This window comes from Williamsia sp. Y853 (assembly GCF_056786495.1).
The window spans coordinates 1-56,320 of the sequence record NZ_JBXCJC010000004.1; the positions used below are offsets into that span (position 1 = coordinate 1).

Annotated in this window: 54 protein-coding genes, 1 tRNA gene and 1 rRNA gene (1 of these 56 cut by a window edge); 30 read left to right on the forward strand and 26 right to left on the reverse strand. The window is 64.1% G+C overall.

The genetic code is table 11. The features are described from left to right. Together rrf and AC1TPF_RS20485 are read left to right on the forward strand one after the other, a co-directional pair. Positions 1-100: ribosomal RNA gene (gene rrf / locus AC1TPF_RS20480) — 5S ribosomal RNA — on the forward strand; the annotation flags it as partial. 394 nt (positions 101-494) lie between these two features. After that, entirely contained in the window at positions 495-1,154 is a 660-nt protein-coding gene (locus AC1TPF_RS20485) for a S1 family peptidase (RefSeq protein WP_482141377.1), read from the forward strand. 2 nt (positions 1,155-1,156) lie between these two features. On the opposite strand, the gene AC1TPF_RS20490 is transcribed toward AC1TPF_RS20485, so the two are convergent. Both AC1TPF_RS20490 and AC1TPF_RS20495 read right to left on the reverse strand, forming a co-directional pair. Further along, entirely contained in the window at positions 1,157-1,573 is a 417-nt protein-coding gene (locus tag AC1TPF_RS20490) for a hypothetical protein (RefSeq protein WP_482145155.1), read from the reverse strand. Positions 1,574-2,051: 478 nt separating this feature from the next. Continuing rightward, positions 2,052-4,409, reverse strand: a complete 2,358-nt coding sequence (locus AC1TPF_RS20495; protein WP_482145156.1) for a DEAD/DEAH box helicase — start codon at positions 4,407-4,409, stop codon at positions 2,052-2,054. 306 nt (positions 4,410-4,715) lie between these two features. Here AC1TPF_RS20495 and AC1TPF_RS20500 point away from each other — a divergent pair, with 306 nt between their 5' ends. The 3 genes from AC1TPF_RS20500 (at position 4,716) to topA (ending at position 8,817) form a co-directional block, all read left to right on the forward strand. Then, the gene (locus tag AC1TPF_RS20500; protein WP_482141371.1) at positions 4,716-4,919 is read left to right on the forward strand and encodes a cold-shock protein; all 204 of its coding nucleotides are present in this window, start codon (positions 4,716-4,718) and stop codon (positions 4,917-4,919) included. A gap of 186 nt (positions 4,920-5,105) precedes the next feature. After that, the gene (locus AC1TPF_RS20505; RefSeq protein ID WP_482141370.1) at positions 5,106-5,684 is read left to right on the forward strand and encodes a hypothetical protein; all 579 of its coding nucleotides are present in this window, start codon (positions 5,106-5,108) and stop codon (positions 5,682-5,684) included. 172 nt (positions 5,685-5,856) lie between these two features. After that, positions 5,857-8,817 (forward strand): type I DNA topoisomerase, encoded by a 2,961-nt coding sequence (gene topA / locus AC1TPF_RS20510; protein ID WP_482145157.1) that lies wholly within the window; start codon positions 5,857-5,859, stop codon positions 8,815-8,817. A gap of 74 nt (positions 8,818-8,891) precedes the next feature. On the opposite strand, the gene AC1TPF_RS20515 is transcribed toward topA, so the two are convergent. Beyond that, positions 8,892-10,439, reverse strand: coding sequence for an adenylate/guanylate cyclase domain-containing protein (locus tag AC1TPF_RS20515; protein WP_482145158.1), 1,548 nt, complete (start codon positions 10,437-10,439; stop codon positions 8,892-8,894). Positions 10,440-10,502: 63 nt separating this feature from the next. Between AC1TPF_RS20515 and AC1TPF_RS20520 the strand changes: the two genes are divergently transcribed. Then, a complete protein-coding gene (locus tag AC1TPF_RS20520; protein WP_482145159.1) occupies positions 10,503-11,756 on the forward strand; it encodes a DNA polymerase III subunit delta' in 1,254 nt (417 codons plus the stop codon). 28 nt (positions 11,757-11,784) lie between these two features. Here AC1TPF_RS20520 and AC1TPF_RS20525 read toward each other — a convergent pair whose 3' ends face one another. After that, positions 11,785-12,657, reverse strand: a complete 873-nt coding sequence (locus tag AC1TPF_RS20525) for a hypothetical protein (RefSeq protein WP_482145160.1) — start codon at positions 12,655-12,657, stop codon at positions 11,785-11,787. Between the two features lie 133 nt (positions 12,658-12,790). Between AC1TPF_RS20525 and AC1TPF_RS20530 the strand changes: the two genes are divergently transcribed. Both AC1TPF_RS20530 and AC1TPF_RS20535 read left to right on the forward strand, forming a co-directional pair. Further along, positions 12,791-13,870, forward strand: a complete 1,080-nt coding sequence (locus AC1TPF_RS20530) for a phosphotransferase (RefSeq protein ID WP_482145161.1) — start codon at positions 12,791-12,793, stop codon at positions 13,868-13,870. A gap of 60 nt (positions 13,871-13,930) precedes the next feature. Then, a tRNA-Thr gene (locus tag AC1TPF_RS20535) sits at positions 13,931-14,006 on the forward strand. Between the two features lie 70 nt (positions 14,007-14,076). On the opposite strand, the gene AC1TPF_RS20540 is transcribed toward AC1TPF_RS20535, so the two are convergent. After that, on the reverse strand, positions 14,077-14,217 hold the full coding sequence (locus AC1TPF_RS20540; RefSeq protein WP_482145162.1) for an excalibur calcium-binding domain-containing protein: 141 nt from the start codon (positions 14,215-14,217) through the stop codon (positions 14,077-14,079). Here AC1TPF_RS20540 and AC1TPF_RS20545 point away from each other — a divergent pair. Next, positions 14,210-14,578 carry a hypothetical protein gene (locus AC1TPF_RS20545; protein ID WP_482141356.1) on the forward strand — a complete coding sequence of 123 codons (369 nt, stop codon included), beginning with the start codon at positions 14,210-14,212 and terminating at the stop codon, positions 14,576-14,578. The genes AC1TPF_RS20540 and AC1TPF_RS20545 overlap by 8 nt on opposite strands. 501 nt (positions 14,579-15,079) lie before the next feature. Here the strand turns inward: AC1TPF_RS20545 and AC1TPF_RS20550 are convergent. Next, positions 15,080-15,673 carry a TetR family transcriptional regulator gene (locus AC1TPF_RS20550; protein WP_482145163.1) on the reverse strand — a complete coding sequence of 198 codons (594 nt, stop codon included), beginning with the start codon at positions 15,671-15,673 and terminating at the stop codon, positions 15,080-15,082. Positions 15,674-15,771: 98 nt separating this feature from the next. Here AC1TPF_RS20550 and AC1TPF_RS20555 point away from each other — a divergent pair, with 98 nt between their 5' ends. From AC1TPF_RS20555 to AC1TPF_RS20570, 4 genes are read left to right on the forward strand one after another with little or no spacing between them, the layout of a single operon-like run. Further along, positions 15,772-16,515, forward strand: a complete 744-nt coding sequence (locus AC1TPF_RS20555; RefSeq protein WP_482145164.1) for a hypothetical protein — start codon at positions 15,772-15,774, stop codon at positions 16,513-16,515. Continuing rightward, positions 16,512-17,264: a hypothetical protein gene (locus AC1TPF_RS20560; RefSeq protein WP_482145165.1), complete on the forward strand. Its 753-nt coding sequence runs from the start codon at positions 16,512-16,514 to the stop codon at positions 17,262-17,264. The genes AC1TPF_RS20555 and AC1TPF_RS20560 overlap by 4 nt, the downstream gene beginning before the upstream one ends. Positions 17,265-17,283: 19 nt before the next feature. After that, positions 17,284-17,874, forward strand: a complete 591-nt coding sequence (locus AC1TPF_RS20565) for a cytochrome c oxidase subunit 3 (protein ID WP_482145166.1) — start codon at positions 17,284-17,286, stop codon at positions 17,872-17,874. A gap of 4 nt (positions 17,875-17,878) precedes the next feature. Beyond that, complete coding sequence (locus tag AC1TPF_RS20570; RefSeq protein WP_482141346.1) at positions 17,879-18,181, forward strand: cytochrome C oxidase subunit IV family protein; 303 nt, start codon at positions 17,879-17,881, stop codon at positions 18,179-18,181. A 5-nt stretch (positions 18,182-18,186) separates the two neighbouring features. On the opposite strand, the gene AC1TPF_RS20575 is transcribed toward AC1TPF_RS20570, so the two are convergent. Then, a complete protein-coding gene (locus AC1TPF_RS20575; RefSeq protein ID WP_482145167.1) occupies positions 18,187-19,419 on the reverse strand; it encodes a lipase family protein in 1,233 nt (410 codons plus the stop codon). 149 nt (positions 19,420-19,568) lie between these two features. Here AC1TPF_RS20575 and AC1TPF_RS20580 point away from each other — a divergent pair, with 149 nt between their 5' ends. Continuing rightward, complete coding sequence (locus tag AC1TPF_RS20580) at positions 19,569-20,345, forward strand: PIG-L family deacetylase (RefSeq protein WP_482145168.1); 777 nt, start codon at positions 19,569-19,571, stop codon at positions 20,343-20,345. On the opposite strand, the gene AC1TPF_RS20585 is transcribed toward AC1TPF_RS20580, so the two are convergent. Both AC1TPF_RS20585 and AC1TPF_RS20590 read right to left on the reverse strand, forming a co-directional pair. Next, positions 20,342-21,010 (reverse strand): 3-oxoacid CoA-transferase subunit B, encoded by a 669-nt coding sequence (locus tag AC1TPF_RS20585; protein WP_482141341.1) that lies wholly within the window; start codon positions 21,008-21,010, stop codon positions 20,342-20,344. The two genes, AC1TPF_RS20580 and AC1TPF_RS20585, sit on opposite strands and share 4 nt — an antisense overlap. Continuing rightward, positions 21,010-21,783, reverse strand: coding sequence for a CoA transferase subunit A (locus AC1TPF_RS20590; RefSeq protein WP_482145169.1), 774 nt, complete (start codon positions 21,781-21,783; stop codon positions 21,010-21,012). Before AC1TPF_RS20590 ends, AC1TPF_RS20585 begins: the two co-directional genes overlap by 1 nt. 153 nt (positions 21,784-21,936) lie before the next feature. On the opposite strand from AC1TPF_RS20590, the gene AC1TPF_RS20595 reads away from it, so the two are divergent. The 4 genes from AC1TPF_RS20595 (at position 21,937) to cysC (ending at position 26,381) form a co-directional block, all read left to right on the forward strand. Continuing rightward, positions 21,937-22,707 (forward strand): IclR family transcriptional regulator, encoded by a 771-nt coding sequence (locus tag AC1TPF_RS20595; RefSeq protein WP_482141337.1) that lies wholly within the window; start codon positions 21,937-21,939, stop codon positions 22,705-22,707. Between the two features lie 82 nt (positions 22,708-22,789). Further along, the gene (gene stf0 / locus AC1TPF_RS20600) at positions 22,790-23,593 is read left to right on the forward strand and encodes a trehalose 2-sulfotransferase (protein WP_482145170.1); all 804 of its coding nucleotides are present in this window, start codon (positions 22,790-22,792) and stop codon (positions 23,591-23,593) included. Further along, the gene (gene cysD, locus AC1TPF_RS20605; protein WP_482141333.1) at positions 23,590-24,522 is read left to right on the forward strand and encodes a sulfate adenylyltransferase subunit CysD; all 933 of its coding nucleotides are present in this window, start codon (positions 23,590-23,592) and stop codon (positions 24,520-24,522) included. The genes stf0 and cysD overlap by 4 nt, the downstream gene beginning before the upstream one ends. Beyond that, the gene (gene cysC / locus AC1TPF_RS20610) at positions 24,522-26,381 is read left to right on the forward strand and encodes an adenylyl-sulfate kinase (protein WP_482145171.1); all 1,860 of its coding nucleotides are present in this window, start codon (positions 24,522-24,524) and stop codon (positions 26,379-26,381) included. Before cysD ends, cysC begins: the two co-directional genes overlap by 1 nt. Positions 26,382-26,391: 10 nt before the next feature. Here the strand turns inward: cysC and AC1TPF_RS20615 are convergent, their stop codons facing one another. Next, complete coding sequence (locus AC1TPF_RS20615; protein ID WP_482145172.1) at positions 26,392-26,934, reverse strand: GNAT family N-acetyltransferase; 543 nt, start codon at positions 26,932-26,934, stop codon at positions 26,392-26,394. An 84-nt stretch (positions 26,935-27,018) separates the two neighbouring features. On the opposite strand from AC1TPF_RS20615, the gene AC1TPF_RS20620 reads away from it, so the two are divergent. Together AC1TPF_RS20620 and AC1TPF_RS20625 are read left to right on the forward strand one after the other, a co-directional pair. After that, the gene (locus AC1TPF_RS20620) at positions 27,019-29,046 is read left to right on the forward strand and encodes a DUF6541 family protein (RefSeq protein WP_482145173.1); all 2,028 of its coding nucleotides are present in this window, start codon (positions 27,019-27,021) and stop codon (positions 29,044-29,046) included. Further along, positions 29,046-29,975, forward strand: coding sequence for an NAD-dependent epimerase/dehydratase family protein (locus tag AC1TPF_RS20625; RefSeq protein ID WP_482145174.1), 930 nt, complete (start codon positions 29,046-29,048; stop codon positions 29,973-29,975). The genes AC1TPF_RS20620 and AC1TPF_RS20625 overlap by 1 nt, the downstream gene beginning before the upstream one ends. Here the strand turns inward: AC1TPF_RS20625 and AC1TPF_RS20630 are convergent. Further along, entirely contained in the window at positions 29,960-30,856 is an 897-nt protein-coding gene (locus tag AC1TPF_RS20630) for an SDR family oxidoreductase (protein WP_482141323.1), read from the reverse strand. The two genes, AC1TPF_RS20625 and AC1TPF_RS20630, sit on opposite strands and share 16 nt — an antisense overlap. A gap of 102 nt (positions 30,857-30,958) precedes the next feature. Here AC1TPF_RS20630 and AC1TPF_RS20635 point away from each other — a divergent pair, with 102 nt between their 5' ends. Further along, on the forward strand, positions 30,959-31,534 hold the full coding sequence (locus AC1TPF_RS20635) for a TetR family transcriptional regulator (protein ID WP_482141322.1): 576 nt from the start codon (positions 30,959-30,961) through the stop codon (positions 31,532-31,534). A 6-nt stretch (positions 31,535-31,540) separates the two neighbouring features. On the opposite strand, the gene rfbB is transcribed toward AC1TPF_RS20635, so the two are convergent. After that, positions 31,541-32,545 carry a dTDP-glucose 4,6-dehydratase gene (rfbB, locus tag AC1TPF_RS20640; RefSeq protein WP_482145175.1) on the reverse strand — a complete coding sequence of 335 codons (1,005 nt, stop codon included), beginning with the start codon at positions 32,543-32,545 and terminating at the stop codon, positions 31,541-31,543. A gap of 83 nt (positions 32,546-32,628) precedes the next feature. Between rfbB and rfbA the strand changes: the two genes are divergently transcribed. Both rfbA and AC1TPF_RS20650 read left to right on the forward strand, forming a co-directional pair. Continuing rightward, a complete protein-coding gene (gene rfbA, locus AC1TPF_RS20645) occupies positions 32,629-33,504 on the forward strand; it encodes a glucose-1-phosphate thymidylyltransferase RfbA (protein WP_482145176.1) in 876 nt (291 codons plus the stop codon). A gap of 37 nt (positions 33,505-33,541) precedes the next feature. Beyond that, entirely contained in the window at positions 33,542-34,174 is a 633-nt protein-coding gene (locus tag AC1TPF_RS20650) for a dTDP-4-dehydrorhamnose 3,5-epimerase family protein (RefSeq protein ID WP_482145177.1), read from the forward strand. Positions 34,175-34,440: 266 nt separating this feature from the next. On the opposite strand, the gene AC1TPF_RS20655 is transcribed toward AC1TPF_RS20650, so the two are convergent. Next, positions 34,441-34,908 carry a globin domain-containing protein gene (locus AC1TPF_RS20655; protein ID WP_482145178.1) on the reverse strand — a complete coding sequence of 156 codons (468 nt, stop codon included), beginning with the start codon at positions 34,906-34,908 and terminating at the stop codon, positions 34,441-34,443. Positions 34,909-34,924: 16 nt separating this feature from the next. On the opposite strand from AC1TPF_RS20655, the gene AC1TPF_RS20660 reads away from it, so the two are divergent. Next, entirely contained in the window at positions 34,925-35,071 is a 147-nt protein-coding gene (locus tag AC1TPF_RS20660; RefSeq protein WP_482141312.1) for a hypothetical protein, read from the forward strand. Between the two features lie 290 nt (positions 35,072-35,361). On the opposite strand, the gene AC1TPF_RS20665 is transcribed toward AC1TPF_RS20660, so the two are convergent. From AC1TPF_RS20665 to AC1TPF_RS20690, 6 genes are all read right to left on the reverse strand, one after another. After that, positions 35,362-36,048: a HEAT repeat domain-containing protein gene (locus tag AC1TPF_RS20665; protein WP_482145179.1), complete on the reverse strand. Its 687-nt coding sequence runs from the start codon at positions 36,046-36,048 to the stop codon at positions 35,362-35,364. Between the two features lie 126 nt (positions 36,049-36,174). Next, positions 36,175-36,786, reverse strand: coding sequence for an ABC transporter ATP-binding protein (locus AC1TPF_RS20670; RefSeq protein WP_482145180.1), 612 nt, complete (start codon positions 36,784-36,786; stop codon positions 36,175-36,177). Next, a complete protein-coding gene (locus tag AC1TPF_RS20675; RefSeq protein WP_482145181.1) occupies positions 36,783-37,550 on the reverse strand; it encodes an ATP-binding cassette domain-containing protein in 768 nt (255 codons plus the stop codon). Before AC1TPF_RS20675 ends, AC1TPF_RS20670 begins: the two co-directional genes overlap by 4 nt. Further along, on the reverse strand, positions 37,547-38,377 hold the full coding sequence (locus tag AC1TPF_RS20680; protein WP_482145182.1) for an ABC transporter permease: 831 nt from the start codon (positions 38,375-38,377) through the stop codon (positions 37,547-37,549). The genes AC1TPF_RS20675 and AC1TPF_RS20680 overlap by 4 nt, the downstream gene beginning before the upstream one ends. Next, on the reverse strand, positions 38,374-39,345 hold the full coding sequence (locus tag AC1TPF_RS20685) for an ABC transporter permease (protein WP_482145546.1): 972 nt from the start codon (positions 39,343-39,345) through the stop codon (positions 38,374-38,376). The genes AC1TPF_RS20680 and AC1TPF_RS20685 overlap by 4 nt, the downstream gene beginning before the upstream one ends. A gap of 17 nt (positions 39,346-39,362) precedes the next feature. Then, complete coding sequence (locus AC1TPF_RS20690; protein ID WP_482145547.1) at positions 39,363-40,979, reverse strand: ABC transporter substrate-binding protein; 1,617 nt, start codon at positions 40,977-40,979, stop codon at positions 39,363-39,365. A 33-nt stretch (positions 40,980-41,012) separates the two neighbouring features. Between AC1TPF_RS20690 and AC1TPF_RS20695 the strand changes: the two genes are divergently transcribed. Further along, positions 41,013-41,315 (forward strand): ArsR/SmtB family transcription factor, encoded by a 303-nt coding sequence (locus AC1TPF_RS20695; protein WP_482141302.1) that lies wholly within the window; start codon positions 41,013-41,015, stop codon positions 41,313-41,315. Here the strand turns inward: AC1TPF_RS20695 and AC1TPF_RS20700 are convergent. Together AC1TPF_RS20700 and AC1TPF_RS20705 are read right to left on the reverse strand one after the other, a co-directional pair. Further along, positions 41,309-41,686, reverse strand: a complete 378-nt coding sequence (locus tag AC1TPF_RS20700) for a DUF2304 family protein (RefSeq protein WP_482141300.1) — start codon at positions 41,684-41,686, stop codon at positions 41,309-41,311. The two genes, AC1TPF_RS20695 and AC1TPF_RS20700, sit on opposite strands and share 7 nt — an antisense overlap. 8 nt (positions 41,687-41,694) lie before the next feature. Further along, complete coding sequence (locus AC1TPF_RS20705) at positions 41,695-42,423, reverse strand: glycosyltransferase family 2 protein (RefSeq protein WP_482141298.1); 729 nt, start codon at positions 42,421-42,423, stop codon at positions 41,695-41,697. A gap of 111 nt (positions 42,424-42,534) precedes the next feature. Between AC1TPF_RS20705 and AC1TPF_RS20710 the strand changes: the two genes are divergently transcribed. Next, positions 42,535-43,395: a glycosyltransferase family 2 protein gene (locus AC1TPF_RS20710; protein WP_482145548.1), complete on the forward strand. Its 861-nt coding sequence runs from the start codon at positions 42,535-42,537 to the stop codon at positions 43,393-43,395. On the opposite strand, the gene AC1TPF_RS20715 is transcribed toward AC1TPF_RS20710, so the two are convergent. After that, the gene (locus tag AC1TPF_RS20715; protein WP_482145183.1) at positions 43,339-44,583 is read right to left on the reverse strand and encodes an MATE family efflux transporter; all 1,245 of its coding nucleotides are present in this window, start codon (positions 44,581-44,583) and stop codon (positions 43,339-43,341) included. The two genes, AC1TPF_RS20710 and AC1TPF_RS20715, sit on opposite strands and share 57 nt — an antisense overlap. After that, the gene (locus tag AC1TPF_RS20720; RefSeq protein WP_482145184.1) at positions 44,584-45,948 is read right to left on the reverse strand and encodes a M1 family metallopeptidase; all 1,365 of its coding nucleotides are present in this window, start codon (positions 45,946-45,948) and stop codon (positions 44,584-44,586) included. Between the two features lie 196 nt (positions 45,949-46,144). Here AC1TPF_RS20720 and AC1TPF_RS20725 point away from each other — a divergent pair, with 196 nt between their 5' ends. Then, complete coding sequence (locus AC1TPF_RS20725) at positions 46,145-46,564, forward strand: DoxX family protein (protein WP_482141292.1); 420 nt, start codon at positions 46,145-46,147, stop codon at positions 46,562-46,564. Between the two features lie 5 nt (positions 46,565-46,569). Here the strand turns inward: AC1TPF_RS20725 and AC1TPF_RS20730 are convergent, their stop codons facing one another. Further along, positions 46,570-50,436, reverse strand: a complete 3,867-nt coding sequence (locus AC1TPF_RS20730; protein WP_482141290.1) for a Pls/PosA family non-ribosomal peptide synthetase — start codon at positions 50,434-50,436, stop codon at positions 46,570-46,572. A gap of 201 nt (positions 50,437-50,637) precedes the next feature. Here AC1TPF_RS20730 and AC1TPF_RS20735 point away from each other — a divergent pair, with 201 nt between their 5' ends. Both AC1TPF_RS20735 and AC1TPF_RS20740 read left to right on the forward strand, forming a co-directional pair. Then, positions 50,638-51,612: an alpha/beta hydrolase gene (locus AC1TPF_RS20735; protein WP_482145185.1), complete on the forward strand. Its 975-nt coding sequence runs from the start codon at positions 50,638-50,640 to the stop codon at positions 51,610-51,612. A gap of 55 nt (positions 51,613-51,667) precedes the next feature. After that, entirely contained in the window at positions 51,668-52,558 is an 891-nt protein-coding gene (locus tag AC1TPF_RS20740) for an oxygenase MpaB family protein (RefSeq protein ID WP_482145186.1), read from the forward strand. Positions 52,559-52,570: 12 nt separating this feature from the next. Here the strand turns inward: AC1TPF_RS20740 and AC1TPF_RS20745 are convergent, their stop codons facing one another. Further along, positions 52,571-54,463: an ABC transporter ATP-binding protein gene (locus AC1TPF_RS20745; RefSeq protein ID WP_482141284.1), complete on the reverse strand. Its 1,893-nt coding sequence runs from the start codon at positions 54,461-54,463 to the stop codon at positions 52,571-52,573. A 139-nt stretch (positions 54,464-54,602) separates the two neighbouring features. Between AC1TPF_RS20745 and fgd the strand changes: the two genes are divergently transcribed. Continuing rightward, positions 54,603-55,610, forward strand: a complete 1,008-nt coding sequence (gene fgd / locus AC1TPF_RS20750) for a glucose-6-phosphate dehydrogenase (coenzyme-F420) (RefSeq protein ID WP_482141282.1) — start codon at positions 54,603-54,605, stop codon at positions 55,608-55,610. 81 nt (positions 55,611-55,691) lie between these two features. Here the strand turns inward: fgd and AC1TPF_RS20755 are convergent, their stop codons facing one another. Beyond that, positions 55,692-56,320, reverse strand: the 3' portion of a protein-coding gene (locus AC1TPF_RS20755) for a DUF1206 domain-containing protein (protein ID WP_482145187.1). It continues 190 nt past the right edge of the window; only the last 629 of its 819 coding nucleotides appear in the window; its start codon lies beyond the right edge, outside the window; the stop codon is at positions 55,692-55,694.

Consider the following 56,320-nt stretch of genomic DNA (forward strand, 5'->3'; position numbering starts at 1 on the left):
TAGGGAAACGCCCGGTCCCATTCCGAACCCGGAAGCTAAGCCTACCAGCGCCGATGGTACTGCACCTTAATAAGTGTGGGAGAGTAGGACACCGCCGAACACAATTTGCGAATACCCTGTATTCACAGTCCCCGGACTGCGAGTACAGGGTATTTTGCTGTCTCCACCCGTTTCTGGTTCTTCTGCGACTGGGAGGAGAACGACAGCAACCTCGATCTGAATGGCCGTGACGTGCTGAAGGTCAGAGGCGGAACGGAGGGTTGCGAGCAGCGGGTCGGGGCCTGAGAGCCGTCCTGCAGCAACAACTTTCATAGATACTTCGATCTTGATAGCTGCCACTGGAAGCCGAATTCATGCCTGCGGGTGGCGGTCGGATGCGGCGGCAGCATAGGGTGCGGGGAGACTCGGACGACTACAGGGGAATTGGTGGGGGCTTGATGCGGCGACTGTTGGCAATCGTGACCGGATTTATCGCATTGATCGGGGTGTCCGGTATGACCGCCACTACCGCCAGTGCGGCCCCGCCGGTGGGGCTCGGTGGTGGCGCCGGGATTGTCATCGCCGACAACGCGGTGTGCACGTTGACCACCATCGGCTACGACCGCGCGGACCGGCTGGTCGGTCTCACCGCCGGGCACTGCGGCGGGATCGGCAACAGGATCAAGGCCGAAAAGAGCATGGGCTCAGGCGTGCTCGGCGTGGTGACCGAGTCCAACCTCCAGCGGGACTACGCGGTGATCGAGTTCGACAAGTCCAAGGTGACGCCCCAACGCAGTTACCGGGGGCTGACCATTACCGGGCCTGGCCCACGACCGTCCTTCGGGCAGACAGCTTGTAAGGCGGGTCGCACCACCGGGACCACCTGTGGCGTCGTGTGGGGCAACGACCCGCAGGTACCGACCTTCACCCTGAGCCAGGTCTGTTCCAACCACGGTGACTCCGGCGCACCGATCGTGGTCGGCGACAAGGTCGTCGGACTACTCAACGGTGGACGCATTCTCCGCGACATCGGTGGGACCGGACTCGAGATCGATGTGCCCTGCACCGACCCGAACTTCCCGATCCACAACCCCGCCATCAGCACGCCGATGACAACGATCCTGGCCGACCTGAACGGCCGAAATATCGTGGGCAGCGGTTTCCGGGCGGTCTGACCTCAGGTTCGTTTCACGACGGCGGCGATGCCGGCGACCACCAGTGCGATGCCGGCAACCAAGGTGAGCCACAAACCGAAGCCGACCTCGAATCCCAGCCCCCAGGTGTTCTCGGCATCGCGGACGTCAGCGATGTCGATGACCGCAATCAAGGTGACCAGAGCACCGGTCACCACGGCGATGATGCCGGCAGTGATGTGTAGGCCCGAGCGCTTGGCGACGGCCGCACTGACCACACCAAAGATGCCTGCAACGACACCTAGGGTCGCGGTCAGAATGCCGTCGGTGGCGCCGGTGTCGGAATCACCGATGCCGTTGACGCTCACCGTGCCCGAGATCCACGGCAGGAATGCGGCGATGATGGCGAGGACCGCAAAACCCGAGATCACCCAGCCGATGATCCGGACCGTGGAAGACACCGGTCCGGCCGAATCCTGTTGGGACTGTGCGTACTGCGGCGCCTGACCGTGCTGGGCAGCCTGACCGTATGCAGGGGACTGACCCGGTTGTGGCTGTTGCCCGCCGTAGGGGTTTTGGCCGTACTGCGGCTGGGGAGGCCGAGGTTGTTGGCCGTACGGAGGTACCTGTCCGGACTGCGGCCGACCCGATGGCGGGGGCCCACCGTACTGCGGCTGCGGCGCTCCATATGGCTGCTGCGGCGGCCCACCATATTGCCCCGGTCCCGTACTGGCAGGTGGTGGAGTGGAGGTGGGCCTGATGCGAGTCTGATCGTAGGGGTCGGGTTGCCCGGGCGGTTGCGTCATTGGCTTTACCTTTTCGGCTGATCGGATTCCTCACGGTAAACCCGTTCGGGCCTTCAGGACACCATTTTCTCCGCCGATCGAGCGACACCAGATCTGCATTTCATGCGGGTGATCGACACCCGGGAACATTTGTTCATTCCTCTGTCGTCACTGGGCTGTCGGAGTCGGAGACCGCAGAACTCGGCAGTTCTCTCAGGATCAGATCGAGTACGCGAATGGCGCCGGCCTTGTCCAACGGGTCGTTGCCATTTCCGCATTTGGGTGACTGCACACATGACGGGCAACCCGACTCGCAACCGCAGTGCGACACAGCATCTCGCGTCGCGCGGATCCAGATGTCAAAAGCCTCGTGACCACGATCGGCAAACCCGGCACCACCGGGATATCCGTCATAGACGAACACCGTCGGCAGACCGGTATCAGGGTGGAGATTCGTTGACAGCCCGCCGATGTCCCATCGGTCGCAAGTCGCGACGAGCGGCAACAGTCCGATGGCCGCGTGCTCGGCGGCGTGCAGCGCGCCGGGGAACATGTCAACGGTGACCCCGATGGCCTCGAGTGTGTCGGGTTCGATCGTGTACATCACCGCACGTGTCGAGAGCGTCTGCGCGGGCATGTCCAATTCGACCGAATCGAGGATCTGCCCGGTATGCAACTTGCGCAGGTACCCGACCACCTGGTGGGTCACGTCGACTCTGACCAGGGCCACGGTCAGCGGTCCAAATGTGTTGGTCTTCATGACGTCTGTGATCTCGACCAGGGTCGTCTCTCGGGCGCTGGTGGTCCAGTCGGGTTCCTCCGGGTGGACCAACGCGAGGCCGTCCTCGAGGTCGAGTTCATCCACGACGTAGCTCTCGCCCCGATGGATGTGAACGGCCCCCGGGTGCACGCTTGACATCGCCCGGCCCGAGTCGACGGTTCCGAGTAGTTGGGCGGTGGTTTCGTCGACGATCATCACCTGTCCGCCGATGCCGCCACGGATGTCGATGTCGGCGTGTGGTTCGACACCGGGCGCGACATACCAGCCCGCCTTGCGGTGTCGGATGAGTCCGCGGGCCGCCATGTCCTCGAGTAGCTCGCGTGCACCGAAGGCGTCGACCTCAGATTCTTTGAGTGGCAATTCTGCTGCTGCGCAGAGCAATTGCGGACCGAGGACGTAGGGGTTGGTCGGATCGGTGACGGTGGCCTCAACCGGCTTGTCCAACAATGCTTCCGGATGATTGACCAGGTAAGTGTCGAGTGGGTCGTCGCGCGCGACGAGAACCACCAATGAACCCTCGCCGCGTCGCCCGGCTCGTCCGGCCTGTTGCCAGAATGAGGCGACCGTACCCGGGAAACCTGCCACCACAATGGCATCGAGTCCGCTGATGTCCACCCCGAGTTCCAAGGCATTGGTGGTGGCGACGCCGAGCAGCTTTCCGTCGGCCAGATCGCGTTCGAGCGCCCGCCGATCATCAGCAAGGTAACCCGCACGATAGGCCGCCACCCGCGGCGCCAACTCCGGGTCAACCTGTTCGAGAATGCGTTTGGCCGATAGCGCCGTGAGTTCGACGCCGCGCCGACTACGCACGAAGCAGAGCGTTCGCGCACCTTCGAGCACCAGGTCGGCGAGTATGCGCGCGGCTTCGGCACCGGCTTGCCGCCGGACCGGGGCGCCGTGTTCGCCGCTCATCCCGGGGATGAAGGCGGGCTCCCACAATGCCACTGTGCGTGCGCCATGCGGTGAACCGTCCTCGGTGATCTCGGCGCAGTCGGCTCCGATCATGCGGCTCATCGCTGCGCCGGGACTTCCCGATGTCGCACTCGCGCCGATCACCACGGGATTGGCTCCCGCCGCTCGGGCAATCCGCAGAAGGCGGCGGATGACCAGTGCTGTGTGTGAGCCGAATACGCCACGGTAATGGTGGCATTCGTCGACGACGATGAATGCCAGACCTCTCATGAAGTGTCGCCATCGTGCGTGCGAAGAGAGGATGCCGATATGGAGCATGTTCGGATTTGTGAATATCCACCGAGAATGTTGTCGCGCCCATTGCCGAATGGCCGGTTCGGTATCGCCGTCGTAGGCGCACGGTTGTAGATGCAGGAACTCTTTATGTCCGGCCAGTAACGAACTCACGGAACGCAACTGGTCGGAGCCGAGTGCCTTGGTGGGGGATAGATAGAGAGCGGTTGCTCGCGGATCTTCCAGGAGTCGGGTGAGGATGGGGACCTGGTACGCAAGGGATTTGCCCGAGGCCGTGCCGGTCGCCAGCACCACATGACGTCCGGCGTGAGCGTGTTCCGCGGCCGCGACCTGGTGGGACCATGGTTGGCGGATGCCGGAATCGATCAATACTTGGCGGACCGAATCGCTGACCCACGTCGGCCAGTCGGTGAAACTCGCTGTCCGACTTGGGATTAAGGTCTTATGGGTCAGGGGTGATTCGTCGGGACCGACGCCCGCCAGCGTCCGGGCGAGCAGTTGGGAGCCGAAGTCGGAGCTACTCATTGATCCAGTTCATCACCCCGTAATATTACCTACTGTGAAGTGTCGATTGCGAAGTCGGCCATGATTTGAATCAGTTTGACTTTCTGACTGTTGTGTACGCCCAGAACATGATTGACTTGTTGTGGTCGCAGCTTCTGGGGGGCGGTTCAAGATAATGGTCAGTCTCTTGGGATCGTGTTGCGGGCGTGGTACTGAAGGTCAGTGTGCGGGGGCACCCGTAAACGGCGCCAGAAGGTATGGCGGTCGGAACCGGCCCGACGTGGGTAACTCCCCGTCGTATCCGGTGAAAGAAAAGGAATACAAAGAATGGCTCAGGGAACTGTGAAGTGGTTCAACGCGGAAAAGGGCTTCGGCTTCATTGCGCCAGATGACGGACCCGACGATGTGTTTGTCCACTACTCCGAGATTCAGGGATCCGGTTTCCGCACTCTCGAGGAGAGCCAGCGGGTCGAGTTCGAGGTCGGTCAGGGAACGAAAGGTCCGCAGGCCACGGGTGTTCGAGGGCTGTAGCGGCACCCTTCAGTAAGATCGCAATCGCCCATCGAGGGCACTTCATCGAGGACCTTCGCACTGCGTGAAGTGCCTCTGATTTTTATCCGGCACCGCAATCGGGTGTTCGGCGTCTCACCCCCGAGTGTCGTGGCCACGGCGTCGGGGGTCAGTCGTTTTCGGGTGAAAATACCGTACGGTTCTAACGTGGGTCAGCTGTCGATGTTCTCCGCGGAGACCGACGAGCCGTCGCTTGACGATCTCGCCGGGATCTTGGCGACCGCCGGCCAGATCGCGGTGAATGCCCTGGGCGCGCGTCTGTCGGTGGTGGTTTCCGAGGACTGGCGCGCTCAGGCCCTGGCCGAAGAGTTCGAGCGCAGCGGTGTTGCTGCGGAGATCTCACTGTCGTCTGAAGGTTCACCCCTGGTCGGCACGGTCACCACCACCGAACTCGAGGACCTCTACCGCGCCTGGACCAAGGGCGCGATCAAAACGATGCCCCCGAATTGGGTGCCGGGACCCCGCGCGCTGCGGTTGTGGGTCATCGCGGCGGGTCGCCGTGACGCCGAGCGGTACGTACTGGGCCTTGATCCTCACGCTCCCGACTCGCACGGTTCTCTGGCGACCGCGGTGATGCGGGCGGGGATCGCGCCGACTCTGGTGGGTACACGCGGCGCCACTCCGGCGTTGCGTATCGCCGGAAAACGGCGGTTGTCGCGCCTGATCGAGTCGATCGGTGAACCACCGGACATTTCGGGCGCGGCGGCACATTGGCCATTAATTTGATCAAATTTCCGACGATTTGCTCTCTGAACTGCGGATACACCCTGTTCAAAGGTGCGGTACCGACGGCCTGATCAGGCTCTTCTCGGGTGCCAGGCGGCATACTCGGATGTCACTACCGCTATACATAAGGTACAAACGGCCAGAAGAACCATGAAAGGTGCAGGCAACTACGGTGGCGGATTCAGATACAACAGCTCGCGGGACAGGTAAGGCAGTGCGCCGTCTCGTGATCGTCGAGTCCCCGACGAAGGCCCGCAAGATCTCGTCGTACCTCGGCCCGAATTACGTGGTGGAGTCCTCGCGCGGTCACATTCGCGACCTGCCGCGTGGCGCCGCCGATGTGCCGGCCAAATACAAGGGTCAGCCGTGGGCTCGGCTCGGTGTGAACGTCGATGAGAACTTCGAACCTCTGTACGTGGTCTCGCCGGACAAGAAGTCGACCGTCACCGAGCTCAAGGCTCTGTTGAAGGACGTCGACGAGCTTTACCTCGCGACAGACGGTGACCGCGAGGGTGAAGCCATCGCCTGGCACCTGCTCGACACGCTCAAGCCCAAGGTTCCGGTCAAGCGGATGGTCTTCCACGAGATCACCGAATCAGCAATTCGCGCTGCCGCCGAAAACCCGCGTGACCTCGACGAAGACTTGGTCGACGCGCAGGAAACCCGACGTATCCTCGACCGTCTATACGGATATGAGGTTTCGCCGGTCCTGTGGAAGAAGGTCATGCCGAAGCTGTCGGCAGGGCGTGTGCAGTCGGTTGCCACTCGAATCATCGTCGAACGTGAACGTGAGCGGATGGCGTTCCGGTCGGCCGAGTACTGGGATATCGCCGCCACGCTGGACGCCGGGGAATCGGCAAAGCCGCGTAGCTTCGGCGCTCGCCTGGTCAGCGTCGATGGCGCGCGGGTGGCCAGCGGCCGCGATTTCGATTCGACGGGCGGCCTGAAGAAGGACGACGTCACTGTTCTGGACGAAGCCCGTGCGGTGGCGCTGGCCTCGGGCCTGCGTGGTGCGTCGCTCTCGGTCACCTCGGTGGAGGAGAAGCCCTACACCCGCAAGCCGTATGCGCCGTTCATGACCTCGACCCTGCAGCAGGAGGCAGGCCGCAAGCTGCGGTTCACCTCCGATCGCACCATGCGGGTGGCGCAGCGGCTGTACGAAAACGGCTACATCACCTACATGCGTACCGACTCGACCACGTTGTCGGAATCGGCGATCACCGCTGCCCGGAACCAGGCGCGGGACCTCTACGGTGCCGATTTCGTCCATCCGACGCCGCGGCAATACACCCGCAAGGTCAAGAATGCGCAAGAGGCGCACGAGGCCATCCGTCCGGCCGGTGAGTCGTTCCGGACCCCCGGCCAGGTCGCCTCCGCGTTGCAGTCCGACGAGTTCAAGCTCTACGAGCTGATCTGGCAGCGCACGGTCGCCTCTCAGATGGCCGACGTGCGTGGCACCACCATGAGCCTGCGGATCAGTGGCAACGCCAGTACCGGTGAGACCTGTACCTTCGCTGCGTCCGGTCGCACCATCACGTTCCCCGGATTCCTGTCCGCGTACGTGGAGACCGTCGACGAGCAGGCCGGCGGGACCGCCGACGATGCCGAGAGTCGACTGCCGAATCTTGTTCAGGGACAGTCGCTCACCGCGACCGATCTGAATCCGGACGGTCACACCACCAATCCGCCGGCACGCTACACCGAGGCATCTTTGGTGAAGACGTTGGAAGAGTTGGGCATTGGCCGTCCGTCGACCTATGCGTCGATCATCGGCACCATCCAGGACCGCGGATACGTGCACAAGAAGGGTTCGGCCCTGGTGCCGTCCTGGATCGCATTCGCGGTGGTCGGATTGCTCGAGGCGTACTTCAAACGCCTTGTCGACTACGACTTCACGGCCACACTCGAAGACGATCTCGATCAGATCGCCCGGGGTGCCGAGAATCGCACAGATTGGTTGACCCGCTTCTACTTCGGCAAGGAAGGCGCCGAAGGGCAAGAAGGCACCGGACTCAAGAAGCTCGTCGGTGTGAACCTCGAAGAGATCGACGCGCGCGAGGTCAACTCGATCCGCCTGTTCGACGACGAGCAGGGTCGCCCGGTGTACGTGCGGGTTGGCCGGTTCGGCCCCTACCTCGAGCGCACGATCACACCGGAGGGTGGAGGAGAGCCGGAGTCTCAGCGGGCCAATCTGCCCGACGACATCACCCCGGATGAGCTGACGCTGGATCTGGCCGAAAAGCTTTTCAGCACACCGCAAGAGGGCCGCGTGCTCGGTGTCGATCCGCTTTCCGGCAACGAAATCGTTGCCAAGGAAGGGCGTTTCGGGCCGTACGTCACCGAGATCCTGCCGGAGCCCGAAGACGAAGGTGGAGAAGGCGGCACCGTGCCCGCCCTGACCCCGCCGCCGGCGCCGACTCCGCTCGACGAGGGTGTCACGCCACTGGACGCCCCGTCCGGTGACACGTTGACCGCCACCAAGAAGGCGACGGCCAAGAAGACTGCCAAAAAGGCAGCGAAGAAGGCCGGACCGAAGCCGCGGACCGGATCGCTGTTCAAGTCGATGGATATCGCGTCGGTGACCCTCGACGACGCCCTCAAGTTGCTGTCATTGCCCCGACTCGTCGGCAAAGACGAAGAAGGTCAAGAGATCACCGCGCAGAACGGTCGGTACGGGCCGTATCTCAAGCGCGGCACCGACTCTCGTTCGCTGACGTCCGAAGACCAGATCTTCGACATCACGCTCGACGAGGCGCTCAAGATCTATGCCGAGCCGAAGCGTCGGGGTCGGGCAGCTGCCGCGCCGCCGCTGCGTGAGCTCGGGAACGATCCGGTTTCGGAGAGCCCGATGGTGATCAAGGACGGCCGGTTCGGTCCGTACGTCACCGACGGAGAGACCAACGCGAGCCTGCGCAAGGATGACGACGTCGCGTCGATCACCGACGAACGCGCGTCGGAGTTGCTGGCGGACCGGCGAGCTCGCGGTCCGGCGAAGAAGACCGCCAAAAAGGCCGCGAAGAAGGCTCCGGCCAAGAAGACTGCAGCAAAGAAGACGGCGGCCAAGAAGGCCACCGCCAAGAAGGCCCCGGCCAAAAAGGCTGCAGCCAAGAAAGCTGCACCCGAATCAGATTGACGCCATGATCGGCCCCAGGGTGGGCGCCGCGGGAACATACCCCTCGGCACCCACCTACGGGGACGATGTGGGATCTAAGGGTTGATGGCGTAGTTCGGTCTGGCCAAGCGGGTTTCGATCCCGCGGCCGCGCAATTCGATGCCCTCGCCGATATCCCAGTGTGCGGCCTCGGCGGCGGAGGCGAGATAGACCGCGCGGGCCGATCCGAGGACGCGACTCGGTTCGTATTTGGCCAGGTCGGTCAATCGGGCGGCCTCGTTCACCGGGTCGCCGATGACGGTGTATTCGAAGCGTTGCTGTGAGCCGATGTGCCCGGCGATGGCCTTGCCCGCCGACACCCCGATACCGATGTCGGTGTCACCGAGGGCCGCGTCGAGTTCCTGGCGCAGGATGCGGGCGGCCGCGAGCGCCTGGCCGGCGAAGTCTTCCATGTCGAGCGGTGCGCCGAAGATGGCCAGCGCCGCGTCACCCTGGAACTTGTTGACGAAGCCACCATGACGTCCGACCACATCGACGATCACCCGGAAGAACTCGTTGAGCAGATCGACGACTTCACGCGGAGGCAGGTTGACGGCCAGGCTGGTCGAACCGACGATGTCGACGAACAGCACGCCGACATAGCGTTCTTCGCCGCCGAGCTCGGTGCCGCTCTCGATGGCCCGCCGGGCGACGTCCTCGCCCACATAGCGGCCGAACAGGTTTCGCAGTTCCTGGCGTTCGCGAACGTCGGCGACCATCTCGTTGAAGCCGGCCTGCAGCAGGCCCAGATCGCTGCCGTCGTAAATGCGGACGGAGGTGTCGAGGTTGCCCTCACGCACCTCGTGTTGCGCCAGGGTCAGCTGCTTGATCGGGTCGGCGATGGCGGAGACGACACGCACCACGCCGATCGAACCGAACACCAGGGCGGCGCCGGCCATCCACAGGATGGGCCGTTGCAGGCCTTCGGCGTCGGTGTCGATGATGCCGACCTTCTGGCCGACGACCAGCGCGATGATCACCGCCAGTGGGGCGGCCACGCTGATCACCCAGAACAGGATGATGCGCTGGGTGACGCTGGGTGCGGTGGCGGCCTCGGGATTGTTCGCCATCGCCGCGACGGTGATCGGGCGCAGGATCTTCTCGGACTGCATATAACCCAGCACCGACGTCACCAGAGCGCCGACAAATGACCCAAGGGCCACCACGATCGCTGTGCGACCTGACTGGGACAGACTCAGCAACGAGAACACCACGCCGCCGACAAGCCACAGCCCGCCGTGGACGAGCATCAGCAGTAGGGGCAGTCGAAGTGCGCGTCGCCGGGCGGCCTCGTTGTCGGGACGGGATCGTCGTCGGTGCCAGACCAGCACCGGCAAGGAAAGTCGGATTGTCGCGTATGCGCTGACCATGCCGGCCAGGACGAGATAGATGACAAAGATCAGCTGGCCGACTCCGCTGATCTGGGACAGGCTGACAGAAGTCTTCTCGGGGAGTCCGAAACGGAGGAAGGCAAAGGTGAACAGGGCTCCGGCGATATTGGCCCGAAGCATGTCCAGTGCCAACACCGGCCACGGTGTGCGCACCAGCCAGCGCAACGTGTGCCACGCATGTTGCAGCTGTGACTGTCTCTCTACCACGTGCATACGGTAGCTGGCCGCTTGCAGGAGTTAAGCATCGCTGTCCGGCCTTCGAGATAGGGTTGACCTGTGACAACAGTGTTCGATCGGCTCGTCGGCCAGCATGCGGTCGTGGCCGAACTCACATCAGCGGCCATCGCCGCAGCCCAGCTGGCCGAGATCCGTGAGCGCGAGTCTCACGGTGAGGTTCCTATTGAGGACCACGACGGACCGCGACACGGCTCGTCGGCGATGACCCACGCCTGGCTCTTCACCGGGCCTCCGGGTTCGGGGCGTTCGATCGCCGCGCAGTGTTTTGCCGCGGCACTGCAGTGCGAGACGCCGGACGCGCCGGGGTGCGGGCGGTGTCATGCCTGCACGACGGTGATGGCCGGGACCCACTCCGATGTCCGACGGATCGTGCCGGAGGGTCTGTCGATCAGTGTGAAGGGCATGCGCGACATCGTGCAGACCGCGGCTCGTCGGCCGAGTGTCGGTCGGTGGCAGGTTGTTCTCATCGAGGACGCCGATCGACTGACCGAGGCGGCAGGCAACGCGTTGCTCAAGGCCGTGGAAGAGCCGCCGCCGCGCACCGTGTTCCTTCTGTGTGCGCCGAGCATCGACCCCGAGGACATCTCGGTGACCCTTCGCTCACGCAGTCGGCACGTGCCGCTGGTGATGCCCAGCGCCGCAGCCATCAGTGAAGTTCTCATCGCGCAGGACTCCATCGAGCCGTCACTCGCTCAGTGGGCGGCGTCGGTGTGTGGTGGCCACGTGGGTCGGGCCCGCCGTCTGGCCACCGATCAGCAGTCGCGCGACGAGCGCACGCAGGCGTTGGGGTTGGCCAGAGCCGCGACATCGAGTGCGCGGGCGTATCAGGCGGCCGAAGAGCTCGTGAAGTCCGCGGAGGCCGCTGCGAAGGCGATCAGCGCCAAGCTGGACGAGGCCGAAACCGAGGAGATGCGGATGGCGCTGGGCGCCGGAGGCACCGGTAAGGGTGCGGCCGGGGCGCTACGCGGATCGGCAGGCATCCTGAAGGACCTCGAGAAGCGGCAGAAATCGCGGCAGACGCGCACCAGCCGCGATCTCCTCGATCGGGCTTTGGTGGATCTGGCAGCACTGTTCCGTGATGCGCTGACCGCGTCCTACGGCGCCAGAGTGGTTGCGATGCACCCGGATATGGCCGAACAGACTCAGGGGATGGCGCGGTACGCGTCGCGCGAAGAGCTGCTGACCTGCGTGGAGGCAGTGCTCGAATGTCGGGAGGTGCTCGGGCTCAACGTGAAACCCAAGTTTGCCGTCGACGCGATGGTTGCCAAAATCGGTATGGCTCTGCGCCATTGATCGTTCGGGGCATTGACGCGCGTACGGCTCAGATGAATCGACTGAGCGCGTCGAAGAACATGCCGTGATTCTCGATTGCGACGGCCTTTTTGACGGGGTCGTACTGCGTGATCTGTTGCACCCGACCGCCGTACCAGAAAAAGGTGTGAGGGCTGATGGTGCCGCCGGGTGCGTCGGCGGCCTGCCTGTGGGTGTAACCGATCATCTCTCGGAGGGCGACCGTTGACTGCAGGTTGGTCACCGGGTGGAGCATCAGGAGATGGTCATGCGGGACGCTGAACAACACACCGTGTTCCGCGCTGCCCAGGACAGTGTCGATCACCTTCGGCATATTTAGGGCCTTGGTGGCGACAAAAAGTGATGGACCTTGTAGAGCGGTGATCGCGCTGGTGCCGGCAACGGGGTGCTCCATGGCGTCAAAGGTTTCGGCGTCGGTGTTGCGTTGGCCGGCCTGGTACAGCAGATCGAGGTCACGGGAAGCGATGCTCCGGTCGGTCAGGGTTTCGACGGTGGTCGACAGGTCGCGGCATAGATGTACCACCAGGTTGCCGACGAACGGACGCGCGTAATTCGTCGTCAGTATGGGATCGACGGCGGTGTCCGTTTCCAGCCGGGTGCGCACCTCGGCGAGCAACGCCGGTTCAGTCAACTCCTCGGCATCAGGAGCGCTCAGACCTTTGAAGTGCTGACGGAAGTAGTACTCGACGTAGTCGGCCCATTCGTCCTCCGGCAGGGACTGGCAGGTGCGGAGGAGGGTGTGGAGAAAATACCGCTCGGAGTCGGGGCCGAGTAGATAGACGTCGCCATACTCGGGGTCGTCGACGGGGCGTACCTCGACACCGAGTTCGGCCAGTGCCGCAATCGACAAGGCCACCACCCGCAGTTCCGCGTTCTCGGCCATCAAACCTCCTCTGCGCAACCCTACTGATCAGGGCTGACAGTCCAACTGATCAGGCCGAACCCGCTCATCGAGGTGGTCGCCGGTCTTACCATCGAATGAGTTCATCAACTCAGCAGATGCCCTGGAGCCGGCCATGATCGAGCTGCCCACGCCCGACGAATCCACATTGTGTGACGTCGCGCAGCAGTTGAAAATCGGGCAGTACGTCGACCACCGTTCGGAGCCGCTCGAATTCGACGTCGCAGCGCCGGGGACGGCCGGTCTGTGGCGGGTCCACCTGCGTGGCGAGCAGGGACAGGCGTCGGCGGTGGTCAAGGTGTTACGCCATCCGGCGAAGTGGCCGGTGCTGGCCGAGCTGGCTCCGCCGGTTCAAGAGTTCTTCCTGCGCACGTTTCCCTGGTCGCAGGACCCGGACGTGCTGTCAGAGGTGGCGGCGCGCTGCCCCGAGGGGTTGCGGACGGTGACATTGTTGGGCACGCAGTGGCACGGTTCGCACATGCGATCGATGTGGCTGGAGGATCTCGGTGATGTCCAACTATTCTCCACCGCAGGTGAATTCGAGAATGCAGCGCGCCTGTTGGGCGAGCTGTCAGGCAACCGGGCGGCAGCCGGTTCGCCGTTGTCGCAGGAGTTCGACGACGGGTTTGCGCTGTCGATGATCGCGCACAGTCGCGTTCAGGCATCGGACCTGAATCTGCTTGCCGAGATGCTGGCCGAACCCCTCGACAATTCAATCCCGACGGACCTCATCAACGACCTGCTGTGGGTCGGCGATCACATCGAGCTCCTCCTTGCCGACCTGTCGGAGCTCCCTCAGACGCCGGTGCACGGCGACGCTGCGCCGGACAACCTTGTTGCCGATCCGAGTGGCGGTGGGAGGACCGTGCTCATCGACCTGGCGCAGATGCCACGTCACGCGGTGGGATTCGATCTCGGTCAGTTGGTGTTCGGACGTCACAGTCCGGTGCTGGGGTTGGGGGAAGACGTCATCGACCGGATCGTCGAGGAGTACACCGCCGGGCTGGTCGCCCGTGGGATGAACGTCGACGCGTCGACCGTGTGGGCCGGCTTTGTCGGTTCCGCGGTGATCCGAAACGGATTCGAGGTCGCAGGCGCTACCACCGACCTCGCGGAGAAGATCGCGGCGGCGCAGTATCTGGCCCAAAAGTCCTTTGACCTGGGCTTGGTTCCCCCTCGCCTGCCGGTCACCTGAGCCGGTTTGGTCCTCGGCGTGACCGCTGGATAGACTGGCTGGCGCTGCCTGGTGCAGCACGCCGCCTTAGCTCAGTCGGTAGAGCGCTTCACTCGTAATGAAAAGGTCGCGAGTTCGATTCTCGCAGGCGGCTCCACGAAAAATCCCTTCTCCTGTACTGACAGGGGAAGGGATTTTTGTTTCGAGTTGTCCGAGCGCGGGCGAGCTTATTTTTCGCAGGCCACGCCGTCGCGGTCTCTGTCGAGATCTGTGCTGTAACCGGGGTCGCCTGCGCGGATCGGCGCGGCACCGGCGGCGCGGACCTCAGTGCAGTTCTTGTAGTAAGTGGAGTCGGATACGTTGGGCACCTCGGGCTCCACCACCTCCGGTGGCGTGTATGTCGCTTCGGTGGTGGTCGGTACGACCGGCACTGGCGTCGCCGTTGTCGTGGTGACGGGCACCAGGGTCGCCGTTGTCGTGGTGACGGGCGCCGGCCTCGTCGTTGTTGTCGTGGTGGCGGTGGTGGTTGTTGAGGTCGACGGGGTGAGTGAACTGGTGGTCACCTTTGTGGAAGCCGGGGTGCTGGTTTTGGTAGTGTCGCTCGAATCGGAGCATCCGGTGGTGCTTGCACCGATGATCAGTGCGGCACCGACGGCCAGTATCCAACGACTACGCATGAGTATCCCCAATTCGACATCAGGGTCTCTCGTGAGTCCCAAGGATGTTTAGTTTTCCGCACTTTGATCCACGGAGCCAGCACCCGAATAGATGAATAGTGCTCGTCAAGGATCTGAAAGTTACTGATTGCGAACCGTATTCGCGACCACCGCGGATGCCTGCGTCAGTGTCGTTTCGCTCTGTACTGAGTATTCGACTGGACTTCGTTCTTTGGTGCGGTTCTGGTTGAACCTGAAGGGTTCTGAATACTCAACGCTCGTTCTGAATGCTGACCAAAGAACAGCTCCGAAACGTGGGTCTTGAATGTGCCGGTGCCAGTGACGTTTCCGGCGCGCCGGTCTTACCCACGTCACGAATGGCGCAGTGCGGCGGATGGCCGCAGCTGTCGCTGCACCTAACACCCCTGTCAACCGAAGGCTACGTCAGCACGTGTGGTCCCCGGCAACCTCACCCGTGACTCAGCCGAGATCTACCTGAGTTGGTCGCCCGACTGCGGCACCCGCGCGATGGCGCCGAAGCAGGGTAAGGCACTGGCTGAACCCCGAAGCGGCCTCATTGAGATGCGACCGTCATACCCTGCAAAGCGATGGTCACGTATTTCTCGACGATCGGCGTACGTGCCTCGGGGGATTCGGGGATGGTGACCAAGAGGGCGTACATGCCGAGTAGATAGAAGACACCGTGGTGAAAGACGTCGGTTTCTGGTGGCAGTTCGCCGCGGTCGCGGGCTCGTTCCAGCTCCTGAATCACCGTGATGATCACCGGGTGATGTTCCCACTCTTCCTGGGGCGGGCGAGTGGTTGAGAAATGCAGTGCCAGAAAGTCTTTGAACAGCTTGCTGCCCAGTCGCTCTTCGAGGTCCTCGAGCTCGCGGACCATCTGGGTCAACGTGTCTTCGACGGTGTGGGTGGTGTCGAAGAACTTTGCCAAGCTCTCTGCGATCCGGAGTTCCTCGCGGCGCTCGAGTTCGAGCAGGACATGTTCTTTAGTGGGGAAGTGGAAGAAGAAGGTCCCGTGCGCCACGCCTGCTGCGGAGACGATGGTGCCGATGTCGGCCGCCGCCATCCCGTCGCGTTGGAACTCGGCGACCGCTGCTTCCAAGAGTCGCTTGCGGGTGGCAAGTCGCTTGGTCTCGCGCGTCGACACCTTGTCCGTAACCGAAATGGTCCACCTCCTGCTCGACCCCCGGCACGAGTCTAGCGAATTCACTGACTTCAGTCAGCCAGGCGTGGTTTCCTCGATACATGCAGTTCCTCGTCGAGGCCGAAGATCTCCCGAAGACCGCCAATATCCGGACACAGCTCGTCGCACTGTGGACGGGGCCGGTGTTTGCCGTGGTGATGCTGATTGCGTTTGTCGCTTTCCCGGGCTTTTGGCCGCCGATGCCGCCCACCATGCCTGCCGAGGAGGTCGCCGCGTTCTACCGCGACAACACCGCGTGGATCCGATTCAGCATGGTCACCTACAACCTCTGCGGCGTCATGCTTTTGCCGTTCTTCCTGGTGATCGTGGTGCAGATGAAACGGATGGCCACGCAGAGCCACGTGTTCGCCTACTGCTACCTCACCGCGGCGGTCAGCGGTGCCACCATTTTTGCCCTCTCGAACATCTTCTTCCTGGTCGCGGCGTTCCGTCCGGATCGCAACCCGGAACTGGTCCTTCTGCTGAATGACCTCGCATGGATCACGTTCATCGCGCCGATCGGCATGGTGGTCGCGCAGTTCTTGCTACTGGCGATCGCCGTCTACTTCGACAACGGACCCAACCCGGTTTTCCCGCGCTGGGTAGGTCATTACTCGCTTGCGACCGCGATCGCGATGCTCCCCGCCGCCGGCGCCGCAGTGGCCAAGACCGGGCCGCTGGCCTGGGACGGTCTGCTGTCGTTCTGGCTGCGCAACGGCGCCGTCGCAGCCTTTGTGATCGTGATGTTCTTCGTGCTCCGCGCAGCGCTGCAGCGCCAGGCCGCCGAAGAAGGTGTGGCGCAATGAGCATCCTGCTGCCGGGGCGGGGACTGTCTGACGCCGACCAGCCCGAGCAGGCGGGCAAGCCTGACGTCTGGATCGTCTACTGGATCTTTCCGGCGTTCTATGCGATCTTCGGGGCCGTCTTCGTGCTGCTGGCCAGGGTCACTCCGCCGCCGCGCCCCGACGTCGGTGACCAGCAGGCGGTGGACTTCTTCCACACCCACGCCACGACCATCCAGATCGGATTCACGCTGCTGCTGGTGATTCTCGGCGGTGCGGCGCTGACCAATGGCCTGATTTTCTACCACATGAAGCGGATGTCGTGCGGGTCTGTGTTCGCCTACGGCTACATGGGCGGCATGGCGGTCGGGGCGGTGCCGGGATTCCTTCTCGTTGCGGTCGTCTTCCTGACCGCAACGTTCCGCGCCGATCGGGATCCGCAGCAACTGGGGATGCTGTACGACCTGGGCCTGCTCTCGTACAACGGATCGTTGGGATGTTTCACGGCCGCATACTTTGCACTGGCTGTGGCAATTTTGTATGACAAGAACGAGATCTTCCCCAAATGGTTTGCCTACGTGACGATTTGGCAGATCGTAACCGAAGTCATCGCAACCCAGATGTTTGTCTTCGATTCGGGGCCATTCGCCTGGAACGGCTCGATCTCGTTCTGGTGGGCGGTGGTGGTGTTCAGTGTCTGGCTGTGCGGAATGATCGTGCTGCTCAGGATCGCCACCGCGAAAGAACCCATCGATTCCCCGCCGCTCGACTGAACAACCAAGGACCTGGTCAGTGACAAAATCTCTGTCATCGGAACCGATTTCCGTCAACGAGCGGGACGGACACCTGCCCGGCGATGGCCACATGTGGGTCATGGTGCTCGGCGACATGGTCATCTTCGGTGGCTACTTCATCATTTTCATGGTGCATCGGTCCATGTCGCCGGATGCCTATCTGGCGTCGCAGCAGCATCTCGACATCAACCTCGGTGTGGTCAATACAATTGTGCTGCTGACGAGTTCATGGTTCATCGCGCGCAGTGTCCACGCTGCACGGGCCGGTGATCCGGACCGGGCCGTACGTCTTATCTATGCCTGCGGTGCACTCGGGATGGTGTTCATCGGCATCAAGGCGTATGAGTGGTGGTCGAAGATCTCGCAGGGCTACACCAATTCCGATGAGTTCTTCTCGTTCTACTACGTGCTCACCGGCGTGCATCTGCTCCATGTGCTCATCGGCCTGGTGGTGCTGGGAGTTGTTGTGCGCGAACTTCGCAACCCCCGGCGCCGACGTGTCTCGATGGTCGAATCCGGGGCCACCTATTGGCACATGGTCGACCTGCTGTGGGTTGTCATTTTTGCGCTGCTCTACGTGATGAGGTGAACCGGTGACCACGACAACTGATCGGGTCGAGCGCGGCGATCGATCGACCCGTGCCATCAACTACGCATGGATCGTGTTGTGTGGCATCACGATCGGATCATGGTGGCTGGCACCCGGACATGCCGGCGATTCGACCGGTGCCAGTGTCGCGATCACGGTCACCGTGATCGTGTTGGGTTTCATCAAAGGCCGGCTGATCATCCGGTACTTCATGGAGGTGCGATCGGCTCCGAAGTGGCTGAAGACGGCCACCGACGCCTGGCTTCTTGTTCTCTGGACCGCGATCCTGGTGATCTATCTTCTTTGAAAGCGTCAGCAGGTGCTCGGCGCAGGGATCCCCCGGAAGCGTTCATCGAGATAGTTCAACGCCACGGGTGCGCCCAAGACCGCAGTCGTCAGGTGGTCGGGGCTCGGGATCTGGGCGGAGTCGACCTTTGTCCCCGCGGCGCAGTAGCGCCTGATGGTGTTCTCGATCGCTGCGACAGGGATCAAGGCGTCATTCGGCGCATGCCATTCGAAAATGGGGATGGTCGGGACACCGGCGTACAGTTCGACGCTGTTCTCATCGAGCACGGCGCGAGCCCGCGGGTCCGAGGCCAGCGACTCCGATGACGCGACCATTCGTGCGCTCAAGCCGGCTCCGCCCGCGAGGATGTCGTTGGTGCACCCGTTGGCCATCTGATTGCGCAGCGCCAAACCTCGGGCGTTGAGTTGCTCGCTGATGGGAAGCCGGTCGGGATACTCCCTCTCCAGGCCGATGGCCGCCGCAAACGCCAGTCCAAAAGCCGGATGAGGTTGCAGGCCAAGACCTTCGGCCATCTGGGTGAGGTTCATCGGGACACCGCCCTCGGCGGCGCCCACGATGTCGAGATCCGGCGCGTAGGTAGGTTGCAGAGCGGCCGCCCAGGCGGTGGCCATCCCGCCCCCGGAGTATCCGACCATTGCCACCGGGCTCTGGCTGGTGTTCGACTGCGGTAGCGCCTGGACTGCCCGGATGCCGTCGAGGGTGATCTGTCCACCCAGCTTGGCGGCACCGTAGGCGCTGTTCGGGCCGAGGTGGTCGGGCAGGGCCACGCTCCAGCCGCGGGCAAGTGCGACGTTCAGACCAGGCGCCTCTCGGATCGCGAGATTCGGGTCGGAGGTGTACAACTCTTGCGACACAGCACATTTGGTGCCCAGGCCGTTGATGATGTGCTGATACGACAGCAGTGGCCCGTTGTTCTGGTGGCCTCGCGGGGTGAGCAGTGTGGTCGTCGCTGCGATCGGTTCGCCCTCGGAGCTCGTGGACCGGAACTTGATGAGAGTGACTGTGGTGTCAGGGAATGCGGGCAAAGCGGGCATCGGGCGGGCCGCGAGGACGTCCCCCGGTGTCTTGTCCGCGAGGTCCGGGGGTTGCTGGTAGAACCGATCCGGTAACGGCGTCGGGTACAGCGGTGCTGCTCCGGCCGGTACGGGGGACATGAGCGCCCCGATGAGCACGGCAATGCACAGGGTCAGGGTCGTCGTCGACAGGCGGTATCGGCTGGTGATGTGTGAACGCGGCATGAGTGTTATCCCCCAAGGTGATCTCATGGTGGCGACTTCGCGCACAGGTTAACCGAGATTAATGTTTGTTCGCGCGGATTCGGGTGAATTACTTCAGTGGCTAGACTGCAGTGTTCGGTCCTGCGGTACCGCTGAGCAAGGGATAGGTCATGAGTGTTCTTGTATGTTTTCACGCGCATCCCGACGATGAGGTGTTCGGGACCGGCGGCACGATGCGCCAAGCCTCTGAGGCCGGACATCGGGTTGTGCTTGTCACTGCCACCGACGGCGCCGCCGGGGAGTTCCCGGAGGGGATCCTCGCCGACGGTGAATCACTGATCGAACGGCGGCGCGATGAACTGGCGAAGTCGGCGGAGGCGCTGGGTGTGGATCGTGTTGTGATGCTGGGATTTTCGGATTCCGGTATGGCGGGGACTCCCGAGAACGACAACCCGCAGGCGTTTGCGAATCTCCCGGTGGAGACTTCGGCGCAGGCGCTGGCAGACATTCTGACCGAAGAGCGGGCCGATGTCGTGACGTTCTACGACAGCTACGGCGGTTACGGCCACCCCGACCACATCCAGGTACATCATGTGGGGCTGCGGGCCTCGCAGATCGCCGGGACAGCCCACGCGTACGAGAGCGTGATGAACCGGGACCACTTCCGCGCGCTGGTCAAGGCCAACGCCCAGTGGGATGCCGAGGACGCACCCAACATCGACAAGATCGGGGTCCCGGGCGATCAGATCACCACGGAAGTCGACGTGACCGCGTTCATCGAGGCCAAGCGGGCGGCGATGGTTGCGCATGCCACGCAGGTCGGCGACTTCGAACCGTTCCTGGACATGCCCGTCGACGCGTTGCGGGCGGCCTTCGGCCTGGAGTGGTTCCGCCGCGCCGGCGAAACCCACCACTCCGGGCCGAAGGAGACCGCGCTTCCGCTTTAGGCCGGCGAAGCCAACTCAACCGTGAGGGGTGCCCCGGTGGCGGCGATGACGTCGTCGGCGGTCACTCCCGGTGCGAGTTCCTTCAGCACCAGCGTGCCGTCGCCGACGATGTCGATGATGCCCAGGTTGGTGATGATCTGGTTGACCACACCCTGGCCGGTCAGCGGCAGGGTGCAGGTCTCGAGGATCTTCGGGTTACCGGCGCGGTCGGTGTGCTCCATCAGGACGATGACGCGGGCGGCGCCGTGGACGAGGTCCATCGCCCCGCCCATGCCCTTGACCATCTTGCCGGGGACCATCCAGTTGGCGAGGTCGCCGGTCTTGGAGACCTGCATGCCACCGAGTACCGCGGTGTCGATGTGGCCGCCGCGGATCATGCCGAAGGACAGGGCCGAATCGAAGAATGCCGCACCGGGATTGACGGTGACCGTTTCTTTTCCGGCGTTGATGAGGTCGGCGTCGACAGCGTCATCGGTGGGGTAGCCGCCGGTGCCGAGGATGCCGTTCTCCGAATGCAGGGTGACCCGGACATCGTTGCCGAGATACGTCGGGATGAGGGTGGGCAGACCGATGCCGAGATTGACGTACTCGCCGTCGATCATCTCGGCCGCCGCGCGGGCGGCCATCTGGTCGCGGGTCCATCCGGTGACCGTGGGGGCAGACATCACTTGGCTCCTTCGGTTGCGACGGTGCGCTTTTCGATCTTCTTGTCCTGGGGTCCGGTGTGCACGATGCGCTGGACGAAGACGCCAGGCAGGTGCACCGCTCCCGGATCGATCTCGCCCGGTTCGACGAGTCGCTCGACCTGCGCGATCGTGATCTTGCCCGCCATCGCGGCCAGGGGATTGAAGTTCATGGCGGTCTTGTTGAAGACCAGGTTGCCGTCGGTGTCGCCGAGTTCGGCATGTACGAGCGCGAAGTCGGCGTTGATGCCCTCTTCCAGGACGTACCGCTTGTCGCCGAAGACGCGGGTCTCCTTGGGCGGGGACGAAATGGCGATGGAACCATCGGGTGCGTAACGCCAGGGCATGCCACCGTCCGAGATGGGGCTGCCGACGCCGGCCGGGGTGTAGAAGCCGGGGATGCCCGCGCCGCCGGCACGCAGGCGCTCGGCCAAGGTGCCCTGCGGGGTCAGTTCGACCTCGAGTTCGCCTGCCAGGTACTGCCGGGCGAACTCCTTGTTCTCACCGACGTAGGAGGCGGTGACCCGGCGGATCCGGCCGAGACCCAGCAGGATGCCGAGCCCTTGATTATCGACGCCGCAGTTGTTGGAGAAGACCTCGAGCTCGGCGGCCTTCGTTTCCGCCAGTGCCTCGATCAGCGCATCGGGGATTCCGCACAGCCCGAATCCTCCGACGGCCAGCGATGCGCCGTCCTTGATGTCGGCGACTGCGCTCGCGGCCGACTCGTACACCTTTGAACTCACTATTTCTCCCATTCGCTTCTTCGGGCAATCGGCCGCGTCCATACAGCAAACGCCGACGATGTCGGGTTTCAGTCAACAACCTTGCTGCTCGGGGGATCAAGTGAACCGGCAAATCGTCGCGAAAGTGGTCGCGGAGCGATCAGTGACGTCAGGTACGTTCATCTGATGAACGCGAATTCGCCGTCTCGCTCGCACGTGGTCGCCCGGGTGGGTGCGCTCCTGCGGGCGGTGGGTTCCGCCGAGCCGGGCGGTGCCTCGACCACCGATCTGGGCAAAGCGACCGACCTGGCGCGACCCACGGCCCACCGGCTGTTGACCTCGCTGGCCGAGGAAGGACTCATCGACCGGGACCTGGAGACCGGACGGTGGCGGCTCGGTCCCGAGTTGTATCTGCTCGGGGTGGGTGCGGCCAATCGATACGACATCAGCGATCAGGCCCACGATGTCCTGATCAAGCTCGCTCGTGAGACCGGGGAGAGTGCGTTCCTGTCGGCTCGGCGCGGTGATGAGACCGTCTGTCTGCTCTGGGAAGAGGGCAGCTTCCCGCTCCGGTCCCATGTGCTGCACGAGGGGATCCGGTTCCCGTTGGGTGTGGCCTCGGCGGGTCTTTCGATTCTCAGTCATCTCCCGGACCGCGACGTCGACGACTACTTCTCCCGGATGAAGCCCGAGAAAGATTGGGGCCCAGTGCATTCAGAGGAAAATATTCGGGAACGCATCGCGTTGACCAAACGTACCGGCTACGCGGTCAATCCGGCGCTGATCGTGGACGGCAGCTGGGGCATCGGCGCGGCGGTGTTCGACCGGACCGGACGACCCGCATGGGCATTGAGCCTGACGGGGGTGCAGACCCGCTTTCGGGATGAGCGGATCGGAGAGATGGGCGTTCTGCTGCTCGAACAGGCACATCTGTTGTCCGGCAGACTCAAATCCTGACAAAGTCAATACTTTGAATCGTTCTGATTAACAGCTGCTCTCATCAATTGCGCCGACGCTAGATATCTCTATATTCAGTGCCATGGCAACGCGCCCCCGGTCTTACCTTGTCTGTGCATCGCAGCGCAGCGGCAGCACGCTGCTTGTCGAGTGCCTGCGGTACACCGGTATCGCCGGTGAGCCCGAGGAGTACTTCCAGTATCTGCCGAGCACGTCGCGCGCACCGCAGCCCCGGCAATGGTTCGCCGGGGTCGACGACCCACAGATCCTGAAACTGCTTGCGCCACTGGAACCAGGTACCCCGACAACCGAGACCAGCGACGAGTGGCGAACGCGGATCTCCAGTCATGGTCGCACCGGAAACGGCGTCTGGGGCGGCAAGTTGATGTGGAATCAGACCCCATTGGTCATCGAGCGTGCTGCGGGCCTGACCGGTCGTAGTGGAACCGGGCTGCGATCGGCGCTGTTCGATGTCCTCGGTGAGGATCCCCTGTTCATCAAGGTGAACCGTGAGGACCCGGTGCCGCAGGCGGTTTCGTTCTGGCGGGCGGTGCAGACCCAGGTCTGGCGTGGCCAGGCGCCACCGGCGCTCGACGACACCGCGGAGTACAACGCAGACGGCATTGCGCATCTCGTGTCCATCCTGCGCAACCAGGAAGATGGCTGGCGAAAGTGGTTCGCCGACGAGGCGATAACGCCGATCGAGGTGAACTATCGCGATCTGGCCCGCGACACCACAACGGTCATTTCGGGAATCCTGATCGAACTGGGCCTCGATCCTGCTTCCGCGCCGCCGCCCGTTCTGGAACGGCAGGCCAACGGTCGTTCGAATGAGTGGGTGCAGCGCTATCGCGAAGACGCAGAACAAAGGGGATTGCCCACATGAGCAGCAGCACGGAGATCACCGGGGACGTCACACACGTGGACGAACTGCGGATACTCGAAGCCGAGGCCGTGCACATCATCCGCGAGGTGGTGGCCGAACTCGAACGACCGGTCCTGCTGTTCTCTGCGGGTAAGGACTCCATTGTCCTGTTGCGGTTGGCGGAGAAGGCCTTTCGTCCGTCGCCGCTGCCATTCCCGGTGCTGCACATCGACACCGGCCACAACTTTCCCGAGGTCATCGAGTTTCGGGATCGGCGACTCGCGGCGGACGGACATCGACTGATCGTGGGTTCGGTGCAGGAATCCATCGACTCCGGTCGAGTGCAGGAGGTCGGGGGACCAGCCGGATCCCGTAACCGCCTGCAGACCCGGACCTTGCTCGACGCTCTCGAGGCAGGCAGGTTCGATGCCGCGTTCGGAGGCGCCCGCCGTGATGAGGAACGGGCGCGGGCCAAGGAACGGGTACTGAGCTTCCGCGACGAGTTCGGCCAGTGGGACCCCCGGTCGCAGCGGCCCGAACCGTGGTCGCTGTACAACGGCCGGATCCGGAAAGGTGAACAGGTCCGGGTGTTTCCGCTGAGCAACTGGACCGAACTCGACATCTGGCGGTACATCGAACTCGAAGGTCTTGAGCTGCCGCCGATCTACTTCGCGCATGAGCGTGAGGTGTTCGAGCGCGACGGCATCCTGCTGGCCACCTCGGAGTACACCGGTCCCGCCGACGAAGAGATCGCAAGCGTCGAGTGGGTTCGTTATCGGACGGTCGGTGACCTGACCATCACCGGTGCGGTCCGTTCCCGGGCGACCACCATTGCCGATGTGGTCACCGAGATCTCGGCGTCGACGGTGTCCGAGCGTGGCGAGACCCGCGCCGATGACCGGACCTCCGCCGCGGCCATGGAAGACCGCAAACGAGAGGGGTACTTCTGATGACTCGCCAACTGTTGCGGCTCGCCACCGCCGGATCGGTCGACGACGGTAAGAGCACCCTGATCGGGCGCCTGCTGCACGACACCGACAGCCTGCCCATCGACCACCTCGAATCCGTGACCGACACCGAAGGTGTTGCCGACCTCGCGGCACTCTCCGACGGCCTGCGGGCCGAACGCGAGCAGGGCATCACGATCGACGTCGCCTATCGCTTCTTCTCCACGGCCACACGCAATTTCATCCTGGCCGACACACCCGGGCACGAGCGGTATACGCGCAACATGTTCACCGGTGCGTCGAATGCCCACGTTGCGGTGCTGCTCGTGGACGCCCGCGCCGGCGTGGTCCGGCAGACCCGCCGTCATGCCCGGATCGCGACGCTCCTCGGCGTCCCGCATCTGGTCGCGGCCGTGAACAAGATCGATCTCGTGGACTACAGCGAAGAGCGGTTCGACGAGGTCGAGGCCGAGTTACACACGCTCGCAGCGCGACTCGGTGTCAAGGGGCTGACGGTGGTCCCGTTGGCGGCGAAGATCGGCGACAACGTGGTCACCCGCTCCGGCAACACGCCCTGGTACACCGGTCCGACGTTGCTGGAGTTCCTCGAAGGCGTCGAACTGACCGCACCTGCTCCGCTACCCACCGAGGTTCGCCTTGCTGTGCAATGGGTTTCGCGACCGGATGACAAAGAGCGCCGCCGCTACACCGGACGCTTGGCGGCCGGAACCCTGCAGGTGGGGGATCCGGTCCTGGTGTTGCCCTCCGGATCGCGGAGCACTGTCACCGCCCTCGACACCCTGGACGCCGATCGCACCATTGCGGTGGCGCCGCTGTCGGTGTCGGTGGAATTGGCCGACAACATCGACGTCGGTCGCGGCGACATGATCGTCAGCGGCTCCGACGACGCGCACCTGCCGGTCTCTGCCCGCGAACTCGACGTCACCGTCTGCTGGTTCTCCAAGACCCCGTTGCGGGCCGGAGACCGGATCGGACTCAAGCAGACCACCCGGACCGTGCGCGCAACGGTGCAGGAGATCGGCAGTCGTCTTGATCCGGAAACCCTTGCCGAAGAGCAGAATCCGGTCGAACTCGCCCTCAACGACGTCGGAACCGTGACACTGCGCACCAGTTCGATCGTGGTGGCCGACCCGTATTCGTCGAACAAGGACGTCGGCGCGTTCATCCTGATCGACGAGAACTCCAACGACACAGTCGGCGCCGGCACGATCACCGAGGCCAGGGTGGTCAAACCCGGTGAACGCAAACGCAGCGACATCAAATGGCATCCGTCGGCGCTGGAACGAAATCATCGCTGGAGCGCGGTCGGTCAGCGCGGTGCGGTGATCTGGCTGACCGGACTGCCTGCATCGGGCAAATCGACTGTGGCGGTTGCCCTGGAACGCGAACTGGTCGAGGCCGGGCGGGTCGCGTACCTGCTGGACGGCGACAACGTCCGCCACGGACTCTCCGACGACCTCGGGTTCTCGGCGGGTGACCGGGCCGAAAACATCCGCCGGGTCGGTCATCTGACCCGATTGTTCGCCGATGCCGGAGTCGTGGCCATCGCCTCACTCGTCTCGCCACTGCGTTCGGACCGGGAGATTCCGCGGGCGCTCAGTGCGGCCGCGGACCTGCCGTTCATCGAAGTCCATGTCGCCACACCGCTGGCGGAGTGCGAGCGCCGTGACCCGAAGGGGTTGTATGCCCGGGCCCGGGCCGGTGAACTCAAGGGGCTGACCGGGATTGACACGCCTTACGAGGCCCCGGAGAACCCGGACCTGGTGATCGACACGACCGGCGCGGATTCGGACACGCTGGTCAAGAAGATTCTCGACATCCTGGCGGGTCGCGAGGGGTGAGAGGCCTCCGCTACGCGCCGGGATCGGTACGCAGGAGTCCGTGCATCACCACGTCGTGACGACGACCGTTCTTACCCAATGCGCCCGACCGCGCGATGCCCTCCTCGACGAATCCACACTTGCGGGCGACCGCCCGTGATCCGGCGTTCTCGGCGTAGGCGTCCAGGCTCACCCGGGCGGCACCGATCTGCCATGAGTAGTCGACGAGCAGCCGAGTTGCGCGGGTGGCGATGCCCCGGCCGCGGGCCCACGGGGCCACCGCGTACCCGATGGTGGTGATCGCGTCGTCGTCTTCGGCGTGCAGACCACACAGTCCGAGGAAGCTGTTCGCGTCGTCGACGATGGCCAGGTCGAATCCGGGCCAGACCCGCACCGACCGGCTCTCCACGAAGTCGCGGGCATCGGCAGCGGTGTACGGGCTCGGCACCACGGTGTACGCCACGGTCAGCGGATCCTGACTCGCGGCCTGCACGGACGATGCATCGGCACTGGTCAGCGGCCGCAAGGTGACAACCCGGTCGGTCAATGTCGGGATATGACGTGGCCAGTCCATATGCTCCAACTTAGTGTGCACAAGCCTCGTTTAAGGTCTAACCAAACCTGATAGCGAGACTCACAAGCGACGGATGGGATCTGAATGCTGCTGGCCGCATGGGTCACGGTGGTCACCGCGGTGATCATGATCGTGCCCGGCGCACTTGTCGGCCGGCGGATGTCGTTGCCCTGGCCGGTGGCCGTGGCGGCGGGTGCGCCCCTCACTTTCGGGATGGTCGGCGTGTTCACGGTGCTGTACGGCATCGTCTCCATACCGTGGAATCTGCTCACCGCGCTGCTCATGGTGGTGCTGTGCTGGCTGATCGCCTGGGGCTGGGATCGCTGCGCGCGCCGCTTGGGATGGCTCGCGCCGACGCCGGTCACCGACACTCCGGGTCCGAGCAGGCGGTCAATGCTGCTGATGGCCGGGGGCGTGCTGCTGGGCGCGGTGATCATCATGATGTCGTCGATCCGGCGGCTGATGGGCACCACGTTCCTCGGCCTGAACAACATCTCCCAGGTGTGGGATGCGCTCTGGCATGCCGACGCGCTGCGCTGGATTCATGAGAGCGGCGATGCGTCAGCGCTGCACATGGGCGAGTTGATGAACTACGACACGGGCGGTTTCAACTACTACCCGAACACGTGGCACTCGCTGGGATCCCTGCTGTATCCGCTGACCGGTGCCGACACGGTGGAGATCTACAACGTCTATTCACCCGCGGTGCTCGCCTTCACGCTGCCGATCAGCATCGGTGCGCTTGCCTACTGGCTCGGCCGCAGCCGGCTTGATCCCGACCGGGCCGCGGTGTTCGCCGCATTGGCCGCCGCGATCACCGCCGTGTTCCCCTCGCTTCCGTACGTCGAGCTGGCCTTCACCGCCGTCCCGAACGCGGTTGGCGTCTCCCTGGCGCCGGTCACCGCGGTTCTGGTCGCCTCGGCGCTGACCGATCGGCGACGGATTCTGGCCGCCGCGCTGGCCATTGCCGGTACCGCCGCGACGCATCCGTCCGGGCTTGTTGTTGTGGCGGTCATCGTCGGACTGTGGTGGCTCCTGCAGCGGCTGTGGTCGCCGGTGCGCGGCAGACTTGGCGACTTCACCGGTCTGGCTGCGATCGGCGCATCGGCGCTGGTGCTGATCAGTCCGGTGATCATCGGCACCCTCAAGATGTCGGACAACAACGAGTTGTCCGGCTACGGGTTCCGCGATCCGGACGCCACTGCGGCCGAGGCGCTGGCGCGTGCGGCATTTCAAGGCACTGATTTGCTCGAAGACAATTACCCGCTGATCTACCTGCTGATTCCGGCTGCAATCGGGTTGGGTTGGTTGGTGTGGTCCAGAAGCTGGGGCATGGTGGCAGCGTGGATTACGTTCGTCCTGACCGCGGCAAACGCGATCTACGATTACGGCGGGCTGCCGACAAAACTGTTGGGTGCCCTCGGCGGATACTTCTACAATTCGGTGCACCGACTCACCTTTGTCGTGTCGATGTTCACCGCCACCGCGGCGGGAATCGGTGTGGGCGTTGCGGTCTTATGGGCGGCGGGTCTGCTGGCCAGGCGAGAACGGTTCCGCGACAACGCCCTGGTGATTCCGGCGGTCGCAGTGGTCGGTTTGTTGCTGGTCCTGGGCGCCGGGGTGTGGCGCTACGCCGACAACGGCAAGATCGCCACCCAGTACCGGAGCGAGCTGCGCATCGGAGTCGAGGATGTCGAGGCCTACAAATGGCTTGCGCAGCAACCTGATGCCCGTGACACGGTGATCCTCAACAACCTCGACCAGGGCACCGGCTGGATGTATCCGGTGGCCGGTTTGACGCCACTGTTCCCGTTCTATCGGGCCAACGATTTCAGTGAGCGCCAGGCTCACCTTTTCTGGAATGTTGCGAAGATCGGAAGCGACCCGGAGATCGATCAGATCGTCCGCGACTTGAACATCCGCTACGTCATCGACGCGCCGCCGAGCTACTGGTGGTTCCAGCAGGGTCCACCGCGACCAGAAGAGGGCATCACTGGTGACCCCTACCTGCAACTGCGGGAGTCCGGGGCACCGGGTTTGCGGGAGATCTTTTCCCAAGGCAACGTGACCATCTTCGAGGTCACCGAAGAAGTACGGAATGGGACGCGGTAATGCGCACATTGGTCACCGGCGGCGCCGGTTTCATCGGGTCGACGCTGGTCGACCGGCTTCTCGAGCAGGGGCACGAGGTTGTTGTCCTCGACGACTTCTCGCGGGGCCGCCGTGCGAACCTGACCGACGCAATCGAGCGCGGTGCGACGATCATCGAAGGTGATATCACCACAATCGACCTCAATGAGGTGGTCGCACAAGCCAAGCCGGAGGTCGTCTTCCACCTCGCCGCGCAGATCGATGTCCGGGCGTCGGTGACCGATCCGCTGCATGACGCAAACGTGAACGTGCTGGGGACGATTCGGCTCGCCGAGGCGGCCCGGCTCGCGGGCGTCCGCAAGATCGTCTTCACGTCGTCGGGCGGTTCGATCTACGGCTCACCCGAGCATCTGCCGGTGGCAGAGACGGCTGCGTTGGCGCCGATGAGTCCCTACGCCGCGGCCAAGGTCAGCGGAGAGATCTACCTCAACATGTACCGGTCGCTCTACGGACTCGACTGCACCCACATCGCACCCGCGAATGTGTATGGGCCACGCCAGGATCCACATGGTGAGGCGGGCGTGGTCGCGATCTTCGCCAAGCATCTTCTCTCCGGGGCGCCGACCAAGTTGTTCGGCGACGGCGGCAACACCCGCGACTACGTGTACGTCGACGATGTGGTCGCCGGGTTCGTGTTGGCTTCCGCCGAAGATGGTGGGGGACAACGGTTCAACATCGGTACCGGAGTCCAGACGTCCGACCGTGACCTGCACACGATGGTGGCTGCCGCGGCCGGTGCCGCAGACACTCCCACCTTCGAACCGGCTCGGCTCGGTGACGTCCGGGATTCGTCGATCGATGGTTCACACGCCGGCAAGGTACTCGGCTGGACGCCTGCGGTGCCGTTGACCGAAGGCATAGCGGCGACCGTCGACTACTTTCGGAAGTAGTGCCCTGCCTCGAGGTCATCGAGTAACCCGGTGTGTGTCGGGGTCCAATCCAAGAGCTGTCCTGTGATCGTGCTCGAGGCGGGTATGTCGAGCCCAAAGATGGCTCCGATCCAACCGAAGTGTGCTGCAACGTCTTCCGGGGCCACCGACAGCGCGGGGACGTCGAGGTGACGGCCGATGACGTTTGCGATCTCTCGCGCGGTGATGCCTTCTTCCGCCGTACCGTGGACCACCGAACCCGCCGGTGCCTTCTCGAGGGCCAGTCGCGTCATTCGAGCGGCGTCGCGCACGTGCACCGCAGGCCAGCGGTTCGATCCGTCTCCGATGTACCCGGACACGCCGCGCTCGCGTGCGACCCCGACGATCGTCGACATGAAGCCGTGGTCGCCGTCGCCGTGCACGGTGGGAGCGAACCGAAGGGCCACCGATCGCACGCCTCGCGCCGCATAGCCCAGCGCCAGTGCCTCGCCACCGCCGCGGGGTGCGTCGGGACCGCTCATCGGAGTGGAATCATATTCTGTCGCAACATGTCCCGGGCGAATGAGGGCAACGCCGGACGCGAAGAGCAGGGGGCGATCGGAGCCGACAAGCGTTTCGCTCAGCGTTTCCAGGGCCGCGCGCTCGGTGCGGCCGGCGCCCGCGAAGTCGGAGAAATCGTGTTTGAAGGCGAGATGGATGACGCCGTCAGCGGCGTCGGCTGCTTTGCGTAGGACCTCGAGGTCGTCGAGGCTGCCGCGATGTACCTCGACGCCCGCGGTGCCCAGTGCTGCCGCGGAAGTGTCGGAACGGGCGAGGCCGACCACCTCGTGTCCGGCGTCGAGTAGTTCGGGTACCACGGCCGAACCGATCCAACCGGAGGCCCCGGTCACAAATACGCGCATGAATCTCTCCTTGTCGATGGTCCGGAACTCCCGGGCCTGATGTCAGTAACTGTCATCAGAGTAGCATATGATGTCAGATGCTGACATCGCTAAGCTTCTGCGATGGCACGATGGGAACCGGACGCGCGCGGCCGCATGATCGGCGCTGCCGTCGATCTCTTTGGCGAGCGCGGATTCGAGCAGACGACGGCGCTGGAGATCGCGCAGCGGGCGGGCGTCACCGAACGCACGTTCTTTCGCCACTTCGCGGACAAGCGGGAGGTGTTGTTCGGGAAGTCCGATGAGTTGCAGAACTTTGTTGTCGGCGCGATCTCGTCGGCCTCGTCTGAACTGGATGCGATCGATGTGGTGGTCGCCGCGATCGAGGCCATCGGGGAGGTTCTGCTCGACCGGGACGATGCACGTCGACGGGCCGCCGTCATCGCGGCGAACTCCAGCTTGGAGGAACGCGAACTCCTCAAACTTGCCAGACTTGCGTCGGCGATCGCCGAAGCGCTACGCGCCCGAGGTGTCGCAGATACCGCGGCCGCGCTGCTCGCCGAAGTCGGGGTCACGGTGTTCAAGGTCGGTTTCGAAATGTGGCTGAGCGACGATTCGGGGGACGATTTCGCGCGTTGTATCCACGCAACCATGTCTGAGTTGGGAGCTCAGTTCGCGGCGGATTGCCGAGATACCTGACGATCGCTACTCAACCACTTTTTCGGTGGTGGCGTATTTGTTTTCGGTGGCTTGTTTGAGGGGTTGCCACCATTGGGGGTTGTCGCGGTACCAGTTGATGGTGTCGGCCAGGCCGGCGCGGAAGTCGAGAAATTGTGGTTGCCAGCCGAGTTCGGTGCGCAGGCGGGTGGAGTCGATGGCGTAGCGCAGGTCGTGGCCGGGTCGGTCGGTGACGAAGTCGAAGGCGTTTTTGGGTTGGCCGGTGAGTTCGAGGATGGTTTCGATGACGGTGCGGTTGTCGGCTTCGCCGTCGGCGCCGATCAGGTACGTTTCGCCGATCTGGCCTTTGTCGATGATGGTCCAGACGGCGTCGTTGTGGTCGTTGACGTGGATCCAGTCGCGGACGTTGGTGCCGGTGCCGTAGAGCTTGGGGCGGATGCCGCTCAGGACGTTGGTGATCTGGCGGGGGATGAACTTTTCGATGTGTTGGTAGGGGCCGTAGTTGTTTGAGCAGTTGGAGATGGTGGCTTGTACTCCGAAGGAGCGGACCCAGGCGCGTACGAGTAGGTCGCTTCCGGCTTTGGTGGAGGAGTAGGGGCTCGAGGGGTTGTAGGGGGTGGCTTCGGTGAAGCGGTGTGGGTCGTCGAGTTCGAGGTCGCCGTAGACCTCGTCGGTGCTGATGTGGTGGTAGCGGACGTTGTGTTTGCGGACCGCTTCGAGCAGCGAGAAGGTGCCGACGATATTGGTATGGACAAAGCTGGTGGGGTCGGCCAGCGAGTTGTCGTTGTGTGATTCGGCTGCGAAGTGGACCACCAGGTCGGCCTCGGCGACCAGTGTGTCGACCAGTTCGTTGTCGGCGATGTCGCCCTTGACGAACTCGATGCGGTCGGCGACCGGTGCCAATGATTGGGCGTTGGCGGCGTAGGTCATCGCATCGAGGACGACTATCTGCGCATCTGGCCTGGTGGCCAGGGTGCGGTGCACGAAATTGGCGCCGATGAATCCGGCGCCACCGGTGATCAATACCCGCATTTGCTGCCTCCATTCGCTGGTGCAACCCTACCGACCGGGTCAGTTCTGGGCAGTCGCAGGACCCGCACCCTATGGTGTGAACCATGCGCGGAATCATTCTGGCCGGGGGAACCGGATCGAGGTTGCATCCGATCACTCAGGGTGTCAGTAAACAGCTGGTGCCGGTATACGACAAACCGATGATTTATTACCCGCTGAGCACGCTGATGCTCGCGGGAATCCGAGACATCCTGATCATCACCACGCCTCACGACGAAGCAGCGTTCAAGGCTCTCCTCGGTGACGGCTCCCAGTTCGGATTGTCGTTGACCTATCAGGTTCAGGCGAGTCCGGACGGTCTGGCGCAGGCGTTTGTGTTGGGTGCCGATCACATCGGCACAGATTCGGTGGCCCTGGTCCTGGGCGACAACATCTTCTACGGGGCCGGCCTGGGCGAACAACTCAACCGTTTCCAGACCATCGACGGCGGTGCGGTGTTCGCCTACTGGGTCCGCAACCCCGAAGACTATGGCGTGGTCGATTTCGATGCCGACGGCAAAGCTGTTGATCTGCAAGAAAAACCCGAACACCCCAAATCCAACTACGCGGTTCCGGGCCTGTACTTCTACGACAACGACGTGGTCGAGATCGCCGCGGGCCTGCAACCCAGCGCGCGCGGCGAATACGAGATCACCGACGTCAACCGCACCTACCTCGACCAGGGCCGCCTACAGGTCGAAGTCCTGCCCCGCGGCACCGCCTGGCTCGACACCGGCACCTTCGACTCCCTGCTCGACGCCGGGAACTTCGTGCGCACCGTCGAACAACGCCAGGGGCTGAAAATTGCTGTCCCAGAAGAGGTTGCCTGGCGTCGTGGATTCATCGACGACAACCAACTCGAAGCCGCCGCAACGAAACTGCTCAAATCCGGGTACGGCAACTACCTCTTGGACCTGCTGCAGCGCGGCAAAGACCACTGACGACCATTGAACGCTGACGAGATGGAACACTGACATCATGCAGATCCAGCCCCTGTCCATCGACGGTGCCTTTGTCGTCACTCCCAAGATGTTCGGCGACCCTCGTGGACTGTTCATGGAATCGTTCCGCGCCGACCTACTCTCCGAAGCCATCGGTCACCCCTTCGACCTGCAACAGGCCAACCTGTCGGTGTCCGCGGCCGGAGTGCTGCGCGGTGTGCACTTCGCCGATATCCCACCCGGGCAGGCCAAATACGTCAGCTGCCCCAAAGGCGCGATCTACGACATCGTCGTCGACATCCGCGTGGGCTCACCGACTTTCGGCCAATCCGAAGGCGTCTTGCTCGACGACTCCAACCGCAAAGCGGTCTACGTCGGCGAAGGCCTCGGCCACGCCTTCGTCTGCCTCGAAGACAACTCGGTCGTCACCTACCTGTGCTCGGCCGGCTACAACCCCACCGGCGAACACGGCATCTCACCCCTGGATCCCGCACTCGGTCTTGACCTACCCAGCGCAGCCCGAGACGGCAGCCCCCTGACCTACACGCTCTCCGACAAAGACACTGCCGCACCGACATTGGCCCAGGCTCGAGAGTCCGGCCTGCTTCCGGATTTCGATGACGTCACCGCATTCCTTCGCGCACTGGCTGATCCGGATACCACCGGCTAGGACGGTGGGGGTTGACCGAACACCGTCGATGCTAGGCGGCGCTGCCAGTGAGCACCGACTCGGCGAGGTCCCAGAGGGCGTTGTCGATGGATTCGATGAAGTAAAAGATCGTAAGCAGCATAGTGGTCCCTTGTCGTCCGTGAATTGTTGTCAATCAATGCGGGCGAGTTCATCTACAAACGATGTCGCATAGATGGGGCTCACCCAATCTCCCCGATGCGGCGCCACGAGTGCAGCTGGCATAGGGGAGAAATCCGAGAATGCCTTTACCTTCGTTCCCGGTCCAGGCCGCTGAGTAGTTGCTTGTTGTCAGTGCCGGGTTCAACGCCAGATGATTCTGGCGGGTAGGCATCGAGCATCGTCTCGGCCACTGCGGTCAGGGCCTCCGTCCAGGCCTCGGACATGGCATCGGTCCACTCACTGCCACCGATGTCAGCCATGGTCGTGATCAATGTTGTTGCCACCCAGCCGTACATGTGCGGTGTGACCCCGAGTGAGGCGTGCACCCTGCCGAGAGATCCCAGGGTCGATTGGAGCCAACTGGGGTCATCAAGATGGTCCAGGACGGAGGCAATGGCTTGTTGCAACATCGTCGCCTGTGGGCGGATGTTCTCTCCGAAAAGCTTTTTCACCGAGGGGTATTCGTCGAACAGGCGCTCGTAGAAGCGAACCGTGAAGTCAGGATCGTCCGCGGCCACCAGTGTCAGGCTTTGCTGGAGTAGGTTCTGGTCCATGGGGGGTGTCCTTTCTGTGCAGTCTCGAGAACTGGCCCCGTTGCGTGATCTCGCTGCCGAGCATGAAGCGACAACTCTCCGCTTCCGGGTTGCCCTGGCAGTGGTGGGCAGGGAGCGCCAGGTGACCGTCTTTCATGTCCGCGCCGCCCGTCGCGTCTGTTGAGGTTGTCCATGTATGGTCACGTCGGGCCGTGCAGGCTGAAGCAATGAAACATTTTTTGTATCTCTGTTTCATTGGTAGCATAGCTGTGGTAAGTATCACAAGGGGTCGATTCCTGACGATCCGTTAGGCGAAGAGTTTCACGGACGAATTCATATAGCGACAAAGACACCACCGCACCAACATTGGCCCAAGCGCGAGCCTCTGGACTGCTACCTGACCACGACGATGTCACCGCATTCCTGCAGGCACTGGCAGATCCGACTGTCGGCTAGGACGTTCGGGAGTCCGGCTCACAACAGGCGTGCGAGCCGCTTTTTGCGCAGGTTGTTGGTGATGATCCACGCGATGTCGGGGTCTGAATCATCAAGGCTCCCGAACTCGGCCAGGCCCGGTAGGGGATTGGCAGCGACGGCTACGCTCCAGCAGTAGCCGAGCGCTTGCCGGAGAGTGCGTACCCCTGGATCTCGACGTGTCTGCAGCAGCCGGGCCGCCAAATGCGCACTGGCGCGTTTGCAGGCGTCGATCGCCACCGCGGCAGCGCCCGGATTGCGCAGCAGGCGTGGCTCGCAGATCGCGGCAATGGCTGCCCGCTGCACCAATGGGTCGGAATCGTCTACCCAGTCGTTGACGATGAGTTTCAGGGCAGCCGGGTCGGTATCGCCGAGGCGCTGCAGACCGATGGCGACACCCTCGCGGACCCGCCACCGGTCATCGGCGGCCAAAGCTCGCATGCGCGTGGCCACTTCATCTTCTGCGGCGCGGGTGCCGAGACAGATTGCGCCGCAGAATGTCCGGTACTCGTCGCTGCTGCTGAGCAGGTCATCGACAAAGTCGCTGTCGGCCACTTCTGCCAGTGCCATTGCCAACTCGATGTTGCCCCGTGGACCGGGAAGTCCGGAATTCGCATCGAGGAAGGCCGGCCACGACGACCGGTCCAATTGCTCAAGTTGTTGCTGCCAGTCGGCTTTGCTGACCATTCGAGGCCCTCCCACGCTCAATGCCAAGGTTACGGGCACCAGTGTGGTCGAAACGCACGCCTGTAGCAGTACTGTCACCACCTGGTTGAGGCTGCAGTTGTGAAGGAACCTACTGGGCCGGCGCCTTCATAACTGCACTCTCGCCGAGGTGCAGAGCCGATCAAGTAGTGCGTGGTCGTGGCTGACGAGCGCAATGGCCGTACCGTCGTCGGACAACTGCCGCAAGAGCTCGATGACGGCAGTGGTGGCGATGGGGTCGAGCATGGCGGTGGGCTCGTCGCAGAGAAGAAATGCCGGCTCGCCGACGAGTACCCGTGCGATGCAGGCGCGTTGGAGTTGTCCGCCGCTGACCTGGGTCGGAAATCTGGTGAGTAATTGTAGATCGAGGCCGACGCGTTCGGCGACCGCGGCGAGATCAACAATGCGACCGGCGATGTCGGCAGGTTCGGTGATGATCTGCGACAGTGTCCAGCGAGGATTGCAGACCAGGCGCGGATGCTGGTCGAGCATGGCCAATGATCCGGGCGCCGTCTCGGGGCTGCCGTTGTAGGAGACCGTCCCCGAATCTGGAGTCTGTAGACCCGCCATCACCCGAAGCAGGGTTGTCTTTCCGGTTCCGGAAGGACCGACGACGCCGGTGATCTCGCCTGATCTCACCTCGAGGTCGACGTTCTCCAACACGGTTTGGTCGCCGAATCGAACAGAGATCGACTTGGCCTGCAGGATATGGCTGTTCACACTGCAACTCCATCGAAGAACTGGCTGACGTAGGTGTTGTCGATGCGTAGCACCGACGCGGGCGGACCGTCGGCAACAATCCATCCGGCACGCATCAGTGCAACGGAGTCGCAGATGTCTGCCGCGAAAAGGCTTGTCACATCGTGGGTGATGACAAGGACGGCTGCGCCGGCGTCGGCAGTCGAGCGTAAGAGTCTCCAGGTCGCTGCGGCGAGGTCGGGATCGAGCGCGGAGGTGGGTTCGTCGGCCACCACCACCGACGGATTGCCGGCCAGCGCAGCAGCAATCGCGGCACGTTGGGCCATGCCGCCCGACAACTCGTGTGGAAACAACTCCAGCGCCGAAACCGGGAGTTCGGCGAGTTCGGCCAACTCCTTGGCACTGCGGGCGCCATCCAAAACGCGAATGCACTCTTCGATCTGAGACCCGACAGTCCGCACCGGGGTGAAGGAGGTGGCCGGAGATTGGGGAACCAGGCCGACGCGGTGCCCGCGGACCTGGCGCCAGCGCTTCTCGTCGTCGGCGGCGATCGCTTGCCCCTCGATCTCGACGGCGCCGCTGACCTTGCACCCGGGCGGGAGGAGACCACAGAGTGCCACCGCAACAAGTGATTTGCCGCAACCGGATTCGCCCATGAGCGCGGTCAGTTCGCCGCGCGTCAACGTCAGGTCGACACCGTCGAGGCCGGTCACACTCGGCGAATCCCGACCACCCCGCGTGGCGATGTCCACCTTCAGGCCCCGGATATCAGCGCCCGCATTCACCAGATCACTCCCCGTGGTGGTTCCATCCGCCGCCGTAGCCCGGAGGCGGCGGCCGCTATGGCCAGGGCCGTCAGGACCAGCGCGCAGGCGGGGACGGCCAGCGTCCACCAGGCACCGAGCATCACGTCGCCTCGTGCCTGCCCGAGCAGAGTGCCCAGACTGGCCCGATCCGGCGACAGTCCGACACCCAGGAACGACAGCGTCGACTCATGCCACACCGCATGGGGCAACAACATCACCATCGCCACCAACGCCTGACCACCGACCGCAGGTAAGAGGTGGTGCCGCGCCACAAACCAGCGTGAGGCGCCGGCCAGACGAGCTGTGTGCACCCATCCGGATTCAGCGCCAGCCAACAGTTCTGCGCGGACGACCCGCGCCACGGCCGGCCAATGGGTCAGGGCGATGGAGGCGATGATCGCGAGCGGTTCCCCGCGCCACAGTGCGGCGATGACGATTCCGACAACTAGATGGGGCAGGGCGTTGAATCCGTCGACCACCCGCATCACCACGGCATCGATCCAGCCGCCCGCAGTTACCGAAAGGAGGCCGATGGCAACGCCCAGAAGTGTTGCGACGACGGCACATATCGCGGCCATCGCCAGTGAGATACGCAGACCTTCTGCCGTGCGGACGAGTAGGTCGTAGCCGGAATGATCGGTCCCCAGTAGCTGATCGGTGCCGGGGGCCAGTAGTGCTCGGCTGAAGTCGGCCACCTGCTCGCCGGCCACGATCGGCGCCACAACGGCGAACACCGCGATAGCCAACAGCAGCAACCACGGCCAGTGCCGGATTGTCCGCCGCCGCCTCAGTGACTGCGCGGTCATGCTGCCATCCCGATCCGTGGATCCAGCGCTGTCGCGGCGGCATCGGACAATGCGGATCCCAGCAGCACGGCCAGTGCGGAGCCGACCGCGAGCGCGGCCATCAGCGGAAAGTCCAGTGCCGCAGCAGAGTCGATCAGTACCGATGCCACGCCAGGCCAGCCGAAGATGGTCTCGACGATGGCCGCGCCGGCAATGACTTCAGGCAATCGGGTCCCGAGCAGGGCAAGCGTCGGGGCCACCGAGGTGGGAAGAACGTGACCGCGCATCAGGGCCGCGCCGCCGATGCCCCGTGCCCGTGCGGCTCGGACCGCATCGGAGCCGATTGATTCTGCAACCGACGCCCGGGTGGTGAGGAGCAACCACGGAATTTGTGAAAGTGTCAGTGCCACAAAGGGCAACACGGCGTGCGTGAGTATCCCGGATGCCGTGTACGGATCTCCGGGATCGCGGGCCCCGGAGGTGGGGAACCAACGCAGCCCCACGGCCAGTGTCGACACCAGGACGAGAGACACCACAAACGGCGGAACCGATGCGAACAGTGCGGATGCGCCCGAGCAGAGCCTGTCGACGAGGCCACCGCGGCGCATACCGGCCACCGCACCGAGCCCGACAGCGATGAGCGTTGCGGCGAGCAACGCGGCCGCGGACAGGCCGAGGGTGAACGGCAACCTGCTGGTGAGAACCTCTGCCACCGGCAGTGATTGGGTCGATGACCAACCCAGATCGCCGTGAAGCAGATCGCGAATCCACTGCCACCACGCGCCGTACCAGGACTGGTCGGTGTTGTAGGCATCAGCAGTTGCCTGTCGCTGCGATTGGGTGGCGCTTTGATAGTTGTCGCCGAGATAGGCGGCCAGTGGATCAAACGGCGACAACGACGCCAGTAGGAAGATGGCGGCCGAGACCGCGACGGTCACCGGGATCGCGATCAGTGCGCGAAGCCCCAGCAGACGAACCGCCGGAACCATCCGGCGCCGTGTCGCATTCACCGTTGCCAGGCGGAGATGCGCCACCACGGTCCCCATGTCACCCCGTGGGAGTGCGGTTCGAGGATGGGCGCGCTCTGTTGCCAGCCGAGGTCGCGGTAGGCGTAGGTGTGGTCGAGGAATGCCAGGAAGACCGACGACGGCTGCGCCAAGTACATGGTCTGGATCTCGCGGTACCGGGCGTCGTTCTCCGGTGTGGTCGCCGATTCGCGGGCCTGCTGCAGGAGCTGGTCCAATCCGGGGGTGGTGAAGTTGCCCGGGTTGGAGTAGGGCGACGAATCCGGGACACGGGTGTGCAGTGTGTTGTAGACCTGAGAGTCGATGCTGTACGGCGTATCTCCGCCGCCGAGTAGGACTGCCGAAGTGCCCATTCTGGTTTCGATGTCGTCCCAGCTACTGCCACGGGGTGTGACCTTGATGCCCAGCGGCTGCATGGCCGCGGCGAATGCGACGGCAAGATCGCGTCGAAGGGTGTCCTGCGCGTTGTAGAGCAACTCGAATGATGCTTGGACGCCATCTTTTTCGCGGACATCTCCGGTTCCTGCGATCCGCCACCCGGCGGAGTCGAGAATTGTCGCGGCCTGCGCCGGGTCGTAGTCGAAGACCGCATCCGGGTTGTAGGCGTCCCCGTAGACAGCCGCCACCGGTGTGCTGGCGGGCCGGCCGTGGCCGGCCAGGACATCGGTGATCATGGCGGAGCGGTCGACGGCGTGGTTCATGGCGAGCCGCACCCGGGGATCGGCCGTGAAGGCGTTGTCGCTGGGAAAGGACACCCCGCGCCAGTCGGCCGACTGGACTCCGACGGTCGCGATGCCGTCGCGGCCGTCGAGGGCGGCGAGCATCTTCGGGGGCAGGGGACCGCCATCGACCTCACCGGTCGAGATCTGCGCGGACCGGCTGTTGTCGTCGGGGCTGTGGGTGAAAACCAGTGTGGTCACCTGCGGTAGTGACCCCCGATAGTCGGAGCGGGCGACCATCACGGCCTGATCGGCGTCCAGGCTTTCCAGCTCATAAGGGCCGGTACCAACAGGTTTGGTGTTCAGCGCCCAGTCGGCGGCCGGTGCATCCTCGATCATCTCTGACGGCGCGATACCGAGCAGGAGATACGGCGAAGGGTCGGCGTCGGTGTTCATGGTGACGGTCACGGCATTCGGTCCGTCGGCGGCGACATCGACAACGGGTGCCAGGCCGGCCGAGATCTCGGACGCGACAACCGGATTGCGGACCGCGGCATATGTGGCGACCACATCCGCCGCATCGAACTCCGAACCGTCGGAGAATCTGACATCCGGGCGCAGCGTCACCCGCCATTGCCGGGGGCCGACCAACTCGGGGGAGCTGTCCGCGAGTGAGGGGACCAGTGCAGGCAATGCGGTGTCGGTGTCTGCCTCCGGGCGCAACAGTCCCTCGTAGATCGGGGATACGCCGAGCGCGCCGTAACCCGATATCGGGTTGTACCCGCCGAGTTCCTGGCTATCGGCGAGCACGATGCGAGCCGAGTCCTCAACCGATGGTGAGGAACACCCGGTCAGGATCAGGGCGCCCGCGGTTGCAAGCAATGTCAGACGCCGTGGCACGAACACCGTGGAACCCCTCGCCTCGATATATGTCTGGATGGACACATTTGATGTGTGCCGTAGCCTAGCATCGTGAGCAAGCCCCAAGGTGACATCGACGATTGGGCCAAACGTTTTGCCCTGCTGTCTGATTCCACCCGCTTACGCCTGATCACCCACATGCATGAACATCCCGGGGCAGTGGTGGCCGAACTCGCCGAGGCGGCCGGGATCACCGAGAACGCTGCGTCGCAGTCGCTGCGGGCACTACGGGATCAGGGTTGGGTGACCACCACGAAGACCGGCCGTTCCGTCCACTACCGGGTCGTGGCCGATGCCATCGTGCACCGAATCCTGCACGACATCATGGGCGCCGAGCACCCGCACCATCACTGAGCCGGATCGGCGGGTGGGTCCTCCGGTGATTTGTGGTCGTTCTCGCGCGCAGCGTTCTGCAGCGCCACCGACCGCGCGAGCCGCGCGTATTTGATCTCGACATCACGGAACCGCAGGTAGGTGCTGATCGTGGTGAAGGCAAAAGCCACCACTAGTCCGTACAGCACCAGGTCGGTACCACGTCCGACCCCGACCCAGCCCGCGATCACTGTCAGATCGTCCGGCCGCAACAGCGCGTAGACGCCAAAGGCCAGAAATGCCAAGAAGATCAACTTGACCCACGCCGAGGCCCTGGCACTGCCGCGGCGGGTGATGAAGTAGCCGACCATCAGGAGTACGGCAAGGATCAGAAGTATCTGGATGACCAGCATTGGGTGTGCTACCGCCTCATCCGGCCACCGAGCAGACCGTCGCTCAAGATGTTGACACCGTTGAGCAGCGACTGGCCCTTGGCCATCGAATACTCGGTGTAGAGGATGGTCACGGGCTGTTCGGACACCCGCCACTTGTGCTCATCGATGAGCGCGACGAACTCCGATGCGTGGCTCATCCCGTTCATGATCAGGTCGAGTTGGCCTGCCACCGTGGCGTTGAAGACGCGCAGACCGTTGTGGGCATCGGTCAGACCCATTCGGCGGGTCCGGGGACTGAGGAAGACGATGGTGCGCAGTGCCATCCGCTTGAACAGCGGGACGCTCTTGCTGCGGTCTTCGGCAAAACGGGTGCCGATCACGATGTCGAGTGGCTCGCTGCGCAGCCGTGCCAGCATGGCGACAACATCGTCGACCTGGTGTTGGCCGTCGGCGTCGAACGTCACGAAGTACTGGGCGCCCGGCTGTGCCCGGGCATATTCGACACCGGTCTGGATCGCGGCCCCCTGGCCGAGGTTCACCGGGTGGCGGACGAGATCGGCGCCCGAGGCCCGGATCTCGGAGACGGAATTGTCCTTGCTGCCGTCATCGACGCAGACGATATTCGGGAATGTCTTCTTCGCTGCGGTGATCACCGATGCGATCACCGGTTCCTCGTTGAACACCGGAACGATCAGCCAGACATCGGAATTATCGGTGGCAGCGGGTGAGACAGCGATGACCACACCTCCACGCACACATCGACCGGATACCGAACCAGGTCCCGGACAACCCAACCGCTGTCGGGCCGATAGGCAGTCTATCGGTATCACCGCTGTACTCTGCGGAGCGTGCTCGCTGTCGACGTCATGTTGCCGTTCTACGGTGACGTGGATCAACTGAAAGCCGCGGTCCGCAGCGTGCTGGATCAGACCTTCACCGACCTTCGGTTGGTGGTGGTCGACGACCAGTACCCCGACCCCGAGCCCGCGCGCTGGCTGCAGTCGCTCGGCGATGCCCGCGTGCAGTACCTGCGCAACGACGTGAATCTCGGCGTCAACGGCAACTTCCGGCGCTGTGTGGACCTTGTCGAGGCACCCGCGTTCACCCTCATGGGCTGCGACGACGTCATGGCGCCGGAGCATCTGGCCAACGCGATGGCCGCACTCGACGCGCATCCCGCCGCAGCTGTGGTGCAACCGGGCGTGCAGGTCATCGACGCCGATGACGCCGTCGTCCACCCGCTGGGTGACCGGGTGAAGGCCCGTATGACACCGCAGGCACCGGCCGTTCTGCGGGGTGAGGCGCTGGCCGCGAGTCTGTACCGCGGCAACTGGACGTACTTCCCGTCCCTGGTCTGGCGGACCTCGGTCGCGAAGCCGATCGGATTTCGGCCCGGCCTCGAGATCGTGCTCGACCTGGCCCTCCTCCTCGACATCGCGCGGGCAGGCGGGGCGCTGGTCCTCACCGAAGGCGTCACCTTTTCCTACCGCAGGCACACCGAATCGGTGAGTTCGCTGCAGGCCGTCGACGGTAGGCGATTCGATGAGGAACGCGCCTTCTTTTCAGACGAGGCGCAGCGGTGCGTCGAGATCGGCTGGCCCGATGCGGCCCGTGCCGCGCGGCGCCACCCGACCTCACGGCTGAATGCGGCGACGCTGGTGCCCGGAGCGCTACTCGGCAGGCAGTGGCCGATTGTCTCCACGCTCGTCCGGCACGTCGTCGGTTGACGTCGACCGCGCGGCCCACAGGTGGACGGCCATCCCGATCAATGGTCCGGCGATGAGGGCGATCGAGACCCGCACCTCGAGGTCGGCAGGCACGAACAGCAGGGCGACGCTTGCGGTGGTGGCCACCCACCAGCCGGTTGCGTAAAGACGGTGCGCTCCGACGGCCAGGGCCATCGCGCCGGTGAGCGTGAGGACAGCCATCGCCACCGCGCCGATTGTCAGTGCGGCGATGGTGGCACCGGAGAGTCGGTAGTCGGCGCCGAAGACGGTCTCGAGCAACCACGGCCCGACAAACCAGGCCGCGACCGCACCGATCACGCCGACGCCGGTCACGATCAGCAGCGGGGCCATCAGTGACGCCGTGACCCGGTCGCGATTCTCGACGAACCGGCTGATCAGGACGCCCTGAAAGCTGTTCAGCGGCACCAGTAGTGGAGCCCGGGTCAGGGTCACCGCCAAGATCACGGCACCGGCCACCGAGTCGAGGTCGCCGGAGGTGGACAGTTTGATCAGCACCGGGAAGCCCATCACCAGGACCGCACTGGCCAGCGCTGCGGCCATGGCCGTGAAGGTGTTTCGCGCCAGTTCCCGGACCGGGACATCGCCGCGGGCCCCCAGCGCTGCGCGGGCAGGCCGCAGACACAGGACAACAATCGCCGACGAGATGGTGCCCGCGATGGTCATCACCAGGAACGCGAACAAACCCCATCCGGCGATGACGGCAATGACGGTGAGCCCCAGCCGGATCAGCGCATCAACGATGAGCAGGGTGGCAAAGGGTCCCCACCGACCCAGGCCGGACAGGGCTCCGCCGAGGCCGGCATAGATGCCGAACGCCGCGACACCCGCGGCGAGCAACAGCACCGATTCGACTCGGTACCACTCGAATACCGCGCCGGCCCAGCCGATCGAGGTCGCCGCCACCACCAGGGCCAACCCAATCCCGACGGCGGCGTTCAGCGGCATCGGCCGGGCGTCGTTCCCGTCCACGCCCCGGATCCGGGCGCCCCGGACCGCGCGGGTCGTTTCCTGGAGTTGCCCGTTCTGCGTTCCGGTGACGAGTCCGTACGCGGCCCAGAACACCGCGAACGCCGCGTAGCCGTCGGCGCCGAGGGCGCGGGCCGCGAGTAGCAGGACCAGATAGCCGGATACCGCGGCGATCACGGTCGCCAGGGCCACCCGACTCATCTAGACACCCGGGTACGCAGGCAGCGGCTTCTCGTCGAGCCAGCTCTGCCACAGATCGTTCAGCGGCTCCGGGCTGTGCTTGGCGGCCAGGCCGGTGAAGTCGGCCGAGGTCACCGAGCTGTAGCGGTAGTCCTTCGTCCACTCCCGGAGCAGGTCGAAGAAGTTGTTGTCGCCCACACGCTTCCGCAGGGCATGAAGCGTCAGCGCGCCACGTTTGTAGACCCGGTCGTCGAACATGTTCTTGGGTCCGGGATCGCCGATCACCAGATCCATGGGGGATGCCGACAACCGGCCGTAGTACTTGCGGGCCTGGGCCTCGGCACTGAGTCCGCCCGACCGTTCCGACCACAACCACTCGCTGTAGCAGGCGAATCCCTCGTGCAGCCAGATGTCCTTCCACCGGTTCAGCGTCAGTGAATTGCCGAACCACTGATGTGCCAATTCGTGTGCGATCAGACGCTCGGACGAACCGGTGCCATCGCAGTGGTTGGCACCGAAGATCGACATGCCCTGGGCTTCGATCGGGATCTCGAGTTCGTCGTCGGTGACAACCACCGAGTATTCCGGGAACGGATACGGGCCGAACATGTCGACAAACTCTTCCATCATCGACCGCTGCTTGGCGAAGTCGAGGTCGAACTCTTTGCGCAGCCGCGGCGGGATCACGGCGTGGATGGGAACGGGCTTGGTACTGAGCGTCTTTCGGGTATATACGCCGATCTGGACGGTGGCCAGATAGGACGCCATCGGCTCGATCTGCTCGTAGACCCACGTGGTCTGGGCGGCCTTGGTGCGCTTGCTCTTGAGAACGCCGTTGGCAACCGCCATGAAGGGACTGTCGGTGGTGATCGAAATGCCGTAAGCCGCTTTGGAACTCGGGTGGTCGTCGCAGGGAAACCAGGATGCGGCCCCGTTGGGCTGGCCGGCGACCAGCGAACCCTCGGTGAGCTCTTCCCAGCCGACCTCGCCCCATTGGCCGCGGATCGGTTTGGGGTTGCCCGCGTACTTGACCACGATGATCATCCCGCCGCCTGCGGGGAGTTCGGTGGCCAGCGTGATGTTGAGCTTGTGGCTGCGGTGGCTGTACCGGGCCGGACGCTTGCCGTTGATCGTGACGCGTTCGACCTTGAGCGCGGAGGACAGGTCGATGCTGAATCGACTCAGGTTGCTGACCGTGGTCGCGGTGATGGCGGCGACTCCGGCGAGCCGATTTGTCGCGACCTTGTATTCGAGGTCGAGGTCGTAGCGCGACACCCGGTATCCGAGATTGCCGTTGGCAGGCAGATACGGGTCGATTCCGTCCGACGGGTCGCCCAACAGCGACTGCCCGGTCCGGGAGGAGCGCCTGCCGAGTTTACCTGGCACAAATCCTCCTGTTCGGTTCCGATATGCATCGTCGATCGCGTTGAATGGCTTGTGGGTGGACATCTATGACGTCGCACCGCCGATTCGTGATCGGTGGAGACGTTACATGGCCGCCCAGGCGACGGTGCTTCAAGACCCGTGGGGCAGATAGCCGCTGAAGTCGACGTACTTTTTCCCGAGGACAAGGACCATAGTCATGGGTACATCGAGAAGTTTCGCATCCCTGGTCGCACGTGTGATCCTGGGCATAATCTTCATCTTCCATGGGTGGCAGAAGTTGCACACCAACGGAATCGATGCCACCGAGGCGTACTTCAAGTCGCTGGACATCCCGTGGCCTGCCGCCGCGGCCTGGTACTCCGCACTGGTCGAATTCGGTGGTGGCATCCTGCTCATCCTGGGTGTGCTGACGCCATTGGTGTCGCTGTTGCTGATCGCCGACATGATCGGCGCGATTTTCTACGCCCACATCGACAACGGGTTCTGGAACTACGACAACGGCTATGAACTGCCGCTCGCCCTGATCGCAGGCCTGGTCGCCGTCGGGCTCGCCGATACCGGCCGCGTCGGAGCCGACGGCTACCTGATGAGCCGACGGCGCCGAAACAAGGTGTAGCGCGATCACGGGTTCCACGGTGCGATCGGGTTCCCTTGCCAGCGGGTGGAATCGGGAACAACATCGCCCCGCATGACGAGTGAGGCGGGTCCGACGGTGGCGCCTGCGCCCAGTCCGGAGGCCGGGAGCGCGACGCAGTGTGGTCCGAGCGTGGCGCCGGGCCCAAGGACGACCTCGTCCATGGCCATCACCCGGTCATGGAAGAGATGGGTCTGGACCACACAACCGCGTTGCACGGTGGCGCCGTCTCCGAGGGTCACCAGGTCGGCCTCTGGCAGCCAGTAGGTTTCGCACCAGACGCCCTTGCCGATGTGGGCGCCGAGCATCCGCAGCCAGACGTTGAGGATGGGTGTTCCGGTGGCGGCGTTCGCGAACCAGGGGGCGGCGACCGTTTCCACAAAGGCATCCGAGAGTTCGTTGCGCCAGACGAACGAGCTCCACAGCGGATATTCGGTGGCCCGGATACGGCCGACCACAGTCCATTTGGCGGCCGCGGCGATACAGCAGGCAGCGGCACCGGCGATCAGCAGCACGAGCCCGCTGACGAGGGCCGCCACGTAGTAGTTGGTCTCGATCACGACGTACTGCAGGGCGATCAGCACCAGCAGGCCCAGACCGAAGCTGACCATCACCGGGATCAGTCGCATCGTTTCGACGATCGCGCGGGCGACCTTCAGTTTGGTCGGTGGATCGAACGTGCGGGAGGTATCGGTCCGGGCCGCGGACCGGCGCAAGCGCACCGGCGGACTGCCCAGCCAGCTCGAACCCGATTTCGCCTTGCTCGGTGTGGCCGACAAGACGGCCACCAGAGAGTTCTTCGGGACCTTGCGGCCGGGTCCGGTCATGCCGGAGTTGCCGAGGAACGCGCGTTTGCCGATCTTGGCCTCGTCGATGTGCATCCACCCGCCACCGAGTTCGTAGGACGCGACCATGGTGTCGTCGGCCAGGAACGCGCCGTCGCCGACCGTGGTGAACTTCGGGATCACCAGGGCGGTGGAGATCTCGGTGCCCTTGCCGATGTCGGCGCCCAGTATCCGGAACCAGACCGGGGTCAACAATGAGGCGTACAGCGGGAACAGGAAGGTCCGCGCCGAGTCCATCAACCGCTCGGTGGCCCAGACCTGCCAGCCGACCCGGGAACGCACCGGGTGATAGCCCTTGTGCATTCCGATCGACAGCAACCGCACCAGGACCACGGTGAGCACGGCGAACACCAGCAGGCTCAGCAGGGTCGCGGCAGGCAGCAATGCCATTGCGCGCAGCGTCACCGACTCGAGGTCGTCGGCACCGCCTGCCCAGCTGCCGATGATGGTCAGACCGGCAGCCAGGGACACCAGCGGAACCCCGGCCAGCAACACCGACGACACCCCGAAGATCGGCACCCAGTAGCTGCGCCTCGCGGGCCGTTCCTCCGGCCAGGGACGCTGGGCCTTACCGGTCTTGACCGCAGGCGAACCGGCCCAGCGTTGGCCGCCCTTGACCCGGCCCATCACGGCCGAACCCGGTGCGATTTCGGCGCCCGCGCCAATTCTCGCTCCCGGCAACAGCGTTGATCGCGAACCGACACTGGTGCCGGCACCGATCTCGATCTCGCCGATGTGGACGACGTCCCCGTCGATCCACCAACCGGACAGGTCGACTTCGGGTTCGACCGAGCAGCCGTCGCCGAGTGTGATCATGCCCGTCACCGGCGGCAACGTGTGCATGTCGACGTCACGGCCGATCTGGGCACCGAGCGAACGGGCGAAATAGATCATCCAGGGCGCGCCAGAGAGATTCGCGGCACCACTGGCCTCGGTCAGGCGTTCGGCGATCCACAGCCGCAGATGCACCGACCCGCCGCGGGGATGATCACCGGGGCGGACCCCGGCCAGCAACAACCGGATGCCCGCCGCGGCGGTCAGCATCCGGCCGAGTGGGGTGATGAAGATGATGAAGGCGGCGAGAACGATCCACCAGTTGATCGGATGGATCCAGGATGAGTCGAAGGCCGCCGACAGGACGTTGTTCACGATGGCCAACCAGGTCGCCCACTGCAGACCGGTCAGGGTGGTCAGCGGTACGGACAGCGCGACCTGGGCCAGTCCGGTTCGGCGTGGCGTCGGTTCGACGATCCGGGGCTCGACCACCGCGCCCGGGTTGAGGTCGTCGAGCATCTGCGCCAGCGAACCGAGCCGGGGATGGTCGTAGATGTCGGCGACGGTGACGGTGGGGAACCGCTGGCGCAGGACGGTCACCAGCTGGGCGGCCGCGAGCGACCCGCCGCCCTCGGAGAAGAAGTCGGCTTTCGCGTTGGTGATGCCGACACCGAGCACCGTTGCCCAATGCCCGGCCAACCAGGCCTCGGTCGCGCTGAGGTCGCCGGTGTCGGTCTCGCCATCGCCGGAAGGCACCGGCCAGGGGAGTGCATTGCGGTCGACCTTGCCCGATGTCCGGGTGGGTAGTTCGTCCACCAGTACGAGTCGCGGGATCAGGGCCGCAGGCAGCCGATCGGTGAGTTGTTCCCGGGCGCGGTCAAGGTCGAAGTCGGGGTCGGTCGAGACGAGATAGCCGACCAGCAATGAATTGCCTGCGGCCGATTTCCGGACGGCCGCGGCGGCACCGGCGACTCCGGGTAGATGCTGCAGGGCGTTGTCGACCTCGCCGAGTTCGATGCGTCGCCCGCCCACCTTGACCTGATCGTCGGCGCGACCCATGAACACCAGGCCTTCGGCCTCGAACCGGACGAGGTCGCCGCTGCGGTACGCGCGCTCCCAGCCCAATGTCTCCATCGGCGAGAACTTCTCGGCATCTTTGACCGGATCCAGATAGCGGGCCAGCCCGACTCCACCGATCACCAGTTCCCCGACCTCGCCGAAGTCGACCTGCTTCTGTTCGCCGTCGACCACGGCCAGGTCCCAGCCGGCCAGTGGCAATCCGATCCGGACCGGTCGGCTCCCGTCGAGTCGGGCGGCGCAGGCCACCACGGTCGCCTCGGTGGGGCCGTAGGTGTTCCACACCTCGCGGCCGTCGACTGCCAGCCGTTCGCCGAGTTCGGGCGGGCAGGCCTCGCCGCCGAAGATCAGCAGGCGGACGGCTTCGAGGGCCTCGGGGGGCCAGAGCGCGGCCAGCGTCGGGACCGTGGACACCACGGTGATGTCACGCTGGACGAGCCACGGCCCGAGGTCCATGCCCGAACGCACCAGCGATCGTGGCGCGGGGACCAGGCAGGCGCCGTAACGCCACGCCAGCCACATTTCTTCACAGGACGCGTCGAAGGCCACCGACAGCCCGGCGAGCACCCGGTCGCCGGGACCGAGTGGTTCGTCCTGCAGGAACATCAAGGCCTCGGCATCGACGAACGCCGCCGCATTGCGGTGGGTGACAGCCACACCCTTGGGTGTGCCGGTGGATCCGGAGGTGAAGATGATCCAGGCGTCGTCTTCGATGGTCGGTGGCGTCGGGTTTTCGACACCCTCGCCACGGGAGAGCCCGAGATCGGCCGGCCAGCGCAGGCCCTCGGCGCCCAGCACCGCCGCCACGCCGGCCTCGCCGAACACCAGGCCGGCCCGCTCCGGCGGATCGTCCGCGTCGACGGGCACGTAGGCCGCACCGGCCGCCAGAGTCGACAGGATCGCCAGGTACAGCTCGCGCGAACCCGACGGCATGCGGATTCCGACACGATCGCCGCGCCCGATCCCACGCGTGCCGAGCCAGGTCGCACCTTCATCGACGAGATCCATCAATTCGGCGTACGTGAGAATCGTGTCGCCGTCATCGATGGCCGGCGCATCCGGATGTACTGACGCGGTCTCGGTCAGTACATCGATGAGGGTCCGTGCGGTTGGCGCCTGCGCAGATCTGCTGAATTGCGCGAGGGTCGGAGCTGTCACCAAGGGCCTTTCTCTCCACGTCGTCCGAACAAGTGTTGCAGCCCGGTCATGGACATGCGATGCAACGAGACCACATCGGCCCCTCGCGTGAGGTACTCAGGTGGACCCAACTGCGGAGTGGTAGGTGTAACTTCACGAAATCTTTGTCTAGAATTCACTGTTCAAGACGATATGCCCTGGTCATGGCGAAGGGGATTTGAGATGTCGGTGACTAGACATGCACGACCGAGCCTGCGGTCGTACCCCATCTGGATGGGCTCGCGGCTCTTTGTGAAGCCCACTCTTGCGCTCTGGCCCATCGGGGCCCTGGGGCTGCGGCCGCTGTATCTCATCGATGAGATCTTCGCCCTTGGCCCGAAGGGAAAGTCTGTGGCGCGTGAGCAGATCACCTTGGCCGGCCGGCCGGTAGAACTGTCGGTACCCGCCCGCCCGAGTGGTCGCGATGAAGCAGCGGCCGTGCTCTATCTGCACGGTGGGGCGCTCGTCGTGTGTGGCCTGGCCACGCATCGGGCGGTCGCCGGGAAGCTGTGCGAGCACGTCGACCTGCCCGTGTATTCGGTTGCGTACCGGCAACTTCCGGAGGCAGGCGTGGGAACCTCCGTCGCCGATGCCTATCAGGCCTACCTGGAACTGGTGACCGAACGGGGGTTCAAACACGTTGTTGTGGCGGGTGATTCGGCCGGCGGGTTCCTCGCGGGCAAGATCGTCGAGCTGGCCCACCGCGACGGAGTGCCCTCTCCCGTGGCGTATATCGGGTACTCGCCCTTCCTCGACCTCGATCTCGGCGGCAATCCCAACCGCTCGAGCCGTGGCGATGCATACCTTCCGATCCGCAAACTTGCCGCGCTCCGGCCGCAATTCGACAAGGGGCCGATCGAACTCGACGGGGTCCGCCGGATCGTGGACGTTCCACCCGCAGCCTTTCCGCCGACCATCGTCGTCACTGCCGAAGGCGAGATGCTCGAGCCGGACGCGCTCGAACTGGTGGAGTTGCTGACCGCGGCCGGGGTGAAGGTGCAGATGCACAGTTATGCCTGGCAGGTTCACGCATTTCCCGCGCTGGCGGGGCGCCATCCGGAGGCACGTCGAGCCATCGCGAGGACAGCGCGGTTCGCCAAGGACGCCGTTGCAGCAGCCGCGCGAGGTGGGCGCGCACACCTGCGGGGCGCCAGTTAGGCAGTGCGTTGGCACAATCTTCCGAATCTGTTCCATTGCTGCTACCGTCAAGCTCATGACCGACGCAATCGACACGACGGCAGCCGAATCGGATGCCGACGATGCGCGCCCGGAGATTGTCGGCGCACCGCTGGGTCCCGGGTCGCTGACCTGGCGTTATTTCGGGGACAGTCGGGTGACGTTGCTGGGTCCGCGACCGGGTGTGCTCGAGAACATGCTGCCCGAACTCGGCCAGGCGGTCCTGGAACATTCGGTGTTCTTCGAGGACCCGTTTGCCCGCATCAAGCGCTCGCTGCCGGGTATCTACGGCACCGTCTATGCGCCAGAGGGTGACAGTGCCGGACCAACGGTTCGTGATTTCCACGTCGACATCAAGGGTGAGATGCCCGGTGGGGAGCGGTACCACGCGCTCAATCCCGAGACCTATTACTGGGCACATGCGACGTTTGTCGACATCGTCCTGGAGGCCACCGACCGCTTCATCAAGAAGCTCACCGACGCCGAGAAAGAGCAGATCTACGCCGAGTCGGTCACCTGGTATCGCCGTTACGGTGTCAGCGAACGGCCGGTCCCGGCGACGTATGCCGACTTCGTTGCGTACTGGGATCACATGGTCGACGAGGTACTCGTCCCGCACAAGACAGCGCGTTACGGCGTCGGTTTCGTCACCAAGGGCTACCCGCTGCCGCCCGGTATGAAACCCGTTGTCTGGAAGGTGATCTCGCCGATCGTCAATCCGTTTGCGGCATTCATCACCACCGGGGGTCTGCCGGAACGCTCACGCAGGCAGTTGAACCTGCCGTGGAGTGACCGCAAGGAACGCAACTACCGGCGGTTCTGTGCCGCCGTTCGGGCCATCGATCCGATCTATTCGAAGCTGCCCGCCACAGTCCGCTACAACAAGTTTGCGCTGAAGGGATTCGCCAGGGCAGGTGTACGGCCCTGAGGGGTGGCCGTTTCACTTAGCCGGCGCGGAGTTGTTGTCCGAGAACTGGGTTCGATACAGCTCGGAGTAACGCCCGCCACGCGCAAGCAGATCGAGGTGTGTGCCGCGTTCGACCACGCGGCCCTCTTCCAGGACGAGTATCTCGTCGGCCGCCCGGATGGTCGAGAGGCGGTGAGCGATCACCACTGATGTCCGGTCGGCGAGTGCTTCGCCCAGCGCTTCCTGCACAGCGGCTTCCGATGTGGAGTCGAGGTGGGCGGTCGCCTCGTCGAGGATCACCACGGACGGTTGTGCCAGGAGTAGTCGCGCGATGGTCAGGCGCTGACGCTCGCCGCCGGACAGGCGGTATCCCCGTTCTCCGACAACGGTGTCGAGACCGTCGGCCAGACTCGCCACCAGGCCGTCGAGTCGAGAGCGACGCAACGCGTCCCAGATGTCCTGCTCTGAGGCGTCGGGGCTGGCGAACAGCAGATTCTGGCGGACAGTTTCATGGAACAGGTGCCCGTCCTGGGTCACCAGTCCGATCGAGCGGTGCAGCGATCCGCTCTCGATATCGCGAATATCTGTGTCGCCCAGCCGGATCGAACCTCCGTCGACGTCGTACAGGCGGGTGGCCAACTGGGCGATCGTCGATTTACCTGCGCCGGAGCTGCCGACGAGTGCCACCATCTTGCCCGGTGGCACGGTGAACGACACATCGTGGATGACCTGGTCACCGCCGCGGGTGTCGAGGATCGCGACTTCTTCGAGTGAAGCCAACGAGACCTTGTCGGCCGATGGGTACGCGAAGCGCACGTTGTTGAAGGTCAGCGATTGCGGGCCCGAAGGTGCGGTCACCGCGTCGTCCTTGTCGGTGATCAGCGGCGGCAAGTCGAGGACCTCGAAGACGCGCTCGAAGCTGACCACGGCGCTCATGATCTCGACCCGGGCATTGGCGAGTGCGGTCAGCGGCGCGTACATCCGGGTCAGCAGCAAGGCCAACGAAACCACGGCGCCCGCGTCGAGATGACCGTTGACCGCGAGGTAGCCGCCCAGGCCGTAGACCAGGGCCAGCGCCAGGGCCGAGACCAGTGTCAGCGAGGTGACGAAGATGCTCTGGGCCAGTGAGCGGCGTACGCCGATGGCCCGCACCTTGTCTGCACGGGTGGAGAACTCGTCAGATTCGTGATCGGGGCGTCCGAACAACTTCACCAGGGTGGCGCCCGGAGCCGAGAACCGCTCGGTCATCTGGGTGGACATCAGGGAGTTGTACTCGGCGGCCTCCCGGGACAGTGCCTGCATCCGCTTGCCCATGCGCCGGGCCGGAACGACGAACAGTGGCAACAGGACCAATGTCAGCAGGGTGATCTGCCAGCTGATCGACATCATCACCGCGACGGTGAGCGTCAGCGTGACGATGTTGGACACCACCCCGGAGAGGGTGTCGGAGAACGCCCGCTGCGCGCCGATGACGTCGTTGTTGAGGCGGCTCACCAGGGCGCCGGTGCGGGTTCGGGTGAAGAACGCGACCGGCATCTTCTGAACGTGGTCGAACACGGCCCGGCGCAGGTCGTAGATCAGACCCTCGCCGATGGTGGACGACAGCCAGCTCACCACGAGCCCGGCCGCGGCCTCGGCGAGCGCGATCAGCGCGATCAGGACCGACAGCCACACCACGGTCGAGGCCATGCCGCCGTCGACGATGTGGTTCACCACCTGGCCGGCCAGGACCGGCGTCAGGACGGTCAGGATCGCGACCACCACACTGAGGATCATGAAGACGGTCAGCTTGCCGCGATGTGGCGAGGCAAACTCCATGATCCGGCGCACCGTGACGCCGCGGTTCCCCCGTTGCCTCTCTCTATCGAGGTCGGGCCCGTTCGCCGACCGGTACATCGTGTTCCAGGCAACCGATTCCATGCTCATGCCATCAACTGTAGAAGTTCAAGTTCGCTTGAAGTCAAACCGCAGATGAGGTGCGGTGCTGATCGGCCGATGAATGCTTCGGCCGGCGGGTTGTGGTCAACTGGAATCAACGGTGCACATAGTGATCAAGGGAGACACGGTGGTTTTGCGACTCGGGTACAAGGCTTCGGCGGAGCAGTTCAATCCTCGCGAGTTGGTCGAGATCGCGGTGGCCGCGGAAGAGCACGGCATGGATTCTGTCGCGGTGTCGGATCATTTTCAGCCGTGGCGTCATAACGGAGGCCATGCCCCGTTCTCGCTGGCCTGGATGGCTGCGGTGGGCGAGCGGACCAAACGGGTGCAGATCGGTACCTCGGTGATGACACCGACGTTCCGGTACAACCCGGCGGTGATCGCGCAGGCGTTCGCCTCGATGGCGTGCATGTACCCCGGCCGCATCATGCTCGGTGTCGGCACCGGTGAAGCGCTCAACGAATACGCCACCGGATTTCAGGGCGAGTGGCCCGAGTTCAAGGAACGGTTCGCGCGGTTGCGTGAGGCGGTCAAGTTGATGCGCGAGTTGTGGACCGGCGAAGAGGTCAACTTCGACGGCGAGTTCTACAAGACGCAGGGCGCGTACATGTACGACATTCCCGAGCAGCCGGTCCCGGTGTACATCGCGGCCGGTGGTCCGGTGGTGGCCCGTTATGCCGGTCGCAGCGGCGACGGCTTCATCTGCACCTCGGGCAAGGGCATGGAGCTCTACACCGAGAAGCTGATCCCGTCGGTCAAGGAAGGTGCCGAGAAAGCCGAGCGCAACTTCGAGGACATCGACCGGATGATCGAGATCAAGATCTCCTACGACCCCGATCCCGCGCTGGCTTTGGAAAACTGCCGCTTCTGGGCGCCGCTGTCGTTGACACCAGAACAGAAGCACAGCGTGAACTCGTCGACCGAGATGGAGCGCCTCGCCGACGAACTGCCGATCGAGCAAGTTGCCAAGCGCTGGATCGTCGCCTCCGATCCCGACGAAGCCGTCGAGAAGGTCAAGGCGTACACCGACGCGGGCCTCAACCACCTGGTGTTCCACGCTCCCGGACACGACCAGGCCCGATTCCTCACCAACTTCCAGAAGGATCTCGAACCCCGCCTACGCAAGCTGGGCTGACCCCCCCGGCCCTCCGATGATGTGGCCTTCTGGCGAACAAAACCCCAGGTGGGCGCCGCCAAGAGGCCACATCATCGGGGTTCACATGCGGGAGTAGCGTGCCATCGCAAAGCTGTAGAGCCCGTACGCGGCGATCCCGAATGCCGCTACGACCATCAAGAACTGGCCGAACAGCGCCTCGCCGAGGGTTTTGACCGCGCCGTCGATGCCGGTGGCCTTGGACGGATCCGACTTGATCGACGCGACGATCACGAGGATGCCGGCACCCACCAGGACCAGGCCCTTCGCGGTGTAACCGACGATCCCGAGTGGGGTGACCAGCTTGTTGTCGGTGACCTTGAGGTCGTCGAGGAAGTTCTTGGTCACGCCCTTGTAGACGTGATATCCGCCGACCGCGATGATGACCAGTCCGACCACGACGAGCAGTGTCTTGCCTGCCGTATTCTCCATCAACCGCGCCGACAGGCCCGCGTTCTGCTTGCCGCTCGATTGGCCGCTACCGCGGGCAAACTGCACCGCAGAGATGGCGAACCCGAAATAGACGACGGCCACACTGGCCGACTTCGCGCGGTCGAAGAGCCCGGAGACACCCGAGTCGCCGCTTCCGGGTTCGGTGGCGTGCGGACCTACGATTGTTTCCGCGATGCGCCACAGCGCCATCGCGACGAATGCCACGACGGCGATCCACAGCACCAGGGTGCCGCCGGGTT

Coding starts and splice junctions, on each gene's coding strand:
- AC1TPF_RS20635 (WP_482141322.1), top strand. CDS start 30,959: ATGGCACGATGGGAACCGGACGCGCGCGGCCGCATGATCGGCGCTGCC.
- AC1TPF_RS20745 (WP_482141284.1), bottom strand. CDS start 54,463: ATGAGCATGGAATCGGTTGCCTGGAACACGATGTACCGGTCGGCGAAC.
- AC1TPF_RS20650 (WP_482145177.1), top strand. CDS start 33,542: ATGCAGATCCAGCCCCTGTCCATCGACGGTGCCTTTGTCGTCACTCCC.
- AC1TPF_RS20595 (WP_482141337.1), top strand. CDS start 21,937: ATGAACGCGAATTCGCCGTCTCGCTCGCACGTGGTCGCCCGGGTGGGT.
- AC1TPF_RS20655 (WP_482145178.1), bottom strand. CDS start 34,908: ATGGACCAGAACCTACTCCAGCAAAGCCTGACACTGGTGGCCGCGGAC.
- AC1TPF_RS20735 (WP_482145185.1), top strand. CDS start 50,638: ATGTCGGTGACTAGACATGCACGACCGAGCCTGCGGTCGTACCCCATC.
- AC1TPF_RS20625 (WP_482145174.1), top strand. CDS start 29,046: ATGCGCACATTGGTCACCGGCGGCGCCGGTTTCATCGGGTCGACGCTG.
- AC1TPF_RS20555 (WP_482145164.1), top strand. CDS start 15,772: ATGCAGTTCCTCGTCGAGGCCGAAGATCTCCCGAAGACCGCCAATATC.
- AC1TPF_RS20615 (WP_482145172.1), bottom strand. CDS start 26,934: ATGGACTGGCCACGTCATATCCCGACATTGACCGACCGGGTTGTCACC.
- AC1TPF_RS20715 (WP_482145183.1), bottom strand. CDS start 44,583: ATGAGTCGGGTGGCCCTGGCGACCGTGATCGCCGCGGTATCCGGCTAT.
- AC1TPF_RS20680 (WP_482145182.1), bottom strand. CDS start 38,377: ATGACCGCGCAGTCACTGAGGCGGCGGCGGACAATCCGGCACTGGCCG.
- AC1TPF_RS20580 (WP_482145168.1), top strand. CDS start 19,569: ATGAGTGTTCTTGTATGTTTTCACGCGCATCCCGACGATGAGGTGTTC.
- AC1TPF_RS20620 (WP_482145173.1), top strand. CDS start 27,019: ATGCTGCTGGCCGCATGGGTCACGGTGGTCACCGCGGTGATCATGATC.
- rfbA (WP_482145176.1), top strand. CDS start 32,629: ATGCGCGGAATCATTCTGGCCGGGGGAACCGGATCGAGGTTGCATCCG.
- rfbB (WP_482145175.1), bottom strand. CDS start 32,545: ATGCGGGTATTGATCACCGGTGGCGCCGGATTCATCGGCGCCAATTTC.
- AC1TPF_RS20590 (WP_482145169.1), bottom strand. CDS start 21,783: ATGGGAGAAATAGTGAGTTCAAAGGTGTACGAGTCGGCCGCGAGCGCA.
- cysC (WP_482145171.1), top strand. CDS start 24,522: ATGACTCGCCAACTGTTGCGGCTCGCCACCGCCGGATCGGTCGACGAC.
- AC1TPF_RS20500 (WP_482141371.1), top strand. CDS start 4,716: ATGGCTCAGGGAACTGTGAAGTGGTTCAACGCGGAAAAGGGCTTCGGC.
- AC1TPF_RS20630 (WP_482141323.1), bottom strand. CDS start 30,856: ATGCGCGTATTTGTGACCGGGGCCTCCGGTTGGATCGGTTCGGCCGTG.
- AC1TPF_RS20485 (WP_482141377.1), top strand. CDS start 495: ATGACCGCCACTACCGCCAGTGCGGCCCCGCCGGTGGGGCTCGGTGGT.
- AC1TPF_RS20525 (WP_482145160.1), bottom strand. CDS start 12,657: ATGGCCGAGAACGCGGAACTGCGGGTGGTGGCCTTGTCGATTGCGGCA.
- AC1TPF_RS20495 (WP_482145156.1), bottom strand. CDS start 4,409: ATGAGTAGCTCCGACTTCGGCTCCCAACTGCTCGCCCGGACGCTGGCG.
- AC1TPF_RS20530 (WP_482145161.1), top strand. CDS start 12,791: ATGATCGAGCTGCCCACGCCCGACGAATCCACATTGTGTGACGTCGCG.
- AC1TPF_RS20700 (WP_482141300.1), bottom strand. CDS start 41,686: ATGCTGGTCATCCAGATACTTCTGATCCTTGCCGTACTCCTGATGGTC.
- AC1TPF_RS20585 (WP_482141341.1), bottom strand. CDS start 21,010: ATGTCTGCCCCCACGGTCACCGGATGGACCCGCGACCAGATGGCCGCC.
- AC1TPF_RS20560 (WP_482145165.1), top strand. CDS start 16,512: ATGAGCATCCTGCTGCCGGGGCGGGGACTGTCTGACGCCGACCAGCCC.
- AC1TPF_RS20515 (WP_482145158.1), bottom strand. CDS start 10,439: ATGCACGTGGTAGAGAGACAGTCACAGCTGCAACATGCGTGGCACACG.
- AC1TPF_RS20710 (WP_482145548.1), top strand. CDS start 42,535: ATGTTGCCGTTCTACGGTGACGTGGATCAACTGAAAGCCGCGGTCCGC.
- cysD (WP_482141333.1), top strand. CDS start 23,590: ATGAGCAGCAGCACGGAGATCACCGGGGACGTCACACACGTGGACGAA.
- AC1TPF_RS20685 (WP_482145546.1), bottom strand. CDS start 39,345: ATGGTTCCGGCGGTTCGTCTGCTGGGGCTTCGCGCACTGATCGCGATC.
- AC1TPF_RS20665 (WP_482145179.1), bottom strand. CDS start 36,048: ATGGTCAGCAAAGCCGACTGGCAGCAACAACTTGAGCAATTGGACCGG.
- stf0 (WP_482145170.1), top strand. CDS start 22,790: ATGGCAACGCGCCCCCGGTCTTACCTTGTCTGTGCATCGCAGCGCAGC.
- AC1TPF_RS20725 (WP_482141292.1), top strand. CDS start 46,145: ATGGGTACATCGAGAAGTTTCGCATCCCTGGTCGCACGTGTGATCCTG.
- AC1TPF_RS20575 (WP_482145167.1), bottom strand. CDS start 19,419: ATGCCGCGTTCACACATCACCAGCCGATACCGCCTGTCGACGACGACC.
- AC1TPF_RS20740 (WP_482145186.1), top strand. CDS start 51,668: ATGACCGACGCAATCGACACGACGGCAGCCGAATCGGATGCCGACGAT.